Source organism: Aeromonas tecta (assembly GCF_000820185.1).
In the GTDB taxonomy this organism is placed as follows: Bacteria; Pseudomonadota; Gammaproteobacteria; order Enterobacterales; family Aeromonadaceae; genus Aeromonas; species Aeromonas tecta.
This window is the reverse complement of the sequence record NZ_CDCA01000037.1, coordinates 92835-149852: the sequence shown is the minus strand read 5'-3', so window position 1 is coordinate 149852 and position 57018 is coordinate 92835. Positions and strand designations below refer to the sequence as shown.

The window sequence follows — 57018 nt, the reverse complement described above, 5'->3', positions numbered from 1 at the left end:
GGGCGCAGGCGCCCAGGGTGTGTAGCATCTTGTTCATCTTGATAGCCTCTTGACTGTTGGGCTGCTGCCCGTTCCTTGTCCGGCGAAGGGAGCCCTCGCCACTCGTCTTACTGCCGTTTCCACCACAAGCTCAACGCCGGCGCTGCATAAAGGCGACCATGATGATCACGACGCCCTGCACGGCCGCATTGAGGTAAACACTGATGATGCTGGTCAGATTGAGGATGTTGCTGATGACCGACAGCAGGATGGCGCCCACCAGGGTGCCGAAGATGCGCCCCTCGCCCCCCTTGAGGGAGGTGCCGCCCACCACCACGGCGGCGATGGCCTCCAGTTCCCACAAGAGCCCGGTGGTGGGGGTGGCGGAGCCCAGGCGCGGCACATAGAGCAGGGTGGCGATGCCGACGCAGAGCCCGAGCAGGGCGTAGCTGAGCAGCTTGACCAGATCGACCCGGATGGTGGCGTAGCGCGCCACCTGCTCGTTGGAGCCGATGGCCTGCACGTGGCGACCGAAGGCGGTGCGGTTGAGCAACAAGCCCCCGGCCAGCGCCACCAGCAGGAAGACCCAGACCGGAATGGGGATCCCCAGCAGGCTGCCGTAGTAGACGGGGCTGTAGATGTCGCCGAGGGCATCGTCCAGGGTCAGGGCGCCGCCATCGGCCAGATAGGTCAGCACGGCCCGGAAGATGCCGAGGGTGCCGAGGGTGACGATGAAGGGCTCAATCTTGCCGCTGGTGATGAGCAGGCCGTGGCCGGCCCCGAACAGCAGGCCGAGCAGCAGGGCCAGCAGGATGCCGATGATCACCACCAGCAGGGGAGACTCCGCCAGCGGCCCCGCGCCGAGCCGGTTCATGATGAGGATCATGGCGCCGGCGATCAGGGCCGCCATGGCGCCGACCGAGAGATCGATGCCGCCGGACATGATAACGAAGGTCATGCCCACGGCGATGATGCCGATGAAGGCGGTGCGGGTCAGCACGTTGAGCAGGTTGTCCAGGGTGGCGAAGTCGGGGTTGAGCAGGGTCCCGAGCAGGCACAGCAGGATGAGCCCCAGCAGCGGGCCCGTGCCCGACAGCAGGGAGGAGATCCGCTCTTTGCGGGTTTCAGTGGGTGCCGGTTGCATAGGCGATCAACTCCTCTTCGGTCAGATGATGGGCGGGCAGCACCGCCTGCAGGCGGCCTGCCCGCAGCACGGCGACCCTGTGGCACAGGCCGATCAGTTCGATCAGCTCGCTCGAGATGACGATGACGGCGCGCCCCTCGGCGGCCAGCCGCTGGATCAGGAAATAGATGTCGCGCTTGGCGCCCACATCCACCCCCCGGGTGGGCTCGTCGAGGACGATGACCCTGGGGTCGGGGTGCAGGAACTTGGCGAGGGCCAATTTTTGCTGATTGCCCCCCGACATCATGCGGGCCCGAAGCGAGTGAGCGCCGGCCTTGATGCCGAACTCATCGATGGCGCGGCCGAGGGCCGCCCGCTCCGCCCCCTTGTCCAGCCAGGGGTGGGCATAGCGCGCCAGCGTCATCAGGGTGAGGTTCTCGGTTAGCCCAAGGTCAATGTGCAGCCCCTTGCCTTTGCGATCCTCCGGCAGATAGGTGAGCCCCTGCTGCATGGCGGCGCGCGGGCTGTCGATGCGCACGGCCTTGCCCGCCAGCTGGATGTGGCCAGCCTGGCGTTCACGCAGGCCCAAAATAGCCTCAAACGCCTCGGTGCGACCGGCTCCCACCAGCCCGGCGAAGCCGTAGATCTCGCCGCGTTGCACCTCAAAATCGAGGCTCTCCACCCAGCCGGGGACGCAGAGCCCCTTCACCGCGAGGGCGATGTCGCTGTCCTCTGGGGGAGGGAGCCTTGGGGGAAACATGTCCGACATCTCGCGCCCCACCATGAGGTTGGCCATCTGCTGGCGGCTGAGGGACGCCGTCTCGCCGCGGCTGACGAAGCGGCCATCACGCATCACCACTATCTCGTCGGTGATCCGCTTGACCTCGTCCAGCTTGTGGGAGATGTAGATGACGGTGGTGCCCTGGGCCTTGAGCCTGGCGATGAGGGCGAACAGCCGCGTCGTCTCCCCCGGGGTCAGGGTGGCGGTCGGCTCGTCCATGATAAGCAGCCTGGCCTGGCGCGACAGGGCCTTGGCAATCTCCACCAGCTGCTTCTCCGCGACGATAAGTTGCCGCACCCGGGTGGCGGGATCCCGTTGCAACCCGACCAGCTCCAGATAGTGTTGGGTCTGGCTCGCCATGCGGGCCTCGTCCAGCAACCAGCCCCGTTTCAGCTCGTGGCCGAGGAACAGGTTCTGGGTCAGGGTCAGGTGTTCGGCCAGGTTGAGTTCTTGATGGATCAGCACTATTCCCGCCTGCTCCGCCTCGCGAGAGGAGATCCAGCGGCGCGCCTCGCCATCGATGTGGATCTCCCCGCTGCTGATGGGCTCGTAGCCGGCGAGGATCTTCATCAGGGTGGACTTGCCCGCACCATTCTCCCCGAGCAGGCCGTAGACGCGCCCCGCGGCCAGGTCGAAATCGACCCCGTGCAGCACTCGGATGGGGCCAAACTCCTTGCAGACGCCGTGAAATTCGACACTGAGGCTCATCGAGTACTCCTGTGGTGCTCGCTCCGAGCGGACTGCTGGCGAAGGGGAGTGAGTGGCATCAGGCGCTGCCTCTGACGACGAGTCGATGGGGAAGCAGAGAGCCGGTCGGCGGGGTGTCGGGGGCACTCAGACGTTGCAGCAGCAGGCGGGCCGCCTCGGCGCCGAGATCATCCATGGGTTGCGCCATGGTGGTGAGGGGCGGATTGAGGTGGGCGGCCAGGGTTATGTCATCGAAGCCCATGATGGCGATGTCATCGGGGATGCGCAGACCCGCCTCCTGTAAACCCTGCATCAGGCCGATGGCCAGGGCATCGGCGACCGCGAAGATGGCGCTGGGGCGCTGTTGGCAGCGAAGCAACTGCTGCGCCGCCTCGGCCCCGGCCACAAAGCTGAAACGGGTGACCCGGATGTTCCACTCCTCCGTCAGGGTGAGTCCGGCCTCTGCCAGGGCCTGGCGCACCCCGGCCTCGCGCTGGCGGGCATAGAGGTAGGCGGGATCCGCTCCTATCAGCGCGATCTGGCGATGGCCCCGGCTCAGCAGATAACGGACGGCCTCGGCCGCCGCCGCCTGGTTATCGATACCCACATAGGGTACGGGCATGGCGGGATCAAATTCGCAGCAGGCGACCCAGGGCAGCGCGTTGATCTCCTGGCTCAGCCCCTGCTGGATGGAGTCGGGATCCAGACAGATGGCGCCATCCGCCCTGTGGGTGCGCAGCAGCTCGAAGGCCGAGCGCTCCCGACCCGGATCGGCGCCGGTGTCGCACAGCAGCACGAAATAGCCGTGCTGCCGGGCCACCCGGTCGATGCCACGCACTATCTCGATGTAGAAGGGGTTGGTGAGGTCGGGCACCATGATGAGCAGCAGCCAGCTCTTGGCGGTGCGCAGGCTGGTGGCCAGATGATTGACTCTGTAGCCGAGCTCATCGACTGCGCGGTTGACCCTGGCCTGGGTCTTGCTGGTGACGCCCTCCTGACGATTGAGCACCCGCGAGACGGTGGCAACCGATACCCCGGCCCGCGCCGCGACGGCGGCCATGGAGACGGGGTTGACGGGGGCGGGGGCTCGGCTCATTCCAGATACCTGTGCGTAAAATGTAATCGATTACATTTTTAGGTGAGGCCGAGAGAGTTCGCAAGTTTGCGGTAACAAAAAAATAACAAATATATATTCGTATGATTTTATTACGCTTTATAAGGTGATGCCGCCGCAAAAGGAGGGGGTAATCCGGCGCAGGCGGGCGATTTTTCCAATGCGAGTACTGTCCTCAATGCGTGGTATGAGCCTTGTCGTTGAATAAGCCTTGGTGGTTATTTGGCCATCTACTGCGCTACGACTTCTTATCTCGCATCTCTGCTGGCCTGATGGATTGCCGGCACCGGCTCCGCCCCTGTCGTGTTGAGTCGGTGAAAGGGACAAGCAAGGCGGGTGGCTGACAATAACTGTTTGATCTTCATACCAGTCTGGGGAGAAACCGCCGTTACATTAGAAAAACTAGGGAAAGCCGATTATAAAGATTCGTTCGTTTTTTGTGACATGAATCACTAAGATCACGCCCAAGCCAAGGGAGCGTCCTGCTCCCGGCCGGTGCGGTTTCTCCGCCTTGTATTTTCACCTTTGATTGACCCTTGTTTGGATCCCCTCTGCAGTTTTCTGCCAGGGGCGTGGCTGCTTTTTGATGATTTGCGGGACTGAGATATGTATCGGCACAGTTTTTACCCTCTGTTTTTCCTGACCATCCTGATGGTCGCCGTGGGTCAGATGACCCAGACCCTGTATGTGCCCTCCATTCCCATGATGGCGGGGGACTTCCATGTGGCCTCCGGTCAGCTGCAGGCGGTGATGGCCTGTTACCTGATCCCCTACGGGCTCTCCCAGTTCGTCTATGGCCCGCTGTCGGACAGGATTGGTCGTCGCCCGGTGTTGCTCATCGGCATGATGGTGTTTCTGGTGGGTACCCTGACCATCCAGCTGATCCCGAGCTTCATGGCGCTGCTCATCGGCAGCTTCATCCAGGGGCTGGGGACCGGCGCTGGCGGCGCCATGAGCCGGACCGTGATGCGCGATCGCTACAGCGGCGCCGAGCTGAACCGAGCCAACAGCCTGGTGAGCATGGGGGTGATCTTCTCCCCGCTGCTGGCGCCGGTGCTGGGCGGCTGGTTGACCGAGCTGTTCAACTGGCGCGCCGGTTACTGGTTCCTGTTCGGTTTTGGCGCCCTGACCACCCTGGCCCTGCTGGCCTGGTTTGGCGAGACCCTGCCGGTGACTGCCCGTCAACAGCAGCTGCGTGTCGGCGCCGCCTATCGCCATGTGCTTGGCAACCCGCGCTTCCAGGGCAACCTGCTGTGCCTGATGGCGACCTTCGCGGGGCTGGCGGTATTTGAAGCAGCGGCGGGCGTGCTGCTCGGCGATGTGCTCAAACTCAGTGCCCGCACCGTGAGCGTGTTGTTCGTGCTGCCGCTACCCGGCTACCTGTTTGGCGCCTGGCTCTCCGCCAAGCTGAGTTTTCGCCTGAGTCAGGGCAAGCTGATGCGCCTTGGCATCGCCTTCCTGGCGCTGGGCTCGCTCATCATACTGGTGCCCGGTCTGTTCGGGCTGGTGAGCGCAGCCTCCCTGGTGGGCGGCGCGGCGGTTTACTTCATCGGTAGCGGCATCCTCTATCCGACCGCCACCTCCTGCGCCATCGAGCCCTTCCCGGGTCAGGCCGGGACGGCCGGTGCCATCCTGGGTGGCATGCAAAACCTGGGGGCGGGGATAGTCACCCTGCTGGCCGCCTGCTTCCCGATGCAGGGGCAGGTGACCCTGGGGGTCATCATGACGCTGATGGTGCTGCTGGTGATATTGAGCTTCACCTGGCTGCGCCACCACGGCTCGCCCCATGAGCAGATGGCCGTCTGACGCCTTTCGTTAAACAGCAAAAGCCCGCCAACCCTGGCGGGCTTTTTTATATCCGCCGACGACCCGGCAGTGTGGGAGAGAGGGAAAGGCGTATAAGAGGAAAGCACTGCCTGAATGTAATACGACAGTGGTAGATGACTAAGGGGGTGGCGAGAGGCAGTGCAACCCACCACTCAGGCAAAGAAAAAGCCCGTCAGATGCTGACGGGCTTTTTGCTGTTGGTACCCCGGAATGCCGTTGCCGGTTTGGGCCCTTGAACCGTGAGTTCAAGGCGGGGATCTAAACTGGCCGCAGGCTTCTCGGTCGGGCCGAGCATGCGCAATAGTCAGAAGATAGACCCCCTTGGGGGTATGATTATCGGCTCGGGGACTTGAACCGGCTGACAAACATCCCAGGGAATTTTAAAACGGGTCGCGCTTAGGGCTTGGTGCCCTCGTCGCCAGAATCACCATACTGTCCATGTTCAATCAAGGCCGCTTCGATGGTGCGTTGCAGCATCTTGATGCGCTTGTCCATGGTCTCAGAATATTGGTGGTTTTTATCTTTTTCAAGGCAGAGCTCATGACAGAAGTTGAGCGCTGCCATGATAGCAAGCTGTTCATTGCTGGAGACCTTGGAGCGTTGACGCAGCTCGATGAGCTTGTCAGTCAGCTGGTCGGCGGCCTGGCGCAGGGCATCCTGTTGTCCCAGGGGACAGGATACCTTGTAGGGACGTCCCAGAATGACGATTTCTACAGCCTCTATGCTCATGCCTTCCTCAATACGGCGGGGCTGATTCCCGCTTTTATCCACGTGGACAACTGGGCGGGACTATATAGCGCAGATGCAGAAGTTTCAAGGCCTTGCTGGCCCTAGAAGGGGGAGAATGCTAGGATCCTGACCATAAATTTTGCATATTTGCCTGAACTTTGAGCGGATCTTCGATGAGCAAAACGAACCCCCCGAAATACGCGGCCGTGGCCGATCTGATGGAACGGCATGAGCTGATGGCAACGGCTGTCGAGGCTCATGGCGTGATCTGCGGCCTGGTCTGCGGTGGCGTCCCGCTGGACGACAAGAGCTGGTTGCCCCCCTTTAACGATCTCGTTAACGACGGTTTCGGTCTGCCGGCACCGGTGCGCCAGCTGATGACCGAGCTCTATCATGAGGCCATCGAGAGCCTGATGGCCCAGAAGGGCGTCGAGCTGTTGCTGCCAAGCGACGAGGCGCCACTCGATGAGCGCATCGACGCGCTGGTGGATTGGTCCCAGGCCTTCCTTGCCGGTTTTGGCGTGGTGCAGCAGGAGTTGTCCAAGGCCTCGGAAGAGCTGCAGGAGATGATCCAGGATATCGCCAGCATCACCCAGGTCTCCGCCGAGTTCGATCAGGAGGATGACGAGAACGAGGCCTCCTTCCTGGTGCTCTACGAACACGTGCGGCTCGGGGTCATGATGACCTTCGAGGAGTTCGGCAAGCGTCCGGATGCCCCGATCACGCCGCCGACCCTGCATTGATCCCCGTAAGAGAATGACTATCACTGCCTGAAAAAAAGAGCGCCCCTGTGGCGCTCTTTTGTATGAACCCGGCGGTGCTCTTTTGCATAAAGGGTCCGGCTGTTCGGTTGGCGCAGCGGGGGGCTCAGATCGGTTTTTTGCCCGTGGCTTCGCATCCAGGGGAGTGGCTTTGTGGTAGCATCATCTTCATGTTTTCAGCAGCTTCCCCTCATCTCATGTCTCAATCCTCTCTGGTTCACGTCGATGTGGCTATCGTCGGCGGCGGTATGAGTGGCGCCGTGCTGGCGCTTTCCCTCGCGGCCCTGCGCGGGCCGACCGGTGCCCCCCTGCAGATCCTGCTGCTGGAGGCGAGCGCCCCGGAGCTCAACGCGCACCCCGGCTTCGACGCCCGCGCCATCGCGCTCTCGGCCGGCACCTGCGAGGCGCTTGAGCGGCACGGCCTCTGGCCTCGCTTCGCCCCCCACTGCGCCCCCATCACCGACATCCACGTCTCGGATCGCGGCCATTTCGGCCAGGCTCGCCTGTCGGCGGCGGAATACGGCTTGCCGGCACTCGGTCAGGTGATCGAGCTGTCGGCGGCGGGCCTCGCGCTGCAGCAAGGGATCGCCGCCTGCCCGCAGGTCGCGATGCACTGTCCGGCCCAGCTCGCGACGATCGAGCCGCTGGAAGAGGGAGTACAGCTGACCCTGGCCAGCGGCGAGCGCTACCAGACCCGGCTGCTGGTGGCGGCCGATGGCGGCAACTCCTTCGTGCGCCAGCACTTCAAGCTGCCGGTCAGCCGCCACGATTATGAGCAGAGCGCCATCATCGCCACGGTCAAGACGGCGCAGGACCCGGCAGGCCGCGCCTTCGAGCGCTTCACCGAAGGGGGGCCGCTGGCGCTCTTGCCGATGCAGGACGGGCTATCGTCCCTGGTGTGGAGCGTGCGGCGGGATCAGGCGGAGGAGCTGATGGGGCTGGATGACGACGCCTTCCTCGCTCGCCTGCAACAGGCATTTGGCTGGCGGCTCGGGCGCTTCGAACGCACCGGCCAGCGCCATGTCTATCCGCTGGTGCTGACCGCCGCCGATTATCCGCTGGCCCAGCGCACCGTGCTGGTGGGCAATGCCGCCCATCTGCTACACCCCATCGCAGGGCAGGGCTTCAACCTCGGCATGCGCGATCTCGATCTGCTCAGCCAGGCGGTGGCCAAGGTGTTGGCCGCGGGTGAGGATATCGGCAGCTTCGAGGTGCTGAGCGGCTACTGGCGTCAGCGCCAGGACGATCAGGCGCACACCATCTGGTTGACTTCCGCCCTGGCCCAGCTCTTCTCCAATGGTCATGCCCCGCTGGTGGCGGGCCGCAACCTGGCGCTCTCCCTGATGGGGCGATTTGCCTGCCTCAAGGCGCCGCTGGCGGCCCAGACCCTGGGCTTCGTCAGCCAGACCACGAGATGAGTGTGGCGCAGGCAATGGGCAGGCCCGCCTGCGACGAATTGATTGATGATGCCGGTGGCCAAGGCGGCCGGCCAGCGAAGGAATAGATGATGCAAATGCAGACGGTGGATGTGGTGATCGTGGGGGGCGGCATGGTGGGCCTCGGGCTCGCCGCCGCCCTTAAAAACAGTGCACTGAGCGTGGCCGTGGTGGAAGGCCAGTTGCCCGACCCAGTGCTCGGGGCGGCGCCGGACAACAGGGTCAGCGCCTTGAGTCTGGCCAGCCAACACATCTTGCAAGGGGTCGGCGCCTGGGCCGGTATCGAGGCGCGGCGCCTGCAGCCTTACGACAAGATGGCGGTGTGGGAGCAAGACAGCTTCGGCCACATAGCTTTCGATGCCGCCAGTTTGCGCCAGAGCGCCCTCGGCCATATCATCGAGAACCGGGTCATTCAGCTGGCGCTGCTCGATGCCATTCTTGATGGCAATAATGGGGCAAGCAACATCCAGCTACTCACCCCGGCGCGAGCCCAGAGTCTGCAATGTGGCGAGGCGGGCGCCGTCCTGCTGCTGGACGATGGCCGCGCCCTCTCGGCCAAGTTGGTAGTGGCGGCCGACGGTGCCCACTCCTGGGTGCGCCGCCAGGCAGACATTCCGCTCACCAGCTGGGATTACGGCCATCACGCCCTGGTGGCGACGGTGCGCACCAGCGAGCCCCACGATGGGGTGGCGCGCCAGATCTTCACCCCCGAGGGGCCGCTCGCCTTCCTGCCCCTGTGGCAACCGGATCTCTGTTCCATCGTCTGGTCCATCCCCGCCGCCCGCGCCGAGGCGCTGTGCGATTGCGATGAGGAGCAATTCAACCGCCAACTCACGGCGGCCTTCGATGGCCGGCTGGGGCTGTGCAAGGTGGAAGGGGCGCGCAACGCCATCCCGCTCACCGCGCGCTATGCTCGCGACTTTGCCCGCGAGCGGCTGGTGTTGGTGGGGGATGCGGCCCACACCATACACCCGCTGGCGGGGCAGGGGGTGAACCTCGGCCTGTTGGACGCGGCGGCCCTGGCCGAGCAACTGCTCAAGAGCCAGCGCACCGGCGCCGACATAGGCCGGCTTGAGAACCTGCGCGGTTACGAGCGCTGGCGCAAGAGCGAGGCCGCCCGCATGCTGGCGGCGATGGAGGGGCTCAAGCGGCTGTTTGGTGGCGTTCATCCACTCAAGAAGCTGGTACGCGGAGTGGGGCTACGGGCTTTCGATGCCCTGACTCCCCTCAAAACCCAGGTGATCCGGGCCGCCATGGGGCTGGACGGAGAGCTGCCGGCCCTGGCCAAGGGTGAAAAAATCTAATCCTACCCGGGGTTTTTAACAATAAATCTAATCTGACAAGGCGAAATGCCCCTTCTGGGGACCAGCCTTTAATGTTGGCGTGAGGCGAAACGTTTTTCTGTAAATTGTGACGAAACGGTGAAAATCAACATTAAATCCCGCAAATGCCGGTCATCTACTGTTTTTATCACTGTTTTTGCCTTAGTGTCTGGTGTCAGTTTAACGGGGGCGGATTAGTTTTTTTTGAGCAGCAGCATCTCGCTCTTGTCATATAATCCGCTCCGTTCAAGGAATCACTCTTGCCCGGCAAGGGCAGGAACGAGCACAGACCTTGTGATCCTGTCTCTCTTCCCGAGAGGTAAGCGAGATGGACGTCGCAGGTGTTGTCGCTAACGCTTTAGGGCTCTTTGCTAAGGAAAGAATGCGATGATCCAGACTACTGTACTGCATCCCAAGCACCTGGAAGCCGGTGCCAAGATGGTAGACTTCCACGGTTGGGAGATGCCCATCAACTACGGCTCCCAGCTCGAAGAGCACCATGTGGTGCGCACCGATGCGGGCATGTTCGATGTCTCCCACATGACCATCGTCGATTTGACCGGCGAACGGGTCAAAGCCTTCCTGCAACACCTGCTGGCCAACGACGTGGCCAAGCTCACCGTCCCTGGCAAGGCCCTCTACAGCGGCATGCTGAACCCGGACGGTGGCGTCATCGATGACCTCATCACCTATTATCTCGGCGACACCTTCTACCGCCTGGTGGTGAACTCCGCCACCCGCGAGAAAGACCTGGCCTGGATCCGTCACCACGCCATCGATTTTGCCGTGAGCGTCACCGAGCGCCCGGAACTCGCCATGATCGCGGTACAGGGCCCGCAAGCCAAGGCCAAGGCGGCCAAGGTGTTCACCCCTGAGCAAAACGCCGCCGTGGCGGGGATGAAACCCTTCTTCGGCGTACAGGCCGGCGATCTCTTCATTGCCACCACCGGCTACACCGGCGAAGAGGGCTACGAAATCGTGGTGCCCGAGCCGCAAGCCTGCGCCCTGTGGCAGGCGCTGCTGGACAACGGCGTGGCCCCTTGCGGCCTGGGTGCCCGCGACACCCTGCGTCTCGAAGCCGGCATGAACCTCTACGGTCAGGACATGGACGAGTCTATCTCTCCGCTGGCCGCCAACATGGCCTGGACCCTGGCCTGGGAGCCCAGCGATCGCCAGTTTATCGGCCGCGCCGCCCTGGAAGCCCAGAAAGCCGCCGGTACCCAACCAAAATTGGTAGGCCTGGTGATGGAAGAGAAAGGGGTGCTGCGTGCCGGCATGCCGGTCACCTTCACCAGCGAGAGTGGTGAGACCCGGGAGGGGATTATCACCTCCGGCTCCTTCTCGCCGACCCTGGGTTACAGCATTGCCCTGGCCCGCGTGCCCCGTGACATCGGCGCCGAGGCGCAAGTCGAGATCCGCAAGAAGCTGGTCACCGTGAAGGTCACCAAGCCGGCCTTCGTGCGCAACGGCCAGCCATTGGTGTAACTATCTATTGCGGCGAAGGGTGTTCCCCTTCGCCAGTTCTTTTTGTCGAAGCGATTCAAGAGCATAAAGGAAGCAGAAATGAGCCATATCCCGAGCGAACTGAAATATGCCACCTCCCACGAGTGGGTCCGTGTTGAAGCCAACGGTGAGGCCGTGGTCGGTATCACCGAGCACGCCCAGGATCTGCTGGGAGACATGGTGTTCGTCGATCTGCCGGAAGTGGGCAAGCAAATCGGTGCCGGTGAAGACTGCGCCGTGGCCGAGTCGGTAAAAGCCGCCTCCGACATCTACAGCCCGGTGAGTGGCGAGATCATCGCCATCAACGAAGAGCTGGAAGGCAGCCCCGAGCTGGTCAACTCCGATCCCTACGGCGCCGGCTGGTTGTTCCGCATCAAGCTGGACGACGCCTCTGAGCTCGCCAACTTGCTGGATGCCGAAGGCTACCAGAACGTGGTCGACGAAGACTAAGGATGCCGGGCCCTGCAAGAATTTGCAGGGCCTTTTTGTATGGCCGCGAGCGACTTTGGGTCGTGGCGGCCGGGTGAAGTCGCCCGCGCCAGCCCGTTCTCTCCTCTTGGATGAGACGGGCAGGCCGCCAGAACCGCGACTCCCCTGGATGCGCCAGCCGTATCCCGTGTCCGCACCCAGTGCCCGTGACACACAGAACATGAGTGGAGTCGGCGCCGCCGGCTCGGGAATGTCTATCAGGACTTATTAGCAGGACCTATTTATCAGGAAATCAGGGAAATGACTCAGTCACTGTTTGAACTCGAACAAAAAACCGACTTCATCCGCCGCCACATAGGCCCGGGTGAGGAAGAGCTGCGCGCCCTGCTGGCCGTAGTGGGCGCAGAGAGCCTGGACGATCTCATCGATCAGACCGTCCCCGCCGCCATCCGTCGTCCCGGCCCGCTCGGCATCGGCGCCCCCATGACCGAAGTGGAGGCCCTGGCCAAACTCAAGGGCTACGCCGCGAAAAACCGGATCGCCAAGAGCTACATCGGCATGGGCTATCACGACACCCACGTGCCCCACGTCATCTTGCGCAACGTGCTGGAAAACCCGGGTTGGTACACCGCCTACACCCCTTATCAACCCGAGCTGGCCCAGGGCCGTCTCGAGGCGCTGCTGAACTTCCAGCAGTTGACTCTGGATTTGACCGGCATGGACTTGGCCAGTGCCTCCCTGCTGGATGAGGCCACCGCCGCCGCCGAAGCCATGGCGCTCGCCAAGCGCATGGCCAAATCCAAGTCCAACCTCTTCTTCGTGGCCGACGATGTGCACCCGCAAGTGATCGACGTGGTCAAGGAGCGGGCGGTGCATTTTGGCTTCGACGTCGCCGTTGCTCCCGCCGCTGAGGCGGTGAGCGAGGAGGTGTTCGGTGCCATGTTCCAATACCCCGGCACCACTGGTAACGTCACCGATCTGCGTACCCTGATCGCCGCGGTCCAGGCCCAGAAGGGCTTGGCCTGCGTCGGCGCCGACATGCTCTCCCTGTTGCTGCTCAAATCCCCCGGTGAGCTGGGCGCGGACGTGGTGTTCGGCTCCGCTCAGCGCTTCGGCGTGCCCATGGGTTACGGTGGCCCGCACGCGGCCTTCTTCGCCACCCGCGATGCCTACAAGCGCTCCATGCCGGGCCGCATCATCGGCGTCTCCAAGGATGCCCGTGGCAAGCCGGCCCTGCGCATGGCGATGCAGACCCGCGAGCAGCACATTCGCCGCGAGAAGGCGAATTCCAACATCTGTACCGCTCAGGTGCTGCTGGCCAACATGGCGAGCTTCTACGCCGTCTACCACGGCCCGGTTGGACTGAAAACCATAGCGTCCCGCGTCCATCGCCTGACGTCCATCCTGGCGCTGGGTCTCACCGCCAAGGGCATGAGCCTCAAGCACAACAGCTGGTTCGATACCCTCACTGTGCTGACCGCTGACAAAGCAGGGCTGGTTGCCCGCGCCGAGCTGCTTGGCGTCAACCTGCGCTCGGATCTGGACGGTACCGTGGGCGTCTCCCTGTCCGAGACCACCACCCGCGAGGATGTCGCCGAGCTGTTTGATCTGTTCCTGGGCAAAGGCCACGGCCTGGACGTCGCCGCTCTGGATGCCAAGGCGCAGGCCCATCAGGCCATCGCGCCGGATCTGCTGCGCAGCGATGCCGTGCTGACCCACGAGGTGTTCAACAAGTACCACTCCGAGACCGAGATGTTGCGCTACATCCACCGTCTCGAAGCGAAAGATCTGGCGCTGAACTACGCCATGATCTCGCTTGGCTCCTGCACCATGAAGCTCAACGCCACCGCCGAGATGATCCCGGTGACCTGGCCCGAGTTTGGCAAGCTGCACCCCTTCGCCCCGCTGGCCCAGACCCAGGGTTACCAGCTGCTGCTGGCAGACCTCGAAGACTGGCTGGTGAAGGTAACCGGTTATGACGCCGTCTGCATGCAGCCGAACTCCGGCGCCCAGGGCGAGTACGCTGGCCTCCTGGCCATCAAGAAGTACCACGAGTCTCGTGGCGAGGGGCATCGCGATGTCTGCCTGATCCCGGCCTCCGCCCACGGCACCAATCCGGCTTCCGCCCAGATGGCGGGCCTCAAGGTCATCGTCACCGCCTGCGACAAGTTCGGTAACGTGGATCTCGACGACCTGCGCGCCAAGGCCGCCGAGGTGGGAGATCAACTCTCCTGCCTGATGGTGACCTACCCCTCCACCCACGGGGTGTATGAGGAGACCATCAAGGAGGTGTGCGATATCGTGCACCAGCACGGTGGTCAGGTGTACCTGGACGGCGCCAACATGAACGCCCAAGTGGGGCTGACGGCGCCTGGCTTTATCGGTGCGGACGTCTCTCACCTCAACCTGCACAAGACCTTCGCCATTCCCCATGGCGGTGGTGGTCCTGGCATGGGCCCCATCGGCGTGAAACAGCACCTGGCCCCCTTCGTGGCCGGTCATGCCGTGGTCAAGACCGACAAGGAGAGCCGCAACAACGGCGCCGTGTCGGCGGCTCCGTTCGGCTCGGCCAGCATCCTGCCCATCAGCTGGATGTACATCGCCATGCTGGGTGATGAGGGTCTCAAAAAATCCACTCAGGTGGCCATCCTCAACGCCAACTACCTGGCCAAGAAGCTGGGGGAATCCTTCCCCGTGCTCTACACAGGTCGCAACGGCCGGGTCGCCCACGAGTGCATCCTGGACATTCGTCCGCTCAAAGAGGCCTCCGGCATCAGCGAGATGGACGTGGCCAAGCGCCTGATGGACTACGGCTTCCACGCGCCGACCATGAGCTTCCCGGTGGCGGGTACCCTGATGGTCGAGCCGACCGAATCCGAATCCAAGCGCGAGCTGGATCGCTTCGTCGAAGCCATGACCCGTATCCGTGCCGAGATTGCCAAGGTGCAGGACGGCCATTGGAGCCTGACCGACAACCCGCTGGTGCATGCGCCCCACACCCAGGATGACGTGATGGACGAGCAGTGGGCCCGTGGCTATACCCGCGCCGAGGCGGTGTTCCCGTCCGACGCCGTGCGCGCCGCCAAGCTGTGGCCGTCGGTCAACCGCATCGACGACGTGTACGGGGATCGCAACCTATTCTGCTCCTGCATCCCGACCGAGGATTATGCTGACTAATCTTCATCGGTGATCACGGCTATCTAAGTTGAAAACGCGAAGGCCCTGCATCTGCAGGGCCTTTTTATTTTGTCGTCTGGCTGTAGATCAAAGTTTGCTGCTGGGCAGGCTACCTGTGGTAGCTCTTAATTCGGAGCGGTTGATCCAACGAGCCGATCTGGAGAGCGGTCAGTCACAGCAATGCCGCTCCACATCGCTGCCTGTTAACTGTCTGACGCATTTGGCCTCTGCCTTGCGAGCCGCTGGATATCGCGAACCTCCAGCGTGTGGTTGCCCGCGCCGGTGCGAGCCACATTGAGCATGGCGCTCGCCACCTCCTCTGTGGTGAGGAAATAGTGGGGGAGCAGGCGCTTTATCAAAGGCATGAAGGGGCGAGCGAGTTGATACAGCCTTCTGTAGCTAGGGGTTTTTGACTGCGCGCCATGGAGCGGCTGAATGAATGCCGGGCGCATGAGGTAGACGCCGCGAAAGGGCAGTGCCTGCAGATCACGTTCGGTACGGCCTTTCACCCGCGCCCACATGGAGCCTGACTTGCCCGTGTTGTCGGTGCCCGCCCCGGATACATAGACAAACACCATGCCGGGATTGATGGTGGCCATCAGCCGGGCCACCCTGAGGGTCAGGTCATAGGTGATGCGCGTGTATTGCGCCTCCGTCATGCCGGAGGAGGAGACCCCGAGACAGAAGAAGCAGGCATCGAATCCCGTCAATTCGGCGGCATGATCCGCGATCTGCATGAGATCCGGGATCACAACCTGGGTCAGTTTTGCCTCTTGCCGATCCACTTTTGTCCGCCCGACCAGGGTGAGCGGCGACACATCGGATGCCAGCAGACACTCGCGGATGACACCCTGGCCCAGCATGCCAGTGGCACCAAACACCAGTACCTTCAGTGGGCTCCTCATGGCGTCACCAGACGGCGCACGGCCTCGATCAATGCACTGCGGACGGCCTCCTTCTGGCTGCCATCCAGCAACTCCACATAATCCAGCTGCACCGTCGAGAGCCGATAGATGAGGGTCAGCAGGTGCTGGGCCGGAATGGCCTTGGTCACGGCACCGGCATCCTGGGCCTCGACCAATTTTGCCACTTTTTCCGCGTTGGCCTCGGCCGCTGCTCCCGCCATCTCCGGCATACCGCCGCGCTCGAGTTGCTGCCAGGTGGCTAACCTGAGCACCTCGGGATGGGCGCTGTACCAGTCGAACATCTGCGACACATAGCCAGGCAGATCATAGGGGTCGAAAGAGACGTGATTGATGACGTTCAGGACCATTTCATCGAAGACCGCATCGAACAAGCCCTCCTTGCTGCCAAAGTGGCCGTAGATCGACTGCTTGTTGCAGGACGAGGTTGCGGCGATGCGATCTACCCGCGCCCCCGCTATGCCGTAAGCCGCAAACTCGGCCGTTCCCGCCTCCAGTAGACGACGACGTGTTGCTTCTGGATCTCGCATAAAACCTCAACCTTCATTAACAACCAATTGGTTGCCAGTCTAGCAAAGCGCCTCCGACACTACAAACCAACCATTTGGTTGACTACTTCTAAGCAAGGTCTAGAATGCTACAAACCAACTGTTTGGTTGTAACCTGTAAAAGGACAATGATCATGCTTCACATCACTCACCATTTTATTGGCGGTCACCGAGTAGCGCCCCAAGGGAGCGATCTTTTCGAAGTGCGATCCCCTTTTGATGGTGCGCTAGTCGGCACTGTGCCTGCCGCCACTCCAGCCGACATCGATCTGGCCGTTAGCGCCGCACGCCAGGCCTTCGACACCGGTCCCTGGCCGCGTCTGTTACCCTCTGAGCGCCAGACTGTACTCCAAAAATTCTCGGCACTTCACGCCGCCAACGCCAACGAGATTGCGACTCTGATCAGCCGTGAGAACGGCACTCCCATCAGCGGCGCACTCATGCTCCAGCAGGGGATAGTGCCGCAAAACCAGGCCTATCTCGATGCTGCCGCCAGCTTCCCCTGGGAGGAGCGCCGCCCCGCGTTTATCAAGGGCGAGACGATATGGCGCCGCGAGCCGCTGGGGGTGGTCGCCGCCATCATCCCCTGGAATGCCCCGCAGCAATCGGCGCTGGTGAAGTTGTTCCCCGCGCTGCTGGCCGGTTGCTCCGTGGTGCTCAAACTGGCGCCGGAAACCGGCCTGGACGGTCATCTGCTGGGCGAGCTGTTCAACGAAGCGGGTCTGCCGGAGGGGGTGCTGAGCATACTGACGGCCGAGCGTGAAACCAGCGAGTATCTAGTCAGGCATCCTGGCGTGGACAAGATTGCCTTTACCGGTTCGACGGGCGCAGGCAAGCGCATCGCCAGTCTGGCTGGCGAAAGTCTCAAGCGAGTTAGCCTCGAGCTGGGTGGCAAGTCCGCCGCCATTATCTTGCCGGATGTGGATATTGCGGCCACCGCCGCTGCCATCCAGCACAGCGCCTATATGAACAACGGCCAGGCGTGCATTGCCCATACCCGCGTGCTGGTGCCCGCAACGATGCATGACCGCTTTGTCGATGCACTGGCCAAGGTGGTCAATGCCATCAAGGTGGGTGACCCGAGCGATCCTGCGACCATGCAGGGGCCGCTGGTCGCCAAGCGGCAGCAGGAGCGTGTTTGGGGCTTTATCGAAAGCGGGATCGCCGAAGGGGCAAGGCTGGCCGCCGGTGGCTTGGGGATGCCGGAGGGATTGACCGAGGGCGCCTTCGTGAGTCCAACCCTGTTTGCCAACGTCAATAACAGCATGCGTATTGCCCAGGAAGAGATCTTCGGCCCCGTGGTGTGCGTCATTCCGTATCAGGATCTCGACGACGCCATCTCCATTGCCAACGACTCGCCTTATGGATTGTCCGGTGGCGTCTGGACCCATGATGAGTCAAAGGCCATCGAGATCGCCCGGCAGATGAGAACAGGGACTGTCTCCATCAACGGCCAGTGGCCCGATTTTCGCGCGCCATTTGGCGGCTATAAGCAAAGCGGCATCGGCCGTGAGTTCGGCAGCGAGGGGATTGCCATGTATGTGGAGCACAAGGTCATCAACCTTTAGCCGAGCCGAGCGGCCTATTTCATACAGACTCGCCAGTGAAAGTGCGTCTCTACCCCCTGGAAACGTAAAGGCCCTGCATCTGCGGGGCCTTTTTTATGGCTGGACGAGAGGCTCAGCCTCGCCGGGCCGCCTCGATGCGAGCGATGTCGATCTTGCTCATCTGCATCATGGCCTCGAAGGTGCGCCGGGCGACGGCGGGATCGGGGTCGGCCAGGGCCTGGGTGAGGGCGAGGGGGGTGATCTGCCAGGAGAGGCCCCACTTGTCCTGGCACCAGCCGCATTCGCTCGCCTGACCGCCGTTGTCGATGATGGCGTGCCAGTAACGATCCGTCTCGGCCTGGGTCTCTGTCGCTATCTGGAACGAGAAGGCCCAGCTGTGGTTGACCCCAGGGCCACCGTTGAGCCCGAGGCAGGGGATCCCCATCAGGACGAATTCGACCGTCAGTAGATCTCCCCGCTTGCCGGAGGGAAAGTCGGTGGGGGCATAAAACAGCGCTCCGACCCTGGAGTCAGGGAAGAGGCTGGCATAAAACCGGGCGGCTTCCTCGGCGTCGCCATCGTACCAGAGGCAGATCCTGTTCTTTTCCGCTTTCATCATGTTGTCTCTCCATAACATGGCTTACTGGCAGCGCAATGGTCTGTTAGATTGCTATTTGGCAGTGGTTGCGGCGGCGGACGCCGCCACTTGTGTGGCATCCACGGCGGCGCTGAGGGCTTGCTGGAACTCATCCATCTGCGCCTTGGCCTGTTCGGCTTGCAGCGCCCCCGTGGTGGCCGCCGTGCCGGCCAGTTCGGGGCCGCAGCCCCATAACAGGCTGGCGAGGAGGGGCAATAGATATCTGGTGCTCAACATGGATCTCTCCCATCGGCTTGGGTCACTCAGGCTTGCCGCCTTGCAGGAGGCACGCTTGAGTGTAGTGCCGGGGAAGCATGGCATAGCAGTATGGTCGCCGAGCCGAACAGGGGTGGCCATCGGTCGATTGCGCCCTTACGGCAGCTCAGGGCATAGGCCCTATGCCTGACGGCCGGGCCCATTGGCCAGCCAGTTGGCATGCCAGCCCGGCAGTTGATCAAAGGGCATGGGCCGGCCCGCGTAGTAGCCCTGGCATTCGTCGCAGCCCAGACGAGCCAGCTGATCCCAGGTCCCCTTGTCTTCTACCCCTTCGGCCACGGTTCTGAGGCCAATCTTGCGCGCCAGAGTCAGGGTCGATTCTATGATGGCGAGTCGCACCGGATCCTCGTGGCAGCGGTCGACGAAGCTGCGATCCAGCTTGAGCTCGGTGAAGGGCAGCAAGTTGAGTTGCTGCATCGAGGAGTAGCCGGTGCCAAAGTCATCGATGGAGAGGCCAAAGCCGTGCATCCGTAGCCGGCTCAGCATCTCGAGGGAGTGGCCGAGATCCTTGACGAAGGCGCTCTCGGTCACCTCCAGGGTGATGAGGTTGGGGTTGATCCCCCTGTGTTGGCACTGCTCGAGCAGGTGATCACAGAGGTTGCCCTCGACCAGACTAGTGCTCGAGAGATTCAGGGAGAGCTTGATGGCGAGCCCGGCCGCCAGCCAGCTCGCCTCATCCTGCAGGCTCTGATCTATAAGCCGCTTGGTCAGTGGCGTGATGAGGCCGTGCTCCTCGGCCAGCGGGATGAAACGAGCGGGGGGTATGATGCCAAGGCTTGGGTGCAGCCAGCGAGATAGCGCCTCCACCCCCAGCCACTCGCCGGTGGCGAAGCTCACCTTGGGCTGATACCAGGGCACTATCTCCCCCTCTGCCAGCGCCCTGGCCAGATCCGCGACCCCGATATGGGGCCCGGATCCCGCAAGGGGAAGGTTGGCATCCGGCGCCCAGCGGGCCAGCAGCGCAGCGAGCCGTGCCGGGCTTGCTGGTTTATCCAGTCGGCCGAGCACTCGCAGACCGTAGGCATCGCTCATGCGCCGCACCGCCTCTACCACGTCCTCGTCGAGGGCACTCACCAGAATGATGCCGCCACGAAATCCGTTCAGGGAGAGGCGGCGCAGCAGTGCCATGCCATCCATGCCGGGCATGCGCAGATCGCACAGCAAAATATCCACCGGATGCTGACAGCACAGGGCCAGCGCGGCCTCGCCATCACCGGCCGCGAGCGGCATTGGGTAGCCGAGGGCCCGGAGCTGGTGTAGCAGGACCTTGCGTTGAAACACATTGTCTTCCACCACCAGCAGGGAAAGCTCAGAGTGGGGTTTGTTCATTGAGCCAGGCTCCTATCTCGTGGCCGATGGCCTGTGCCTTGCTGTGCAACTGGCGGATCAGCTCGGCCAGTGGCTCGGATTCTTGCTGCTTGCAGCAGGTTTCCACGGCATGGGCCAGTTCGGCCAGCTCGTGCTCGTCCACCATGTGCGCCGCCCCCTTGAGGCTGTGGGCGGCATTGAGCAAGCTGTCCCACTCAAGGGAGGGCAATGCCGCCTGTAGTGTCGCCAGATCGCTCTCGTTGCTGCTTAGGTACTCGGCCGCCAGGGTGCGGGCCACGGCCTCACTGCCAAACAAGTCTATCCAGCGATCCCCTATGGCGCTGATCTGCGCTACGGGTTGCCCGGCGGGCGGCAGGTAGTGGCCAAGAAGCTGCCCGAGATCCTCCAGCGTGTAGGGCTTATGGAGCATCCGGGTCATGCCGGCTTGGGCGCTCTGGCGGCTCACCTCCTCGGAGGCATCCGCCGTGATGCCGATGATGGGCGCGATGACCCCCAGTTTGCGCAGGGCTGCGGTGAGACGATAGCCATCGAGCTCGGGCATGTGGCAGTCGGTGAGCAGCAGATCGAACGGCTGCTGCTGCCAGGCGGCAAGCGCGACGTTTCCGTTCTCACATAATTCGAATTCGAGCCCCAGCAGGCCGAGCTGGCGCCGCAGCAGGGCCCGGTTGATGGGGTGATCTTCGGCGACCAGCACCCGGCCCTGTAGCTGGCTGATGGTGGGGCTGGTCGGGGTCGCCGTATCACGGCGGGCAGTCAGTTCGAGGCAGCTCTCCAACAGCAGATCCGGGTAGAGAGGGTGACTGCCAAGGCGCAGGCAGTTGCCAGGATGCACACTGGTACGCAGGCTCTCCAGCTCGCTGAGATAGACAATCCGGTAGCCAGCATGCACCACCCGACAGGCGGGGCTCTCATGACCCTGTTGGCAACCTGGCGGGCAGAGGGTTTGCGCCGTGGGTTCGTCCAGTAGCAACAGCCCGGGCGCGAGGGGGGCCTCTCGATCGCAGAGCGTCACCTCGGCGCCGAAGCTGCGCAGCAAGGCGGCTCCCTCGTACAGGGAGGCCGAGACTTGCCAGTGAGTGCCGGCCAGCGGCGGCTCGTCCCAGCAGGGCTGGCGCAGTGGCAGCGACAAGATGGCCCGGGTACCCAGACCCGGATCGCTTTCCAGCGTCAGGCTTCCCCCCATCCGCTCGACCAGATTGCGGCTGATGGCGAGGCCGAGCCCGGTCCCCCCGAAACGGCGGCTGATGCTGGTATCTTCCTGCTCGAAAGGGGTGAAGAGGCGAGGCAACCGCTCCGGGGCGATGCCGATGCCGGTGTCCTCCACCCTCAGCCACAGCAGCGCATCCTGACAGGCGAGGGTGAGGGTGATGCTGCCCCGCTCGGTGAACTTGATGGCGTTGTGCAGCAGGTTGGAGAAGATCTGTCCCAGCCGGTTCGAGTCGATCTCGACCCTGTCCGGCAACGTGGTATCCCACTGCAGCTGGACTTGCAATCCCTTCTGGCGCGCGGTGGTCACGTTGCTGCGCACCACGGCGCAGAGCACCTCGGCCAGGCGCACGGAACGTGGCTCCAGGCGCAGCTGATCAGCCTCCATCTTGGAGTAGTCGAGGATGTCGTTGACCAGATAGAGCAGGTTATTGGCAGAGCTGACCACGTTGCGCACCAGATAGTGCTGATCTTCGCTCAGCTGGCCCAGCTGCAGCAGCTCCAGCATGCCGTGCATGCCGGCGATGGGGGTGCGCAGCTCATGACTCATGGTGGCGAGGAAGCGATCCCGGGCCCGGGTTGCCGCCTCGGCCTTCTGATGCGCCTCCTTGAGTGCCTGCTGTTGTTCGTTCAGCGCCGTGATGTCTTGCACCATGCCATAGAGCACGGCGCTGCCATCGGGCTGGCGGATGGTATTGCCGCGCACTTGCAGGCTGCGTACCTTGCCATCAACCAGGCGCGAGGGAATGGTGATATCGACCTGGGCCTCTTCGGCGATCTGGCGCTCGAGCTCGGTGAGCAGGGTGGATCGCAGGGGCTCGTCGATATAGGGCAGCAGCTCGTGATATTGGCGCGAGAGGATCTGCTGCGACGTGAGCAGGTTCATCTCCTGGGCGCCGGCGCTGACATACTGGAACTGCCCCTCTCCCTTGCCCCGATACTCGAACTGGAACACGAAGCCGGGAATGCTGTCGGTCAAGCGGGAGAGGCGAACCTCGGCCTCTCTGGCGCGGGCCTGGGCGTGCAGTTGCTCGGTCATGTCGGTGAGGACGGTGAGTACCCCCGCTTTCTCCCCTTTCTGGTCGCGAAACAGCCGCTTGTGATAGGTGATGATCCGCTCGCTGCCATCGTGCTGCTCAACCTCTCCCTGGGAGTAGAGATCCTCCCCGCTTTCCCACACCCGGGCATCTTCGTCCTGGATGCGCAGTATGACCTCCGGGGGAAGGATCTGATTGAGCAGCATCGCATAATCCCCATGGGTATCTTTTCCACCGAGGTAGAGCTGGCGGTAGGCCCGGTTGGTGATCGAGATTTCCAGCTGATCGTTGGTGAGTACCACCATGTTGGGCAGGGTATCGAGCAGGGTCTCCATCAGTTGCAACTGATGCGAGAGTGCGGTCTCGGCCCGCTGACGCTGGCGCACTTCGCGGCTGAGGGAACGGTTCCATAAATAGCCAAAAAACACCACGACAACAATGCTGCCAACCATCCAGATAACCAGTCGTAACAACTGGCTTCTGTTGATTCCTGTTTCTATTTTTAGGGTGAACCACTTGTCTTGCAGCAGTTGCATCTCTTCCGGGCTGATCGAGCCCAGGGTCTTGGCAAGGATGCTGGCCAGCAGGGGGTTGTCCTTGGTCACCACCATCGCCAGAGGCGCATCCAGCTCGTCGCCGCTGTAGGCGATGCGCAGCCCCTGGCCTGTGTCCTTGTGCAGGATCTGACCGCTGACCCCGCCATTGGCCAGGATGTAGTCCACGCGGCCCTCGGCGAGGGCCGCCAGTTGCTCATCGAAGGAGGAGAAGGTGACGGGCTCGGCCTGCCAGGCACGGATGATGGTCTCATCGGCCGAGGCTTTACTCCCTGCAATCCTGGCTCCCTTGAGCTCGCTGAGGTTGTTCAACTCCCCCTTCTCGCGCCGGGTGATCAGCATGCGTTTCAGGGTCAGGTAGTCCGGGATGAATAGGAAGTGCTTCCTTCGCTCGGGCAGGTTGACGATGGCCGGGACGAGATCCAGCTTGCCTTCTGCCAGCATGACCAGGCTGCCCGTCTGGGGATCGGTGGGTTGCAGCTTGAAACGCAGACCGCTGCGCCGCTCGATCAGGGTCAGCAGATCCGCCAGCATGCCGCTGAGCTTGCCGTTGTCATCAAGGGTGGCGAGACCAAACCAGGGGCCAGGCGCGAAGCGTACCTCCCGGTGATGGGCGATCCATGCCTGCTCCTGCGGGGTAAACAGGTTGGAGGCCCGGCTCTTCTCTTTGGGCTCGCGATAGATGCCGGCCAGCTCGATGAGCGCGTGCTTGTCCTGCAGGGTCAGGCTGTCCACCGCGAGCCCGAGCAGGGCTCCCAGCCGCACATTGTTGGTATCCGTGGAGAGGGAAAGCTGGGCGGATTCTATCCAGGGCACCTCGACCAGATGCTGGGCCTTGACCCGTTGACTGGCTATGTTGGTCTCCAGATAAGGGCGATCGGAGAGGTAGGCATCCGCCAACCCGTACTTGACCATGAACAGGGCTTCCATGTTGGTATCAACATGCTTGATCTTCTTGAAGCCAAGGTGTTCGAGCAGATCGCAATTGTCATAGCCTCGCTCGCAGACCCACTGCATCTGCGCGGCCTGCGCCAAGTCGGGGGGCGGGCCCGACTTGGCGAGCAGCACGGCGCGCGGGATCTCGATAAGCGGTGCGGTAAAATGCATCAGGTTCTGGCGCTGGGGTGTCATGGCCACCCCGGCAAGGGCGTCGACCTCGCCGCTGCGCAAGGCCTGCTGGGCATCTTCGAAGATGGGATAAGCCCGGTAGCGGAGTCTGAGATCGAGCCGCTGACTGACCGTCTTCAGGTAATCGTGCAGCAACCCCTGATAGTGATTGTCGCCCGTGTAGTAGCTGTAAGGCGCCCAGTCGGAAGCCGGCATGCCGATCACCAGGGTCTGCTTCTCGCGCAACCATTCACGCTGCTCGGCATCGAGGCGCAGGGCATAGGGGGCCGGCACCTCGGCCAGTACTACCTGACCCGCCAGCAGTGTCAGCAAAATCAGTAGTCGAACAACCCCGCGCAAGATACATCTCCTGGTAAATGTGATAAGGGTCGCAGTGTAAGGGCCTGCTTCGTGCACCGTCTATTGATAAGGTTGGCATAGACAGCTCAGATTCAGCTCGCTAATCAAAACAGGAGTCAGCATGGACAGTACTCAGCGATTCTCGGCCCGGGTTGAGGCTTATGTGAAATACCGGCCCGGTTATCCGGCGGCCATGTTGGATTTTTTGGCCGAGCAGCTCGCCATGGGAAGCGAGGCAAGGGTGGCCGATATAGGGGCGGGCACCGGTATTCTGACGGCGCTGCTGGCGCCTCGGGTTGGGCGGTTATGGGCGGTGGAGCCCAATGATGATATGCGCGCCGCCGCCCAGCGACTGCTGGCGGGGGTGGACAATCTGGCGTGGTGCAGTTGTAGTGCGGAGGCGACCGGCCTTTCCGATGCCAGCGTGGATCTCATCACCGTCGCCCAGGCCTTTCACTGGTTTGATCGCGCCGCCTTCAAACAGGAGTGCCGGCGCCTGCTCACACCCGGCGGCCGGGTCGCCCTCATCTGGAACGACAGGTTGACCGACACCGAGTTTCTCAAGGCTTATGAGGCGGGGCTGCGCGCCTACTCCGGCGACTATCAGGAAGTCAATCACCGCAATCTCGGCGAGGCCGACTTTAGTGCCTTCTTCGAGGGGGATTACCGATGCGATCAGTTTGAAAATGTGCAGCTGTTTGATCTCGATGGGGTGCTGGGGCGGCTCAACTCCTCCTCTTATGCGCCCATCATCGGCAGCGAGGCCTATGAGCAGCTGACGGCGCTGATCCGCCGGGAGTTTGCTCGTTGGGAGGTGAATGGTCAGATAGCCTTCAACTACCGCACCCTGGTCTACAGCGGTCGGGTCTAAAGTGGCCAGTTTGGCAGCAGGCGGTGCTGGCGCAGAGCCGCCACTCAATGCTCGCTGATCCTCATGACAAGGCCCTCGTCAAGCGAGGGCCTTGTTGTCTATTGCCCGCTGTGGCCTTGTGTCACAGCGGCCTGCTGCGAAGCATCTCGTCGCCAGGCGGGCTTGCTGGCATCACCCCTTGTCAATGCCAAGCAGGGTCATGGCCTTGGCCAGCGTATCGACGGATTCTTGATGCTTGCCCTCCTTGTGCAGGGTCTCACCTTCGGCCCTGAGCTGCTTCACCTCGGCCAGCCGCTCGGCGCTGATGGCGGGGCCTGCGGCCAGGGCATCATCGATTTTCTTCATATCCATCGGGCAGTGAAAGGCGAGGGCCGCACCGGCGAAGAGCAGGCCGATCAACAACAGAACGAGTTTCATCTCGGTTACCTCCTTGCAAGATCCTTGCTAAGGATAGCCGGTCGATAGTGGGGTACTTGGGTTGAAGTGGCCGGGAAGCAGACGCTACCATGACTGTTTAGCCAAGAAGGGGAGGTTTCATGACACTCACAAGGTTGTTGTCACCCTTGACCAGTCTGGTGATATTCATTCTGGGCCACGGCATGTTCAATACCCTGCTGACGGTGCGCCTGTCGGCCGAGCAGGTGTCGGTGCAGGCCATCGGACTGGTGTCGGCCGCCTATTTCGGCGGGCTGATGTTGGGGGCCTTCGTCAATGCTCGTCTCATCATCCGGGTGGGGCATATCCGGGCCTATGCGGCCTACGCCTCCCTGCTCTGTTTCCTGTTTTTGCTGCACGGCATGGTGGTGGATCCCATCAGCTGGGCGGCGCTGCGACTGGTGGGGGGCTTTGCCACCGGTGGCCTGTTCGTGGTGCTGGAATCCTGGATGCTGGTCTCCAGCACCCCGGCCAACCGGGGGCGGCTGATGTCGCTCTATATGATCCTGCTCTACGGCTCCCTTGCCATGGGCCAGTTACTGCTCAAATGGGTGGATCCCATGGTGCTGACGCCCTTTGCCCTGTGCGCCATGGCCGCCACCCTGTCGGTGGTGCCGCTCGCGCTCTCCCGAGTGTCGACACCCGCCATGGTGGCACCGCAGCCGGTCGGGGTACTGGAGCTGATTCGGCTCACCCCGGCGGGCATGGGCAGCAGCTTCACCTCTGGCCTCATCCTCGGGGCCATCTACGGCCTGTTGCCGCTCTATTTCACCGACAGTGGCGCCTCCCTGGCCCGGGTGGCGGACATGATGGCGCTGGTGATCCTGGGGGGCATGTGTTTGCAATACCCCATCGGCCGGATGTCGGATCGCTATGACAGGCGGTTGGTGATCCTGTTGCTCAGCGCCGTGCTGACGGTGCTTGCCCTGCTGATGGTGGGGTTGCCCGAGGGCTGGCGCGAGCCCGTTGCCGGAGGGTTGGTGTTTTTGCTCGGCGGGATGGCGTTCTCCATCTATCCCTTGAGTCTCAGTCACGCCTGCGATGAGCTCAGACCGGATCAGGTGCTCGGCGCCAATCAGGGGCTGCTGCTCGCCTACAGCCTGGGCGCCATGATAGGGCCGCTGCTGGCCCCCTTCGTCATGCTGCAGTTTGGGCCGCAAGGGTTATTTGTCTACTTCGCCCTGTGCGGCGCCTTGTTGGCGGCCTATCTGGGATGGCGCAAGCGCCAGCAGGCCCCCATTCCACTGGCCGAGCATCAGGTGTTTATTCCGGTTCCCCCCAACACTCCCATGACCGCCGAACTGGAGCCAAGAACGGATCTGGCGGGGGAGGCGGTGCCAGCGAGTTTCGCCACACCGGACGAGGTGGTTGAAGCAGAGGAGCCGACCCGCGGCTAGCCGTGAGCATATAAGCAAGACATAAAAAAAGCCGACTCCAGGGAGTCGGCTTTTTGTTGGGCGATGAGCCTATCAGGCGGTCACGGCATCGGCCTTGACGACAGGTGCTTCTGGCGCGGCATTGCGGATGAGGTAATCAAAGGCCCCCAGGGCTGCGGTGGCACCGGCCCCCATGGAGATGATGATCTGCTTGAACGGCACAGTGGTGGCATCCCCTGCGGCGTAGACGCCGGGCAGGGAGGTGGCGCCCTTGGTGTCGATCTCGATCTCGCCGAAGCGGGTCAGGGCCACTTCGCTCCCCTTGAGGAACTCGGTGTTCGGCACCAAGCCGATCTGTACGAAGATGCCGGCCACCGCCAGGTGCTTGATTTCACCGGTGGTGCGATCTTCATAATCCATGCCCACCACCTTGCTGCCATCACCGATGACTTCGGTGGTACGGGCACTCATGATGATGTCGATGTTGCCCATGGAGCGGGCCTTCTTCTGCAGCACCTCGTCGGCGCGTAGGGTGTCGGCGAACTCGACGACGGTAACGTGCTCGACGATGCCCGCCAAGTCGATGGCTGCTTCGATGCCGGAGTTACCGCCACCGATCACCGCCACCCGCTTGCCCTTGAAGAAGGGGCCATCGCAGTGCGGGCAGTAGGCCACGCCCTTGGTGCGGTATTCCACCTCACCCGGCACGTTCAGGTCGCGCCAGCGGGCACCGGTGGCCAGGATCACGGCGCGGCTCTTGAGGGTCGCCCCAGAGGCGAGTTCCACATTCACGTAACCATCTTTGCTGATGGCGGCGGCGCGCTGCTCGGTGATCACTTCCACGCCGTACTGCTTGACGTGCTGCTCCAGGCTGGCAGCCAGCTTGGGGCCCTCGGTGTAGGGCACGGAGATGAAGTTCTCGATGCCGACGGTGTCCATCACCTGACCACCGAAGCGCTCGGCGACGATGGCGGTGCGGATCCCTTTACGGGCAGCATAGATAGCTGCGGCTGCGCCAGCCGGGCCACCACCGACTACCAGTACGTCGTAGGGGGCTTTCTCGCTCAGCTCTTCAGCCTTGCGTGCGGCGGCGCCGGTATCGAGCTTGGCGACCACTTCTTCCAGGGAGATACGGCCCTGGCTGAACGGCTGACCGTTCAGGTAGACGTTCGGCACCGCCATGATCTGGCGATCAGCGACTTCGTCTTGGAACAGGGCACCGTCGATCATGGTGTGGGTGATGCCGGGGTTCAGAGTCGCCATCAGGTTCAGGGCCTGTACCACGTCCGGGCAGTTGTGGCAGGACAGAGAGATATAAGTCTCGAAGTGGAACTCGCCCTTCAGGTTCTTGACCTGCTCCAGCACGGCCGGATCGGCCTTGGAGGGGTGACCGCCGCTTTGCAGCAGGGCGAGCACCAGGGAGGTGAATTCATGACCCATGGGGATGCCGGCAAAGTGCACGCGCGGGGCTTGGCCCTGGGGCGCGATACTCATGGAAGGCTTGCGAGCGTTATGGCCAGAGGTCTGTGAAATTTTGGGGGACATCTCGCTGATTTCTGTGGCCAGGGCCAAGAGCTCTGCGGATTTGTCACTGTCATTGCCGGACACGCTGATCTCGATGGGATTGACGATGTACTGCAAGTAACCGTTGAGTTGTTGTTTGAGGTTGGTATCTAACATCTTCGAATTCCTTCTTGCTGAGTGCGGGTCGGCGCCATGACAGGGTATAGAAAACACGGATAAACAGAGAACATGGAGCCAAGAAGCAGACCGGCACCCTTGACGTGGGCCGGAAAGCAGACCGGCCCTTGAATGGGCCGGTCTTGGAGGAGGGAGGCTTAGATTTTGCCTACCAGATCCAGGGACGGGGCCAGAGTGGCATCGCCTTCTTTCCACTTGGCCGGGCAGACTTCACCCGGGTGAGCGGCAACGTACTGGGCAGCTTTGACTTTGCGCAGCAGCTCCAGGGCGTCACGGCCGATGCCACCAGCGTTGATTTCAACGATCTGGATGATGCCTTGCGGGTCGATCACGAAGGTACCACGGTCAGCCAGGCCAGCTTCTTCGATCATCACGCCGAAGTTGCGGGTGATGGCGCCAGTCGGGTCACCAATCATCGGATACTGGATCTTCTTGATGGTGTCGGAAGTGTCGTGCCAGGCCTTGTGAGTGAAGTGGGTGTCGGTAGAGACGGCGTAGATCTCGACGCCCAGCTTCTTGAATGCAGCGTAGTTGTCTGCCAGGTCGCCCAGCTCGGTCGGGCAAACGAAGGTGAAGTCAGCCGGGTAGAAGAACACCACGGACCACTTGCCTTTCAGGTCAGCGTCAGACACCTGAACGAATTTGCCATTGTGGTAAGCGGTAGCATTGAACGGCTTGATTTCAGTGTTGATATAGGTAGACATGTATTAGCTCCTTGGTGATGTACATATGCCTGTCTGGTTGCGAAGAATCTGGCCAGGCGAGGCGTTTAACTTTCGATGGGGTCATCATAGGGCTTTTCGATAATCGGTCAAAGCCACAATTTTGAATCACTTAAATCTATTTATTAGATAACCCATCACAACTGTACCCAACATGAATATCTCAGGACTTCACAGATAACTCATTGTCGAAGTTCAATTTCTGTCCTCCTGGTCACATTTTCAAGGCCCGGATGGGATCTTGTTTTATCCACGAGATGAAAGCAGGGAAATATGAAGGATCGTAGGGGAGGGCGGAAGACGGACAAAAAAATCCCGGCGCTATCGTGAAGACAGGGCCGGGTCATCAAACAAGGAATGGCGATATAACAAATGCTTTACAGCAAAGACTTACTACGGGGTGTGCAAACTTGCAGACAATGAAGAGAAGACATCGGGTGCACAATCCCTCATCTCCCCTTCGGCAAACATTGCATGACGGGCATCATAGTGTGATGCAGATCACAAAGCAACCTCTTGGTGTAATTTTTCATTCAAAATGAAAGGCTTTCAGCTTCAAGGTCTATTTTTCAGGCTGAAAACGCTTTTATTGTAATTTAATTACAGTTTTTGGCGATCAGAAATCCGAGATCGGCTCCTGCTCCTCCATCAACTCCAGCAGGTTGATGGCCACCGCGATGAAATCCGACTCTGTGACGATGCCCACCAGTTTGCGGCCCCGGATGACCGGCAGGCAGCCATATTTGTGGCGCTGCAGATAGAGGGCGGCCTCCTTGATGCCCGCATGGGGATCCACGCTCGCCACCTGGCGGGTCATGATCTCGTCGAGCTGGACGCTGTCGGTGAACTCGGCCTCCCGCTCGGGATTGATGAGCAGCAGCTTGGACTCGCGGGTCGCCAGGATGTCGGAGAGGGTAACCAGCCCCAACAGTTGCTGGTGCTCGTCGACGATGGGGATGTGGCGGATCCGCTCTTGTTGCATCAGATCCATCGCTTGTTTGACGCTGTTCTGCGGACCCAAAGTGAAGGGATGTTCGGTCATGATTTCGGACAGGGTCATCATGGTGGGCCTCCTTGTGTCTCTGTTTCCACCCTAGCCCAGCCGTTGGTACCGAAACATGATCAGGGTCAATACAGACCATTAAAGAGTCATTCATTAGATGAGAGTCTCAATATTGCTCGCTATCCCTTGTCTGCCTTGGGTTTTTGGTCTTTTGGGTTGCCTTGCAGGAAGGGGATAACTAGACTAGCCGCCGATTCCCCCCGAGGTGAAAGATGCAAGTATCCGATTTTCATTTTGATCTGCCAGACGAGCTGATTGCCCGCTATCCCATGACGCAGCGTTCTGCCAGCCGTCTGTTGCAGCTCGATGGTCAAAGCGGCGCCCTGCGCCATGGTCAATTTGTGGATGTGCTGGATCAGCTTAATCCTGGCGATCTGCTGGTGTTCAACAACACCCGGGTCATTCCGGCCCGCATGTTTGGCCAGAAGGCCAGCGGCGGCAAGCTGGAGGTGCTGGTGGAGCGCATCCTGGACGAGCACAGTGTGCTGGCCCACGTGCGAGCCTCCAAGGCGCCCAAGCCGGGTACCCGCCTGCTGTTGAGTAGAGAGCAGGATGGTGGCGCTGATGGCGATAAGGTAGAGGCCGAGATGCGAGCCCGCCATGACGCCCTGTTCGAGATCCACTTCCTCGACCCCCGTCCCGTGCTGGAAATTCTAGAAGCCATCGGCCACATGCCGCTGCCGCCCTACATCGACAGGCCTGATGAGGATGCCGACAAGGAGCGCTACCAGACCGTCTACAACCAGAAACCGGGCGCGGTTGCCGCGCCGACCGCCGGTCTGCATTTCGATGAACCCTTGCTGGCAAAAATTCGGGCCAAAGGGGTTGAAATGGCCTTCGTCACCCTGCATGTAGGGGCGGGGACCTTCCAGCCGGTGCGGGTGGACAAGATTGAAGATCACCACATGCACTCGGAGTATGCCGAGGTGCCGCAGGAGGTGGTGGACGCCATCGCTGCGACCCGCGCCCGTGGTGGCCGCGTCATCGCGGTGGGCACCACCTCGGTACGATCGCTTGAGAGCGCCGCCAAGGTGACCCTGGCCCAGGGCAAGCCGTTGGCGCCGTTTTTCAGCGACACCGACATCTTCATCTTCCCGGGCTACGAGTTCCAGATTGTCGATGCCATGGTCACCAATTTCCACCTGCCGGAATCGACGCTGATCATGCTGGTCAGTGCCTTCGCCGGGTACGATAACGTCATGGCGGCCTATCAGGCGGCGGTGGCCGAGCAGTACCGTTTCTTCAGCTACGGGGACGCCATGTTCGTCACCCGTCGCCGGGGCTGAGTCGCGCTCATCCCCATATCGGGCCCGTCGGGCTCCCTGCTGTCAGACTGTTTCTCTGACTGAATCGAGGTAGTGATGAAATTTGAACTGAAAACCACCGATGGCCGCGCCCGTCGCGGTCAGCTGGTGTTTGAACGTGGCGTGGTGCAGACCCCGGCCTTCATGCCGGTTGGCACCTACGGCACCGTCAAGGGCATGACCCCGGAAGAAGTGCGCGAGACCGGTGCCGAGATCCTGCTCGGCAACACCTTCCACCTCTGGCTGCGGCCGGGGCAGGCGGTGATGCGCGCCCACGGCGATCTGCACGATTTCATGAACTGGCAGGGCCCGATCCTGACCGACTCCGGCGGTTTCCAGGTGTTCAGCCTTGGTCACATCCGCAAGATCACCGAGGCTGGCGTGCATTTCCGCCACCCCATCAACGGTGAGAAGATCTTCCTCGACCCCGAGAAATCCATGGAGATCCAGTACGATCTGGGCTCCGACATCGTGATGATCTTCGACGAGTGCACCCCCTATCCGGCCACGTACGAAGAAGCACGCAAGTCCATGGAGATGTCCCTGCGTTGGGGCAAGCGCTCCCGCGACAAGTTCGATGCCCTTGGCAACAAGAATGCCCTGTTCGGCATCATCCAGGGCTCGGTATACGAAGAGTTGCGGGATGTGTCGCTGAACGGCCTGCTGGAAATTGGCTTCGACGGTTATGCGGTCGGCGGTCTGGCAGTGGGTGAACCCAAGGAAGACATGCACCGTATCCTCGAGCATGTCTGCCCGAAAATTCCGGCCGACAAGCCACGCTACCTGATGGGGGTGGGCAAGCCGGAAGATCTGGTGGAAGGGGTGCGCCGCGGTGTCGACATGTTCGACTGCGTGATGCCGACCCGTAACGCCCGTAACGGCCATCTGTTCACCACCGATGGGGTGGTCAAGATCCGCAACGCCAAGTATCGCGAAGACACCAGCACCCTGGATGCGGACTGCGATTGCTACACCTGCAAGAACTACACCCGCAGCTATTTGTACCATCTGGACAAGTGCAACGAGATCCTCGGTGCCCGTCTGAACACCATCCACAACCTGCGTTATTACCAGCGTGTGATGCAGGGTTTGCGGGACGCGATCGAGCAGGGTAAATTAGACGACTTTGTAACTGAGTTCTACCGTCGGCAAGGGAAGCCTGTGCCTCCATTAGCTGAAAACGACGTGAAATAACAACGATATATCAGCTAGTTATCAAATCTACATCAAACAAGAGGTTGTTAAATGAGCATTATCTCCAAGGCATATGCAGAAGGCGCGGTTCCCGGTGCACAGGGTGGTGGCATGGAAATGATCATCATGCTGGCCGTGTTTGGCCTTATCTTCTACTTCATGATCTACCGTCCCCAGGCCAAACGTGCCAAGACTCACCGTGACCTGATGAGCTCCCTGGCCAAGGGTGATGAAGTGCTCACCTCCGGTGGCCTGGTTGGCAAGATTGCCAAAGTCTCCACCGATAGCGAATACATCGTGCTGGCCCTGAATGATCAGACTCAAGTCACCATCAAGCGTGATTTCGTCTCTGCCGTTCTGCCCAAGGGTTCTATCCAGTCCCTTTAATCTCCCGAGGAGCACAGCGTGTTAAATCGCTATCCGCTGTGGAAATACCTGATGGTGGTCTTCGTGATCGCCATCGGTTTTCTATATGCAGCCCCCAATCTTTACGGTGAAGACCCGGCCTTGCAGGTCTCTGCCAGCCGCGGTGCCGAAGTCAAGCTAGAGACGCTCGATCTGGTGAAGGAGACGCTCGAGGCGGCTCAGATCCCGGTCAAGCATGCGGCGTTCGAACACGGCTTCATCCTGGTCCGTTTTAGCAACACCGAAGATCAGCTCAAGGCGCGCGATATCGTTGCCGCCAAGCTGGGCGACAACTTTATTACGGCCCTGAACCTGGCTCCGTCCACGCCCGCCTGGCTCGAAGCCATTGGCGCGGCACCGCTCAAGCTGGGTCTGGACCTGCGCGGTGGTGTGCACTTCCTGATGGAAGTGGACATGGCCGAGGCGCTGACCAAGCAGCAAGAGCAGATGGTGCAGGATTTCCGCTCCGAGCTGCGTACCCAGAAGATCCGTTACTCCGGCGTGCGCCGGGTCGGTGATCAGGTACAGGTCGTGTTCCGTGAGGAAGCCGATCAGTCCAAGGCGGCTTCTTTCCTGCGCCGTCAGAACCCGGATCTCACCTTCACCACCGAGCAGAAGGGGGATGACTTCATCCTGCTGGCTGGCTTGAGTGAAGCCAAGATCAAGGAAGTGAAGAAGTATGCCCTCGAGCAGAACATCACCATCATCCGTAACCGGGTGAACGAGCTGGGTGTGGCCGAGCCGCTGGTGCAACAACAGGGTGCCGAGCGCATCGTGGTTGAGCTGCCCGGTATCCAGGACACCGCCCGTGCCAAGGAAATTCTGGGCGCGACCGCGACCCTGGAATTCCACATGGTCGATGAAGCGGCCGATGTGCAGGCTGCTGCTGATGGTCGGGTGCCACCGAGCTCCAAGGTGTACAACGATCGCAATGGCCGTCCCGTGGTGCTGCAAAAGCGCATCATCCTGACCGGTGACCACATCGTGGGTGCCCAGTCCGGTTTCGATGAATACAGCCGTCCCCAGGTCAACATCAAGCTCGATGGCCAGGGTGGCAACAAGATGGCCAACTTTACCAAGGACAACGTTGGTAAGGGCATGGCGACCGTGTTCATCGAGTACAAGCCGGTGGGTCAGCCTGGTCCGGATGGCAAGCGCAAGTTCCGCAAGCAGGAAGAGGTGATCAACGTCGCCACTATCCAGTCGCGCCTTGGTAGCCAGTTCCGCATCACCGGTATCGACAACGCCAACGAAGCCCACAACCTGGCGCTGCTGCTGCGTGCCGGTGCCCTGATTGCGCCCATCCAGATCGTGGAAGAGCGCACCATAGGCCCGAGCCTGGGTCAACAGAACATCGACAGCGGTATGGAAGCCATCGGCTGGGCCATGCTGGTGATCGTACTGTTCATGGGGATCTACTATCGCGCCTTCGGTTGGGTCGCCAACCTGGCACTGACCATGAACCTGGTGCTGATCATCGGTATCATGTCGATGATCCCGGGGGCCACCATGACCCTGCCAGGCATCGCCGGTATCGTGCTGACGCTTGGTATGGCTGTGGATGCGAACGTGCTGATCTACGAGCGTATTCGTGAAGAGATCCGCAACGGCCGCGGGGTGCAGCAAGCCATTCACATGGGCTTTGATCGCGCCTTCTCGACCATCGCCGACTCCAACGTCACCTCGCTCATCACCTGCGTGATCCTGTTCGGTATCGGTACCGGCGCCATCAAGGGCTTCGCCCTGACGCTGGGGATCGGTCTGACCGCCTCCATGTTTACGGCCATCACGGTATCCCGCGCCATTATCAACCTGGCCTGGGGTGGACGGCGCATCGACAAGCTGCCGATCTAAGGAAGAGACATGTTTCAGATTCTACATTTTGAAAAGCCCATCCCCTTCATGCGCTTCGCCAAGTCGGGAATGGTGTTCTCTGCCCTGCTGACGATGCTCGCCCTGTTCTGCCTGTTCGATCGGGGCCTGAACTGGGGACTGGACTTCACCGGTGGTACCACCATCGAGGTGGGGTTCCAGCAATCGGTGAGCCTGGACAAGATGCACGATGCACTGGATCAGCAGAAGATTGAAGGGGCCACCCTGCAATTCTTCGGCTCCAGCCGCGACGTGTTGGTGCGCATGTCCCCGAAAGAAGGGGTCAAGGTCGAACAGCAAGGCAACGAAGTGTTGGCGGCTGCCAAGCTGATCGATGAGAGCGCCGTGCTCAAGCGGGTCGAGTTCGTCGGTCCTTCAGTGGGTGACGAACTGGCGACAGACGGGGCGCTGGCCATGTTGGCCTCCATCCTCTGTATTCTGGCCTACGTGGCGGTGCGCTTCGAATGGCGTCTGGCCATGGGGGGGATCCTCTCCCTGGCGCACGATGTGATCATCACCCTCGGCATCTTCGCCTACTTCCAGTACGAGTTCGATTTGACCGTGCTGGCGGCGCTGATGACCCTGGTGGGTTACTCGTTGAACGACACCATCGTCGTGTTCGACCGCCTGCGGGAGAACTTCCGCAAGGTGCGCAAGGGCGATACCGCCGAGATCATGGATCTCTCCATGACCGAGACCCTGAGCCGGACCATCATCACCTCGGGCTTGACCTTCGTGGTGGTGGTAGCGCTGCTGCTCAAGGGCGGTCCGCTGATCCACGGTTTTGCCATCGCCATGGTGATCGGGGTGGCCTTCGGGACCTACTCCTCCATCTATGTGGCGAGTGCATCCGCCATGTTCTTTGGGGTCAAGCGGGAGCACATGCTGCCGACCCAGGTGGAAAAAGAGGGCGCGGATCAGCAAGAGATCCTGCCGTAACCGACAAGGGCGCCACAAGGCGCCCTTTCTCTTATGGCCCGGGTGAGTCATTATGCTCCCCATCATTGGCAACATGCGCGAGAGCAAGGAGCAAACCATGCAACACAATCCCCGTTTTCTGGCCTTGGTAGAGGCCATTCGCGCCCAGGTGACAGAGACAGACGTGCACCAGATCAAGCGATGGCAGGATGAGGGCCGACCCTTCCATCTGATCGATGTGCGTGAAGAGAGCGAGTGGGCCAAGGGCCATCTGCCGGGAGCCGAATACCTGGGCCGTGGCGTGATCGAACGCGACATCGAGACCCGCTATCCGGATCCTGCCACCGAGCTCTACCTCTATTGTGGTGGGGGATTTCGCTCCATCCTCGCCACTGACAACTTGCAGAAGATGGGTTATACCCGAGTGGTCAGTGTCGATGGGGGCTTTCGTGGTTGGAGTGATGCCGGATACCCTGTCGAATCCTGATTTATTTGAAGGATAGAGGTTGCGCCACATGACAAAGTGGCGGCTGACCTTTACCATATGCGGGTCAAGCGTAAGCGTCGGAGTGTTCATTGAACGTCAGGAAAGGGATTGGATACCTCACGGGTATCCTGTTGTTGCTCCCCATGTGGGGATGCAGCAGTAGCAGTCAGGTTGAAGCTCCTCAGGTTCCCAAGCCGCAACCCGCTTCACTGGTATTGGCGACCCCTTTGCAGGTCTCTTACCAGAGCGAGTTGGCGCTGGCGCGACTCGGGCAGATGCTCAGTGAAATGGAATTGACCACAGAGCAGCGGGCCGAACTGTTTTATGAGCGTGCCGTGGTGTTTGACCGGGTCGGGTTGCGTTCCCTGGCCAGATTGGATTTCAACCGCGCCCTGCGCGAGAAACCCGATTTTGCCGAGGCCTACAACTTCATCGGTGTCTATCTGGTTCAGCAACAGAACTATGACGAGGCCTATGAGGCATTCGATTCGGCCCTCGAGCTGGCACCGGATTATGACTATGCCTACCTCAACCGTGGCATAGCGCTCTATTACGGTAATCGCCCCGAGCTGGCTGCCGCCGACATGAAGCGTTTCTACGAGGCGCAGCCGGAAGATCCTTATCGGGTGCTCTGGCTCTATCTGGCCGAGCAGAAGCTCAACGCCCCGGCGGCCATGAGCCGGATGCGCGAGCGGCTCAACAAGTATGATGACGATGCTTGGAACTGGGATCTGGTGCGCCTCTATACCGGCGAGATCAATGCCACCCAGCTGATGGGCAACGTGGTGAAAGGGGTGAAGGATAACCGGGAGCTGGCAGAGCGCCTGTGTGAAACCTACTTCTACCTCGGCAAGTTTGAACTGGCCAGGGGCAACCGCAAGGAAGCCATCAGCTACTTCAAGCTGGCGCTCGCCAACAACGTCTATGACTTCATCGAGCATCGCTACGCCCTGCTCGAGCTGGAGCTGATGGCGCGCAAGCCGCTGCCGCCGGGTGCCAGTGCCCAGGGCAAGAGCAACAAGCAAGCCTCCTGAGGCCGTGCTTTCAGTGATGTAAAAAAGGCCTCTTGATGAGGCCTTTTTGCTATCTGAATGTTGGAGTTTGGCTGCGTTATTCCACCAGGCTCATGCCGGGGATCTGGCGCCAGTAACCGTTGCAGTCTCGCTCCTGCTGCAGGGGCAGGGGAGCCTGGCCCTGAGCATTGGCCTTGAAGCGAGCGAGCATATCGAGCGTCTCCATCCCTTCGGGGGAGAGGCGCACCACGTCCACCAGACCTTCCATGCTGGCCAGCTCGTTACCGAGGTTGTAGCAGTAGCCGGACTGGGTTTGGATGCCATTGAGGTTGAACACCTTCTGTCCCTCGCGGCTGCTGGCGAGGCGCCCGGTGGGGTAGTGGATGCAGGCGAGCTCGCAGTTGTCTTTGGGCTTGTCGAGGGAGCGGGCGGTGAAGCAACGCGCCGAGTAGGCCAGCGGCAGATGGCCATAGGCAAACACCTCCACTTCGAACTGGCGGCGGGCCGGGCCCAGATCCTGATTGAGCTGCACTAGCCAGTCGCGCGACAGCTCCACCGGCATCACCCAACGCTGCATCCCGCTTTTTAGCAGCATGCGCAGCACATCGGCGTTGTAGGCATTGATGGCCGGGCCGCAGACAAACGGCAAACCGGCCTCGCGGGCGAGCTGAACGGTGCCCAGATCGTTGGCCTCGATCAGCAGGCTGCCGTTGTCCACCAGCCGTTTGACCTCTTTGAGCTCAGAGGGTGCCGAGATGAGTGCCAGGGTGGAGAGCACCACCTGTTTGCCCGATGCGGCCACCTGTTGCGCCAGGGCAATCCAGTCATCCACTTTCAGTTCACGGCGCTTGCTGCACACCGTTTCCCCGAGATAGAGGATGTCGGCCTGACTCTGGGCCGCGGCCTCGTAGAAGGCCTGGGTGTCGGCCTTGGGCCAGTAGAAGAGAATGGGCCCGAGAGAAAATTGCATTAGTTGTGCTCCTTGCCGTCATGCTGGCAGTGGAAGATATTGCCGTCTTGTCTGAGAGAGCGGGACATGGGGCCTCTCCTTATTGCCACTTGCGGTGGTAGGCGCCGAGGGTGGTCTGGCTGCCTTCGGAGACGCGGGCGAGCTGGGCATCCCATTCAGCCTTGACGCTGTAGGCGTCGGGATTGGCTTTATAGCTGTCGATGGCGGCGCGCCAAACCCGGGTCACCTGCTCCACGTAGGCGGGGCTGCGCTGGCGTCCCTCGATCTTGACCGACTGGATCCCGCTCTGGAACAGCTCGGGCAAGAGGCCAAGGGTGTTGAGGCTGGTCGGCTCCTCCAGGGCGTGGTAGGTCTGGCCATCCACCTCGAAGCGGCCCTTGCACAGGGTCGGGTAACCGGCATTTTCACCGGGGCCGTAGCGGTCGATCAGCACCTCGTTCAAGCGGGACTCGAGGCCGCTCGGGGTCTCTTCCCAGCGCACGAACTTGGCCGGCGAGCAGGCACCGACGGTGTTGGGGCTCTCGCCGGTCATGTAGGAGGAGAGATAGCAGCGCCCCTCCGCCATGATGCAGAGGCTGCCAAAGGCAAACACCTCGAGGCCGACATCGGTCTCGCGGGCGAGCTGCCTGACCTGATGCATGGAGAGCACCCGTGGCAACACCACCCGGCCGACGTTGAAGTGCTGCTGGTAGAAGCGAATGGCGGCGGCGTTGGTGGCACTGGCCTGCACCGACACATGCAGCTCCATGTCGGGGTACTGGCGACTGGCGTAATCGAGCACGGCGAGATCGGCGATGATCAGCGCATCGGCGCCGAGCGCCGCGCCGCGGTCCACCGCCTGCTTCCACCTCGCATCGGAGCCCGGGTGGGCGAAGGTGTTGATGGCGATGTGCAGCTTGCGGCCATGCTGGTGCACGTAGTCCACCGCCTTCTCCAGCTTGCTGTCGGTGAAGTTGAGGCCGGCAAAATGGCGGGCGTTGGTGTCATCCTTGAAGCCGATATAGACCGCATCGGCGCCGTTATCCACGGCCGTTTTCAGTGCCGGCAGGCTGCCTGCCGGGCAGAGTAATTCCATCGGGTACGCTCCGAGAGGGCAAAAATGCAAAAAGTGGCCCGATTGTATGCACCCATGCGCCCCCGCTTTTTGACCTGAGGCAGCTTTAGGTGGCTTTACCCTTCTTGAGGTAAGTGGGCACAAGTTTGATTTTCAACAGGATCCTGCTCCCGGCGCTGTGCTTGAATGCGCAAAAAACTGGGAGTTTATCGTGTTTCAACAACTGCAACGTCGCCTGGTCGAACAGGCACCCCGTCTCTTGCGTCGTCCCCTCAAACTGGTGCCATTCACTCTGCAACAAAATCTGATGGAGACGCTGTTGGCACAGGTGTTCAAGGAGGCCATCGCGGACGGTGATTTTGACTTCCTGGCGGGCAAGTGGCTCAAGGTCGAGGTGCTGGATCTCGAGCTGTGCTGGTTTATCAGCGAGCGAGAGGGCAAATTGGTAGTAAGCCGTGACTGTGAGCGTGCAGACGTCTGCTTTAGTGGCAACAGCCAGGATCTTATCCTGATCGCCGCCCGCCGGGAGGATCCCGACTCGCTGTTCTTCCAGCGCAAGCTGAAAATTGAGGGGGATACCGAGCTTGGACTCGAGGTGAAGAACCTGATGGACAGCCTGGATCTCGACGCCTTGCCCAGCCTGATGAAGTATCCCTTGATGGACTTGGCGACCCTGGTGGAGCGAGCCCGCTCAGCGCAGGATCCGGTGCCCGCGCCGGCGGCCTGAACTGCGCCTCAGCTGCAACGCTAGACCCTGGGTGTGATGACGATGGCGCCGCCGGGCCCACAGGCAACGGCTGCCCCATAGGCAGGGCAACAGGGCGAGCAGCGCCGGGGTATCAGGCAGGCGCAGCAGCAAGAGCCCCAGCGCCAGCCACAGGAAGGGCAGGGCCTCGTAGTACCATTCCGGTTGAAACCAGTGGCTGGCCGGAAAGATGACCAGATCGGTGCGTCGGTAGTTGGAGCGCATCATCCAGACGAGTGCGCCTGCGACGAACAGCAGGGATGCTGCCAACCAGAGCAGCGGGCTGTGGGCGAACAGCAGCAATCCTGCGGATAACAGCAGGTAAAAGTTAGGCAGCTGTTCGTAGAGCCAGGAGGGAAGCATGAGACGGCGACTCCGGGTGATACACCTTGCACTCTTTAAGGTTAGTCCGGCCTTTCTCCGCGCTCAGGCTGCTTGGTTATACGAACCGCCATTTTTGTTCTGAAATGTGACGCCAGAACCGGTGCCAAAATAGCGATTGGTTATGTTACAATTGCGCGCCATTTTTGACGGAAGATTGACTGGGCATGTTGGATCAGATTCGTATCGTATTGGTAAATACCTCTCACCCCGGCAACATGGGGTCCGCGGCGCGGGCCATGAAGACCATGGGGCTGACCCAGTTGGTATTGGTCGATCCGCAAGAACAGCCAGATGACAACGCCGCGGCCCTGGCGGCAGGCGCCAGCGATGTGCTGGCCAATGCCCGCATCGTCTCGACCCTGGATGAAGCCATTGCCGACTGTGGCTTGGTCATCGGTACCAGTGCCCGTTCCCGCACCCTGAGCTGGCCCATGCTGGATCCCCGCGAAGCCGGTGAAAAGCTGGTGGTGGAAGGCATGCAGCACCCGGTCGCCCTGGTGTTTGGCCGTGAACGTACCGGTCTCACCAACGATGAGCTGCAAAAGTGCCATTACCATGTGGCCATCCCGGCCAACCCGGATTACAGCTCCCTCAATCTGGCCATGGCGGTGCAGACCCTCTGCTACGAAGTGCGGATGCGCTGGTTGCAGGAGCAGGCCCCCGAGATGGAAGAAGAGCGAACTGATTATCCCAGTGCCGAACAACTGGAAGGCTTTTATCAGCATTTGCAGCAGACTCTGCTCAAGACGGGTTTTATCACCGAAGAGCATCCCGGTCATGTGATGAGCAAGCTGCGTCGCCTGTTCAATCGCGCCCGGCCGGAAGTGGTTGAACTGAACATTTTACGCGGTATTCTCACCTCGGTTCACAAACCCAAGCCGCAAGATTAATCCCGACTGTTTTACTCAGACATATACTTGACTGTTTTAGTCGGGTATGTGATCATGTGCCCATATTGATTTGTTCGCAAGACGGTAAGGCATATGAGACTGACCTCAAAAGGACGTTACGCAGTGACCGCCATGCTCGACGTGGCGTTGCATGCAGAGCAGGGGCCCGTGCCCCTTGCCGATATTTCAGAGCGCCAGGGCATCTCCTTGTCCTATCTGGAGCAACTGTTCGCCCGTCTGCGCAAGCATGGCCTGGTGAGCAGCGTGCGTGGCCCCGGCGGCGGTTATCGCCTCGGTCTGGCCCCTGGCGAGATCTCGGTCGGTCAGGTGATCACCGCGGTCGATGAGTCGGTCGATGCGACCAAGTGTCTCGGCAAGGGTGGCTGCCACGGCGGTACCCAGTGTCTGACCCACTCCCTGTGGCGTGACCTCAGCGAGCGCATCTCCAGTTTCCTCGGGGACATCACCCTCGCCGAACTGGTAGGTCAGGCCGATGTGCGCCGCATTGCCGGCAAGCAAGATGAACAAATGAAGACCGTGTTGTCCCTGGTTGAACGGGCCGAACGCGGTGATGTGAGCTTAAAAGTCCAACTATAAACAAACGTGCTTTCCACGACGGGTCGCTGTGTGACCCCGTCGTAACGGAGAAAAACATGAAACTGCCTATTTACCTTGATTATTCGGCAACCTGTCCGGTGGACCCGCGTGTCGCAGAAAAAATGATGCAGTGCCTCACCATGGATGGCCTGTTTGGCAATCCTGCCTCCCGCTCTCACCGTTTCGGCTGGCAGGCCGAAGAGGCAGTGGACCAGGCCCGTAATCAAGTGGCAGAGCTGATTGGTGCTGACCCTCGCGAGATCGTCTTCACCTCCGGCGCGACCGAATCCAATAACCTGGCCATCAAGGGCATCGCCCATTTTTATGCTGGCAAGGGCAAACACATCATCACCTCCAAGACCGAGCATAAAGCGGTACTCGATACCTGCCGCCAGCTGGAGCGTGAAGGCTACGAGGTGACCTACCTCGAGCCGATGCCCAACGGCCTGTTCACCCTGGAGCAGATCGAAAACGCCCTGCGCGATGACACCATTCTGGTGAGCATCATGCACGTCAACAACGAGATCGGTGTGGTGCAAGACATCGCCGCCATCGGCGAGCTGTGCCGTTCCCGCAAGATCCTGCTGCACGTGGACGCGGTCCAGAGCGTCGGCAAGATCCCGGTTGACGTAGAAGCGCTGAAGGTTGACCTGCTCTCCATGTCCGCCCACAAGGTATACGGCCCGAAAGGGATCGGTGCCCTCTATGTGCGCCGCAAGCCGCGGGTTCGTCTGGAAGCCCAGATGCACGGTGGTGGTCATGAGCGCGGCATGCGCTCCGGCACCCTGGCGACCCACCAGATCGTCGGCATGGGTGAAGCCTTCCGCATCGCCAAAGAAGAGATGGTGAGCGAAAGCCAGCACATCATGGCCCTGCGTCAGCGCCTGTGGGATGGCATCAAGAATATCGAAGAAGTCTATATCAACGGCGACCTGGACCACCGCGTCCCGGGTAACCTGAACGTCAGCTTCGCCTATGTGGAAGGGGAATCCCTGATCATGGCGCTGAAGGATCTGGCGGTCTCTTCCGGTTCAGCCTGTACCTCTGCCAGCCTGGAGCCTTCCTATGTGCTGCGCGCCCTTGGCCTGAACGATGAGCTGGCACACAGCTCCATCCGTTTCAGCATCGGTCGCTTCACCACGGAAGAGGAGATTGATTACGCAGTCAAGCTCATCTGTGACTCCATCGGTCGTCTGCGCGAAATGTCCCCCCTGTGGGAGATGTTCAAGGACGGTGTCGATCTGAACACGGTCGAATGGGCTCATCACTGATCCACAGGGATCGGTGAACAACGGAATTAGCAGGAGTTAGATATGGCTTACAGTGAAAAAGTAATCGACCACTACGAGAATCCCCGTAACGTCGGTGGTTTTGACAAGAACGACCCGAACATCGCGACCGGCATGGTCGGCGCCCCGGCTTGTGGCGACGTGATGAAGCTGCAACTGAAGATCAGCGACGACGGCATCATCGAAGATGCCAAGTTCAAGACCTACGGCTGTGGCTCCGCCATCGCCTCCAGCTCCCTGGTGACCGAATGGGTCAAGGGCAAGACCCTGGACGAAGCGGCCGGTATCAAGAACACCGACATCGCCGAAGAGCTGGCTCTGCCGCCGGTGAAGATCCACTGCTCCATTCTGGCGGAGGATGCCATCAAGGCCGCCATCGCCGATTACAAGCAGAAGAAAGGTCTCTAAGGTCCGGAGAGCAGTATGGCCATTACCATGACAGATGCCGCAGCGGCGCGGGTTTCCTCTTTTATCACCAACCGGGGCAAGGGCATTGGCCTGCGCCTCGGCGTGAAGACCACCGGCTGTTCGGGCCTTGCCTATGTGCTCGAGTTTGTGGATGAGCTGGCCGCTGAGGATCAGGTGTTCGAGCAAAACGGTGTCAAGATCATCGTCGATGCTAAGAGCCTGATCCATCTGGATGGCACTGAGCTGGACTTCGTCAAGGAGGGCCTCAACGAGGGCTTCCAGTTCAACAACCCCAACGCCAAGGGCGAGTGTGGTTGTGGCGAAAGCTTCAGTGTCTGAGGCGTTGGTAAATAATACGGCCAAACGGGAAGGAGACTTCCCGTTTGGCCGTTCCAACTCTCAAGACGAGTGTGATTGCGGCGCAAGCCTCCTTGTCTGAGGATGTACGATGAATCATTTCGAGCTGTTCGGGCTGGCACAGGGCTTCGAGCTCGATAGCCAGCAGCTGGCACAAACCTACCGTCAGTTGCAAACCCAGTTCCATCCCGATCGTTTTACCACCGCCCCGGAACGGGAGCAGTTGGCCGCGGTGCAACGTGCCGCCCAGATCAACGATGCCTTCACCACCCTCAAAGCCCCCGTGCGCCGAGCCGAGTATCTGCTCTCCCTGCGCGGCACCGATATCCGTGGTGAACAACAGACCCTGCAAGACACGGCCTTCCTGATGCAACAGCTGGAGTGGCGTGAGCGTCTGGCCGAGCTGAAAGGGGTTTCCGATCCTGAGGGCGCCATCGAAGATTTTCGTCGCGAAATCAGGCATGATCACCAGTCACTGATGCAACGGCTGAGCGATTGTCTCGCCAGGGGTGATGATCAGATCGCCGCCGATTGCGTACGCAAACTCAAGTTTGTCGACAAGCTCCTCGAGGAGCTGGAACGATTCGAAGACTCGCTGTTCGAGTCTTGAACCTCTAACGCTGGAATTTTGATTACCCATGGCATTACTGCAAATCGCCGAGCCCGGCCAGAGCGCCGCACCTCATCAGCATAAACGTGCCGTTGGCATCGATCTCGGTACCACCAATTCGCTGGTCGCCGCCGTGCGCAGCGGCCGCGCCGACACCCTGTGTGACGAGCTGGGGCGCGATCTGCTGCCCTCGGTGGTGCACTATCAGGAAGGCGCCATCCGGGTTGGTTTCGATGCCAAGCGCGAAGCCGCCCTCGATCCCCACAACACCATCGTCTCGGTCAAACGGATGATGGGCAAGGCGCTGGCGGACATCGATACCCGCCAGCAGCCCTACGAGTTTGTGCCAAGCGACAGCGGCATGCCCCAGTTGCAGACCCGTCAGGGCCTGGTCAACCCGGTGCAGGTCTCGGCCGAGATCCTCAAAGCCCTGGCCGCGCGTGGCGCCGCCGTGCTCGGTGGCGAGCTCGACGGCGTGGTCATCACCGTGCCCGCCTATTTCGATGACGCCCAACGTCAGGGCACCAAGGATGCGGCCCGTCTGGCCGGTCTACACGTGCTGCGCCTGCTCAACGAGCCGACCGCCGCGGCTATCGCCTATGGTCTCGACTCGGGTCAGGAAGGGGTGATAGCCGTGTACGACCTCGGCGGTGGCACCTTCGACATCTCCATCCTGCGCCTGCATCGCGGTGTGTTCGAGGTGATGGCCACTGGCGGCGACTCGGCCCTCGGCGGCGATGATTTTGATCACCTGTTGGCGGACTGGATCAAGGAACAGGCAGGCCTGAACGGCCAGCTGGACGCCCGCACCCAGCGTGAGTTGCTGGATGTGGCCGCCAGCGTCAAGCACGGCCTGACCGACGCAGACAGCGTTGCCTGCAGCTTTGCCAATTGGCAGGGGGAGCTGACCCGCGCCCAGTTCGATGCCCTCATCCTGCCGCTGGTCAAACGCACCCTGCTGGCCTGTCGCCGCGCTCTGCGTGATGCGGGGCTGGAGCAGGTAGAAGTGCTGGAAGTGGTGATGGTCGGCGGCTCGACCCGGGTGCCGTTGGTGCGCGAGCAGGTGGGCCAGTTCTTCCAGCGCACGCCGCTGACCAACATCGATCCGGACAAGGTGGTGGCCATCGGCGCCGCCATCCAGGCCGACATCCTGGTGGGCAACAAGCCCGATGCCGAGATGCTGCTGCTGGACGTGATCCCGCTCTCCCTTGGTCTCGAGACCATGGGTGGCCTCGCCGAGAAGGTGATCCCGCGCAATACCACCATTCCGGTGGCCCGCGCCCAGGAGTTCACCACCTTCAAGGATGGCCAGACCGCCATGGCGATCCACGTGGTACAGGGTGAACGTGAGTTGGTGGCAGATTGCCGCTCCCTCGCGCGCTTCACCCTGACCGGCATTCCGCCGATGGCGGCGGGCGCCGCCCACATTCGGGTCACCTTCCAGGTGGATGCGGATGGACTGCTGTCGGTCAGTGCCATGGAGAAATCTTCCGGTGTGCAGGCTGAAATCCAGATAAAACCCTCTTATGGCCTGGCGGAAGAGGACATTCTCAGCATGCTGAGCGCCTCCATCGCCAATGCCCAGCAAGACATGGAAGCCCGCATGCTGGCGGAGCAACAGGTGGAAGCGGATCGGGTGGTGGAGAGTCTCAATGCCGCTCTGGCCGCCGATGGCGAGGCTTTATTGAGCGCCGCCGAGCGCGCCGAGATCGATGCCGCCATTGCTCATCTGCTGGCCATGCGTGCCACCGGCACAACCAATCAAATCAAAGATGCCATCGAGGCGGCGGATGCTGCCAGTGGCGAGTTTGCGGCCCGTCGTATGGATGCCTCCATTCGCAAGGTGCTGACCGGCCAAAACGTCAACAAGGTGTAATATGCCAAAACTGATCATTCTGCCTCACCCCGAACTCTGCCCGGACGGCGCCGCCCTCGAGGGCGCGAGCGGTGAGACCATTCTGGACATCGCGCTGCGCAACGGCATCGAGATCGAGCACGCCTGCGAGAAGTCCTGCGCCTGCACCACCTGTCACTGCGTAGTGCGCGAAGGTTTTGACTCCCTCGAGCCGAGCGACGAGCTGGAAGATGACATGCTGGACAAGGCATGGGGACTTGAGCCGGAATCCCGCTTGAGCTGCCAGGCCCGTCTGGCGGACGAGGATCTGGTGGTGGAGCTGCCCAAGTACACCATCAACCTCGCCTCCGAGCGCCATTGATGAGCCGTTAATTACACATGAGTGAATTGCACGTGCAGCATCTTGCGGTGCAGTAGTGATATGGTGAAGGCCGACCCCTCGGGGGGACGGCCTTTTTTGTATTCGTGATCCCCGCTTTGTGAAGAAATTGTGCCAATAAAAAAGGAAGCAAGAGAACATGGCTGACATGATGAACGTACGGTTATCCACCCAGGCTGCCGCCGCCCATTGGGGCGAGGGCGCGCTGATCAGTTTCAGTGATGACCAGGCCCTGATCCACCAGGGACCCATTTCTCAAGACAAGGATGCTTTGCGCGTCATTCAGCGCGCGGCGCGTCGACTCGAGTCGACAGGTATCAAGCGGGTGACCCTGGTCGGTGAGGGCTGGGATCTGGAGCGCCGTTACGCCTTTGCCCAGGGTTTCTATGCCGCCAAGGGGCAGCGTGAACTGGCCTTCGGTGAGCAAACGGCGGCGGACGCCCGCGAGCTGGATGCGCTCGTCAAGGCGACCCGCTGGGTGCGCGAAGTCACCAACGGCTGCCCGGAAGAGATCTATCCCATGAGCCTGGCGGAATCCGCCCTGCTGCTGATCCGAGGCCTGGGCGGCGATCAAGTCACTGCCCGCATCACCGCCGGTGAAGCGCTGCGCGAGGCAGGCCATATCGGCATCTGGTCGGTGGGCCGCGGTAGTGAGCGCGAGCCTGTGCTGCTGGAGCTCGATTACAACCCGACGGGGGATCGCAACGCTCCCGTGGTGGCGGCCTTGGTAGGTAAGGGCATCACCTTCGACTCCGGTGGCTACTCCATGAAGTCCTCCGACAACATGCTGCCGATGAAGTCCGACATGGGCGGCGCCGCCATGGTAACCGGCGCCCTGGCGCTCGCCATCAGCCGTGGCCTCGACAAGCGGGTCAAGCTTATTCTCTGCTGCGCCGAGAACCTGGTCTCCGGCCACGCCTTCAAGCTCGGTGACATCCTGACCTACAAGAACGGCATCTCGGTCGAGATCCAGAACACCGACGCGGAAGGCCGCCTGGTACTGGCCGATGGTCTGCTGGCTGCCAGCGACAGTGGCGCCGCCTATATTCTCGATGCCGCCACCCTGACCGGCGCCGCCAAGACGGCGCTCGGCCGCGACTACAACGCGGTGTTTGCCCTGGATGAGACCGAGCAGCAACGTGCGCTGGCCGCCGCCCGCACCGAGAACGAGAAAGCCTGGCCTCTGCCGCTCGAGCCCTGGCATGCGGGTCAGCTCACCTCGGCCTTTGCCGAGCTGGGTAACGTCGCCTCCGCCGAAGGCACCGCCGGTGCCACCACGGCGGCCGCTTTCCTGTCGCGTTTCGTGCGCGATGAAGGCAAGGGCTGGGTGCACCTGGACTTGGCCGCTTCCTATCAAAAATCCGGTAACGAGCTGTGGGCGACCGGTGCCAAGGGACATGGGTTGAGAACGATTGCCCGCTGGCTGCAAGAGGTGACAGCATGAACATCTGGTTAAGTCGTGAGTTTGCCGCCGCCGAGTGGGGCGAGGGTGCCTTGTTGTCTCACCGTGCCGATGGCATGGTTGTCCATCTGGTCACCGCTACCCCGTTGCTGGACATCCAGCAGGCGGCCCGTCGCCTCTGTGGGCAGGGGATCCAGAACGTGGCCCTCTGCGGTCATTGGGAGCGCGAGCAGCAGTGGGCCTTCGCCCAGGGACTGCAGACGCCCAAGGCCGAGGTGGAACTGCAGTGGGCCACCTCGTCTGAAGAGGACAGGGAGGAGCTGGAGGCGCGCTGGCTGTGCGGGCGCTGGGTGCGGGAAGTGACCAATGCCACCCCGGAGCAGCTGGGGCCGCTGGATCTGGCGGTGGAGGCAGCCGCCTTCATTACCGAGCTGGCGCCGGATCGTGTCAGTCATCGCATCCTCAAGGGGGAAGCGCTGCAGCAGGCGGGTTGGGTCGGCCTCTACCAAGTCGGCCGTGGCAGCGAGCGTGAGCCCGTGTTGCTGGAGCTGGACTTCAACCCGAGCCGGGATCCCAAGGCACCGGTGGCCGCGGCCCTGGTGGGCAAGGGCATCACCTTCGACTCCGGTGGTTACTCCATGAAGACCTCCCAAGGCATGCTCACCATGAAGCATGACATGGGGGGCGCCGCCATGGTGACCGGAGCGCTGGCGCTGGCCATGCTGCGTGGTCTGGACAAGCGGGTGAAACTCATACTCTGCTGCGCCGAGAACCTGGTGTCCGGTCATGCCTACAAGCTGGGTGACATCCTCACCTACAAGAACGGCACCACGGTGGAAATCGTCAATACCGACGCCGAGGGACGGTTGGTACTGGCCGATGGTCTGCAACTCGCCGGTGAGTCAGGGGCACCCCTGGTCATCGATGCCGCCACCCTCACCGGGGCGGCGGTGATGGCGCTGGGGGGGCGTTACAACGCGCTCTTTGGCCTGGACAAGGGGTTGGTGAGCCGCGCCATGGCCTATGCGGATGCCGAGCAGGAGCCGGCCTGGCCCCTGCCGCTGGAGCCCTGGCATCGCCAGCAGTGCCCGTCTCATTACGCCGACACGGCCAACAGCCGTCCTGTGCCGGGCGGTGGCCCGGGCGGCGCCTCCAACGCGGCAGGCTTCCTGTCCCGCTTCGTTGCGAATGAAGGGCAGGGCTGGTTGCACATCGACCTGGCCGCCTGCTTCAGTGAAAATGGCGACAGCCTGTGGGCGCCGGGGGCCAATACCCTAGGCATGCGCACCATAGCGCATACCCTGCAGGCGGAGACGCGTTAAGCCGCAAGGGCACCCTAGGGTGCCCTTTTCCATGGTGTTGGATTCAGAGCGCAATAGGCAGTGTTTTAAGGAGTTAAGCGGGCTATCGTGCGCAAGAGCACATTTTTTCCTGCTGCCATGGGACAAGATGAGTCACCATGTTGTTTCAAGGATGCATTTGTTTAATAAAAAGTTGCTGTTATGTGTGTTATTTGGATTTTTGTTTACGTATAATCGCCGCCGAACATGGATTCTTACAATAAAACTCTGTAGTTAAGGAAAGATCTCAATGGCTATCGAACGTACCTTCTCTATCGTCAAGCCGGATGCTGTCAGCAAGAACCTGATCGGTGCCATCTACGGTCGCTTCGAGAGCGCCGGCCTGAAAATCGTTGCCGCCAAGATGCTGCACCTGAGCAGCGAGCAAGCCGCCGGTTTCTACGCCGAGCACCAGGGCAAGCCCTTCTATGATGGTCTGGTTGGCTTCATGACCTCCGGCCCCGTCATGGTACAGGTGCTGGAAGGGGAAGACGCCATCCGCCGTCATCGCGAGATCATGGGCGCCACCAACCCGAAAGAAGCCCTGGCCGGTACCCTGCGTGCCTGCTACGCCGAGAGTATCGATCGCAACGCCGTGCACGGCTCTGACGCCCCGGCTTCCGCCGCGCGCGAAATCGCCTATTTCTTCTCTGAAGGCGAGATCTGCCCACGCGGCTGATTTTCGCTCGAAGATGACCAAGGGAGCCTCGGCTCCCTTTTGTTTTTTGGTCTTTTGGCCCAACTCCTTTTATTCTCCAGGTAGAAAGGCAGACCCATTATTTGTACAATGCCGCCCCCTGACGTAAGTCAGCCAATAATTTATGAAGTGAGTGAGCTGAGGCCATTGATGAGCGAAACAAAAACCAACCTGCTGGATCTCGATCGGGATGCCATGCGTGCCTTCTTCGTCGAACTGGGCGAGAAGCCATTCCGGGCAGATCAGATAATGAAGTGGATCTATCACTTTGGTTGTGATGATTTCGATCAGATGAACAACGTCAACAAGGCGCTGCGTGAGCGTCTCAAGACCATCGCCGAGATCCGTGCCCCGGAGATCAGCCGCGAGCAGCGCTCCTCCGATGGCACCATCAAGTGGGCACTGCAGGTGGGCGATCAGGAAGTGGAGACCGTCTACATCCCGGAAGGGGACAGGGCGACCCTCTGTGTTTCTTCCCAGGTCGGCTGCGCGTTGGCGTGCACCTTCTGCTCCACCGCTCAACAAGGTTTCAACCGTAACCTGAAAGTCTCCGAGATCATCGGTCAGGTCTGGCGCGCCGCCAAGGTCGTCGGTGGCAAGCGGCCCATCACCAACGTGGTGATGATGGGCATGGGCGAGCCGCTGCTCAACCTGGCCAACGTGGTGCCGGCCATGAAGCTGATGATGGACGACTTTGGTTTCAGCATCTCCAAGCGTCGCGTCACCCTCTCCACCTCAGGGGTTGTTCCCGCGCTGGACATGCTGGGTGATCAGATTGACGTGGCCCTGGCCATCTCCTTGCATGCGCCAAACGACGAGCTGCGCTCCGAGATCATGCCGATCAACGACAAGTACAACATCGAGGCCTTCCTCGCCGGGGTGCGTCGCTATCTGGCCAAGTCCAATGCCAACGGCGGCCGTGTGACCGTGGAATATGTGCTGCTCGATCATATCAATGACGACATGCAGCAGGCTCACGAGTTGGCCAAGGTACTCAAAGACACACCCTGCAAGATCAACCTGATCCCGTTCAACCCCTTCCCGGGCAACCCGTTCGGCAAGCCGAGCAACAGTCGCATCGACCGTTTCTCCAAGGTGCTGATGGAATATGGCTTCACCGTGATCGTGCGCAAGACCCGGGGTGAAGACATCGATGCGGCCTGTGGCCAGCTGGTGGGGGAGGTGATCGATCGCACCAAACGCACCATGAAAAATCGGATGCAACAGGACGGGATTTCCGTCAAAATGGTTTAACTCGCTAAGCCATTGTATAGTCAGGGAATGAATACACGTACATTGATCGTAGTGGCGGCGCTCTGCGCGCTGCCCGGCTGTGTTACCGAGACCACTTACGCTGGCCAGAATTCGACCCAGCGTGAAGTGGGACCCGACCTCAAGGCGGCTGCCCAAACCCGCCTCGATTTGGGCATTCAATATCTTCGGCAGGGAAATGCCGAGCAGGCCAAGTTCAATCTTGACCGAGCCCTTCAGTACGACTCCAGCAACCCTCAGGTCTATATCGGTTTCGCCTACTTCTACCAACAGGTCGAAGACTACAAGGCGGCCGAAGAGAGCTACAAGAAAGCGCTGGCCATGGATCCGTCCAATGCTGACGCGATGAATAACTACGGTGCCTTCCTCTGTAATCGCGGCCGCTTCGATGAGGCGGACAAGGCATTCCTGCAGGCCGTCAGCCAGCCGGATTACGTCAAGATCGCCGATACCTACGAGAACGCGGCGCTGTGCGCCATGCAAAATCACAGAAATGATAAGGCTGGCGAGTACTATCGTCTGGCCTTGGGGTATAATCCCCGCAATCCAAGGTTATTGCTGGACATGGCCGAGCTTTCCATGAAAGATGGCAAGCTGCCTGATGTGCAGTCCTACCTCGTTCGTTTTGCCGACGTGGCAGACGAAAACGAGGACAGCCTCTGGTTGAGGCTGCGGCTGGCTCAGGCCATGGACAAGCCGGCATTACTTCACCAATTCGGGACTGAGCTGGTAAGGCAATATCCCACTTCGCAACAAGCCAAGCGTTACTTAGCCAATGACTACTGAAAAGCCACACGACTCTCAAGACGACTCCCAGGCAGTGGGCCCAGGCCAACTGCTGCGCAACGCCCGTGAACAGCTTGGCTGGACACGAGAGCAAGTTGCGTCTCGCATTCACCTTCGTCTGACCCTGATCGCAGAGATAGAATCGGATTCGTATAACAAACATACCTCCCATACCTTCATCCGCGGTTATCTGAGAACCTATGCCAAGCTGGTCGGTATTCCCGAACAGACCATTCTGGCCGCTTATGACAAGCTGGGATTGACGCCACCCGACAACATCGACATGCAGAGTTTCTCTCGCCGTTCCCGCCAGCAAGCCAACGACAGTCGGCTCAAGGTGGTGACCTGGCTGGTGATCCTGGTGCTTGTTGCACTGTCGATCGCCTGGTGGTGGCAAAGCACGGCGCGCCGCTCTGCCGGTGACGACGCGCTGGCCGCGACCGAGATGGGCACGACCGGCAATATGCCAAGTGTCAATGCCGCGTCGGTGGATGTGGCTGACCCTGTGTTGCCCGTCGTATCTGAAGCCGTGGCCATTGCCGTCGATCCCGTGGTGAGTGGCGCAGTCACAGCCGCGCCGGCCGTGGTTGAGACCAGTGCCGCCGTGACGACCGATGCGTCTGCGCCGGTTGAGACAGCGGCCCCGGCCGATGAAGCCACCACCGAGCCTGGTAAGGTGCCTCAGCTCAAATTGAGCTTCACCGCCGACTGCTGGCTGGATGTCAAGGATGCCAACGGCAAGACCCTGTTCAGCGGTCTGAAGAAGGCAAATGACGAACTTGTGCTGGAAGGACCCGAGCCACTCAAATTCATCGTTGGCGCGCCCATGGCGGTCAATCTCGAATATCAGGGCAAGTCCTTTGACATGAGCCGTTACAATAACGGCCGGACTGCTCGCTTCTCACTGCCGCAGGAGTAATCAGTCCGCCATGTCCGCTCACGAATCCCCCATTATTCGTCGCAAGTCCAAGCAGATCATGGTCGGCAATGTACCGGTTGGGGGCAATGCCCCCATCACGGTACAGACCATGACCAACACCAAGACCACTGACGTGGCCGCCACCGTCGAGCAGATCCAGCGGATCGAGCGGGTGGGGGCGGATATCGTCCGGGTCTCGGTGCCGACCATGGAAGCGGCAGAAGCCTTCAAGCTCATCAAACAACAGACCCGCATCCCCATCGTTGCCGACATCCACTTCGACTACCGTATCGCCCTGAAAGTGGCCGAATACGGTGCCGACTGCCTGCGTATCAACCCGGGCAACATCGGTAACGAGGAGCGGGTGCGTGCCGTGGTCGATTGCGCGCGCCACTACAACATCCCGATCCGCATCGGCGTCAACGGTGGCTCGCTGGAGCGGGACATCCAGGAAAAATACGGCGAGCCGACCCCCGAGGCGCTGCTCGAATCGGCCATGCGCCACGTGGATTACCTGGATCGCCTCAACTTTGACAACTTCAAGGTGAGCGTCAAGGCATCCGATGTGTTTCTTGCGGTGGGCGCTTACCGTCTGCTGGCCAAGCAGATCGAGCAGCCGCTGCACCTCGGTATTACCGAGGCGGGCGGATTCCGCGCCGGTGCGGTGAAATCCGCCATCGGGCTGGGCATGCTGCTGGTCGATGGTATCGGCGATACCATCCGCATCTCGCTGGCAGCCGATCCGGTGGAAGAGGTCAAGGTCGGTTTCGACATTCTCAAATCCTTGCGCATCCGCTCCCGTGGCATCAACTTCATCGCCTGTCCCTCCTGCTCTCGCCAGGAGTTTGATGTGATAAGCACGGTGAACGCCCTGGAAGAGCGGTTGGAAGACATCATCACCCCGATGGATGTTTCCATCATCGGTTGCGTGGTCAATGGCCCGGGCGAGGCGCTGGTCTCGGATCTCGGGCTCGCGGGCGCCGCCAACAAGAGCGCTTTCTATGAGGGTGGCCAGCGAGTCGATCGGCTCGACAACAAGGATCTCATTCCGACCCTGGAGCGGCGCATCCGTGCCCGGGCGGCCATGCTGGATCCGGCCAACCAGATCCAGATAGACAAGGGTTGAACCACTCAGGCTTCAACCAGAGCGGGGCCACCTGGGGTGGCCCCGACTTTAGGTAGTTGATTTTAAATCCCGTATCTGGGCACCCTGATTTTACCTCGGGGTCGAAAATCCCTATAATGCGGCCAAATTTCACGTCTTTTTCTCGAGTAGCAACGTGGCAAAACAGATCCAAGCAATTCGCGGTATGAATGATTGCCTGCCGGAGCAGAGCCCGGTATGGCAGAAAGTGGAACAGATCCTGCGCCAGGTCGTGGCCAGCTATGGCTACAGCGAAGTGCGCATGCCTATCGTCGAACAGACTCATCTGTTCAAACGCGCCATCGGTGAAGTGACCGATGTGGTCGAAAAAGAGATGTACAGCTTCGAGGATCGCAACGGCGACAGCCTGAGCCTGCGCCCGGAAGGGACCGCCAGCTGCGTGCGTGCCGGTATCGAGCACGGCTTGCTCTATAACCAGGAACGCCGGATGTGGTACATGGGTCCCATGTTCCGTCACGAGCGTCCCCAGAAGGGCCGTTATCGTCAGTTCCATCAGTTCGGGGTCGAGCTGTTTGGCATCAACGGGCCGGACATCGATGCCGAGCTCATCATGCTGACTCACCGTCTGTGGCGTCTGTTTGGCATTCAGGATCACGTGACCCTGCAGCTCAACACCCTGGGTCAGAGCGAGGAGCGTGCCGCTTATCGCGATGCGCTGATCGCCTATCTGGAGCAGTACAAGGATCAGCTGGACGAAGAGAGCCAGCGCCGCATGTACAGCAACCCGCTGAGGGTGCTCGACTCCAAGGACGAGAAGGTGCAGGCCATTCTGGTCAACGCGCCGCGTCTGTTCGATCACCTGGGCGAGGCGAGCCTGGCTCATTTCGAAGGGCTCAAGGCGCTGCTCACCTCGGCCGGCATCCAGTTTGAGGTGAACGAGCGATTGGTCCGTGGTCTCGACTACTACAACCTCACCGTGTTCGAGTGGGTCACCAACAGCTTGGGTGCCCAGGGCACCGTCTGTGCCGGTGGTCGTTACGACGGCCTGGTGGAGCAGCTCGGTGGTCAAGCGACCCCGGCGGTCGGCTTTGCCATGGGCATGGAGCGACTGGTGCTGATGCTCGAAACCCTCGAGCTCAATACCGATATCCGTCCAGCGGTCGATGTCTACCTGGCCATGGTGGGTGAGGGCACCGAACAAGCGGGCTTCCAGTTGGCCGAGCGGCTGCGTGATGCGCTGCCGGACTTGCGGCTGATGAGCCACTGTGGTGGCGGTAACTTCAAGAAACAACTCAAGCGTGCCGACAAGAGCGGCGCGGCCATTGCTCTGATCCTCGGTGAGACCGAGGTGCAAAGCGGGGAAATCACCATCAAGTATCTACGTGGCCAGGCCGAGCAACAGACCGTCAAGGTTGATGCCGCCATCGCCCTGCTGGCAGCTAAAGGAGAGTAAGCTGTGGAAGTCTATACCACCGAAGAACAACAGGTCGAAGTCATCAAGAGCTGGTGGAAAGAGAACGGGACCTCGGTACTTGCAGGGACTGTGATCGGTCTGGTCGGTCTGTTTGGCTGGCGCTATTACAACGCGCACCAGCTGACCAGCCAGGAAACTGCCTCCCAGGCTTACAACGAGATGACGACCCAGCTGGCCAAGGGCGACGATGCCGCTCTGGAACAGGCGAAGAACTTCATCACCGCCCACAAGGGTGATGCTTACGCCGAACTGGCTGCCCTGCAGCTGGCAGGCGCTGCGGTCAAGGCCAACAAGCTGGATCTGGCCGTTGAGCAGCTGACCGACGTGGCTGCCAACGGCGATGAAGCCATCCGCCCCATCGCCGCCCTGCGTCTGGCCCGCGTGCTGAACGATCAAGGCAAGGCTGACGAGGCGCTGGCCCAGCTTGGCAAGATCAACAACGATGCCTTCAAGGCTCAGGTCGCGGAAGCCCGTGGCGACGTGCTGCTCAAGCAGGGCAAGCCGGAAGAAGCCCGTGACGCCTATCAGGCAGCGGCCGATGCCGGTGGCCTGCAGGCGAGCGCCGAGCTCAAGCTGAAGATGGACGATCTGGCGCTGCCAGCCGTGACTGCGGGTGAGGCACCTGATGCGTAATCTGTACAAACGACTGGCGCTCGGCGCCGCCGTCTCTCTGGCGTTGCAGGGCTGCTCCCTGTTTAGCTCGGAAGAAGACCTGACCCCGATGGCGCCGCT

The 57018-nt window shown here is 61.1% G+C and carries 54 protein-coding genes and 1 other RNA gene (2 of these 55 running past the window's edge); 36 read left to right on the top strand and 19 right to left on the bottom strand.

The window, feature by feature from the left end:
* The 4 genes from BN1137_RS17935 to BN1137_RS17920 form a co-directional block, all read right to left on the bottom strand.
* On the bottom strand, window positions 1-37 hold the start of the coding sequence (locus tag BN1137_RS17935; RefSeq protein ID WP_050719894.1) for a substrate-binding domain-containing protein. The gene continues 917 nt to the left of window position 1, outside the view; only the first 37 of its 954 coding nucleotides appear in the window; it begins with the start codon at window positions 35-37; the stop codon falls past the left edge of the window.
* A gap of 93 nt (window positions 38-130) precedes the next feature.
* Window positions 131-1123 (bottom strand): ABC transporter permease, encoded by a 993-nt coding sequence (locus BN1137_RS17930; protein WP_050719893.1) that lies wholly within the window; start codon window positions 1121-1123, stop codon window positions 131-133.
* Window positions 1104-2591 carry a sugar ABC transporter ATP-binding protein gene (locus tag BN1137_RS17925; protein WP_050719892.1) on the bottom strand — a complete coding sequence of 496 codons (1488 nt, stop codon included), beginning with the start codon at window positions 2589-2591 and terminating at the stop codon, window positions 1104-1106. Before BN1137_RS17925 ends, BN1137_RS17930 begins: the two co-directional genes overlap by 20 nt.
* Before the next feature lie 58 nt (window positions 2592-2649).
* Window positions 2650-3666, bottom strand: coding sequence for a LacI family DNA-binding transcriptional regulator (locus tag BN1137_RS17920; protein ID WP_050719891.1), 1017 nt, complete (start codon window positions 3664-3666; stop codon window positions 2650-2652).
* A 624-nt stretch (window positions 3667-4290) separates the two neighbouring features.
* On the opposite strand from BN1137_RS17920, the gene emrD reads away from it, so the two are divergent.
* Window positions 4291-5490 (top strand): multidrug efflux MFS transporter EmrD, encoded by a 1200-nt coding sequence (emrD, locus tag BN1137_RS17915; RefSeq protein ID WP_050719890.1) that lies wholly within the window; start codon window positions 4291-4293, stop codon window positions 5488-5490.
* A gap of 219 nt (window positions 5491-5709) precedes the next feature.
* On the opposite strand, the gene ssrS is transcribed toward emrD, so the two are convergent.
* Together ssrS and zapA are read right to left on the bottom strand one after the other, a co-directional pair.
* Window positions 5710-5891, bottom strand: a non-coding RNA gene (ssrS, locus tag BN1137_RS22090) — 6S RNA.
* A gap of 16 nt (window positions 5892-5907) precedes the next feature.
* Entirely contained in the window at window positions 5908-6240 is a 333-nt protein-coding gene (gene zapA, locus BN1137_RS17910; protein WP_050719889.1) for a cell division protein ZapA, read from the bottom strand.
* A 173-nt stretch (window positions 6241-6413) separates the two neighbouring features.
* On the opposite strand from zapA, the gene BN1137_RS17905 reads away from it, so the two are divergent.
* The 6 genes from BN1137_RS17905 (at window position 6414) to gcvP (ending at window position 14868) form a co-directional block, all read left to right on the top strand.
* Window positions 6414-6983: a UPF0149 family protein gene (locus BN1137_RS17905; RefSeq protein ID WP_050719888.1), complete on the top strand. Its 570-nt coding sequence runs from the start codon at window positions 6414-6416 to the stop codon at window positions 6981-6983.
* Window positions 6984-7198: 215 nt separating this feature from the next.
* Window positions 7199-8419 (top strand): 2-octaprenyl-6-methoxyphenyl hydroxylase, encoded by a 1221-nt coding sequence (gene ubiH / locus BN1137_RS17900; protein ID WP_050719887.1) that lies wholly within the window; start codon window positions 7199-7201, stop codon window positions 8417-8419.
* Between the two features lie 89 nt (window positions 8420-8508).
* Window positions 8509-9741 (top strand): FAD-dependent 2-octaprenylphenol hydroxylase, encoded by a 1233-nt coding sequence (locus BN1137_RS17895; protein ID WP_050719886.1) that lies wholly within the window; start codon window positions 8509-8511, stop codon window positions 9739-9741.
* Between the two features lie 405 nt (window positions 9742-10146).
* A complete protein-coding gene (gene gcvT / locus BN1137_RS17890) occupies window positions 10147-11244 on the top strand; it encodes a glycine cleavage system aminomethyltransferase GcvT (RefSeq protein ID WP_050719885.1) in 1098 nt (365 codons plus the stop codon).
* Between the two features lie 78 nt (window positions 11245-11322).
* Entirely contained in the window at window positions 11323-11712 is a 390-nt protein-coding gene (gene gcvH, locus BN1137_RS17885; protein ID WP_050719884.1) for a glycine cleavage system protein GcvH, read from the top strand.
* Between the two features lie 279 nt (window positions 11713-11991).
* Entirely contained in the window at window positions 11992-14868 is a 2877-nt protein-coding gene (gcvP, locus tag BN1137_RS17880; RefSeq protein WP_050719883.1) for an aminomethyl-transferring glycine dehydrogenase, read from the top strand.
* Between the two features lie 203 nt (window positions 14869-15071).
* Here gcvP and BN1137_RS17875 read toward each other — a convergent pair whose 3' ends face one another.
* A complete protein-coding gene (locus BN1137_RS17875) occupies window positions 15072-15773 on the bottom strand; it encodes a Rossmann-fold NAD(P)-binding domain-containing protein (RefSeq protein WP_198150665.1) in 702 nt (233 codons plus the stop codon).
* Window positions 15770-16321, bottom strand: a complete 552-nt coding sequence (locus tag BN1137_RS17870; protein ID WP_050719882.1) for a TetR/AcrR family transcriptional regulator — start codon at window positions 16319-16321, stop codon at window positions 15770-15772. Before BN1137_RS17870 ends, BN1137_RS17875 begins: the two co-directional genes overlap by 4 nt.
* 152 nt (window positions 16322-16473) lie before the next feature.
* On the opposite strand from BN1137_RS17870, the gene BN1137_RS17865 reads away from it, so the two are divergent.
* The gene (locus BN1137_RS17865) at window positions 16474-17907 is read left to right on the top strand and encodes an aldehyde dehydrogenase (protein ID WP_050719961.1); all 1434 of its coding nucleotides are present in this window, start codon (window positions 16474-16476) and stop codon (window positions 17905-17907) included.
* A 112-nt stretch (window positions 17908-18019) separates the two neighbouring features.
* On the opposite strand, the gene BN1137_RS17860 is transcribed toward BN1137_RS17865, so the two are convergent.
* The 4 genes from BN1137_RS17860 to BN1137_RS17845 form a co-directional block, all read right to left on the bottom strand.
* A complete protein-coding gene (locus BN1137_RS17860) occupies window positions 18020-18505 on the bottom strand; it encodes a VOC family protein (protein WP_050719881.1) in 486 nt (161 codons plus the stop codon).
* A 51-nt stretch (window positions 18506-18556) separates the two neighbouring features.
* Window positions 18557-18760 (bottom strand): hypothetical protein, encoded by a 204-nt coding sequence (locus BN1137_RS17855; protein WP_050719880.1) that lies wholly within the window; start codon window positions 18758-18760, stop codon window positions 18557-18559.
* Between the two features lie 159 nt (window positions 18761-18919).
* The gene (locus BN1137_RS17850; protein WP_050719879.1) at window positions 18920-20128 is read right to left on the bottom strand and encodes an EAL domain-containing response regulator; all 1209 of its coding nucleotides are present in this window, start codon (window positions 20126-20128) and stop codon (window positions 18920-18922) included.
* Complete coding sequence (locus BN1137_RS17845) at window positions 20109-24392, bottom strand: ATP-binding protein (protein ID WP_157433820.1); 4284 nt, start codon at window positions 24390-24392, stop codon at window positions 20109-20111. The genes BN1137_RS17850 and BN1137_RS17845 overlap by 20 nt, the downstream gene beginning before the upstream one ends.
* Before the next feature lie 121 nt (window positions 24393-24513).
* Between BN1137_RS17845 and BN1137_RS17840 the strand changes: the two genes are divergently transcribed.
* A complete protein-coding gene (locus BN1137_RS17840) occupies window positions 24514-25263 on the top strand; it encodes a class I SAM-dependent methyltransferase (RefSeq protein ID WP_050719877.1) in 750 nt (249 codons plus the stop codon).
* Between the two features lie 171 nt (window positions 25264-25434).
* Here the strand turns inward: BN1137_RS17840 and BN1137_RS17835 are convergent, their stop codons facing one another.
* Window positions 25435-25680, bottom strand: coding sequence for a hypothetical protein (locus BN1137_RS17835; protein ID WP_050719876.1), 246 nt, complete (start codon window positions 25678-25680; stop codon window positions 25435-25437).
* 119 nt (window positions 25681-25799) lie between these two features.
* Between BN1137_RS17835 and BN1137_RS17830 the strand changes: the two genes are divergently transcribed.
* Complete coding sequence (locus BN1137_RS17830; RefSeq protein ID WP_050719875.1) at window positions 25800-27095, top strand: MFS transporter; 1296 nt, start codon at window positions 25800-25802, stop codon at window positions 27093-27095.
* Between the two features lie 72 nt (window positions 27096-27167).
* On the opposite strand, the gene ahpF is transcribed toward BN1137_RS17830, so the two are convergent.
* From ahpF to BN1137_RS17815, 3 genes are all read right to left on the bottom strand, one after another.
* Window positions 27168-28754 (bottom strand): alkyl hydroperoxide reductase subunit F, encoded by a 1587-nt coding sequence (gene ahpF / locus BN1137_RS17825; RefSeq protein ID WP_050719874.1) that lies wholly within the window; start codon window positions 28752-28754, stop codon window positions 27168-27170.
* 158 nt (window positions 28755-28912) lie between these two features.
* Window positions 28913-29479: an alkyl hydroperoxide reductase subunit C gene (gene ahpC / locus BN1137_RS17820; RefSeq protein ID WP_050719873.1), complete on the bottom strand. Its 567-nt coding sequence runs from the start codon at window positions 29477-29479 to the stop codon at window positions 28913-28915.
* A gap of 634 nt (window positions 29480-30113) precedes the next feature.
* Complete coding sequence (locus tag BN1137_RS17815) at window positions 30114-30560, bottom strand: CBS domain-containing protein (protein WP_050719872.1); 447 nt, start codon at window positions 30558-30560, stop codon at window positions 30114-30116.
* Window positions 30561-30772: 212 nt separating this feature from the next.
* Between BN1137_RS17815 and queA the strand changes: the two genes are divergently transcribed.
* From queA to nlpI, 7 genes are all read left to right on the top strand, one after another.
* On the top strand, window positions 30773-31846 hold the full coding sequence (gene queA, locus BN1137_RS17810; RefSeq protein ID WP_050719871.1) for a tRNA preQ1(34) S-adenosylmethionine ribosyltransferase-isomerase QueA: 1074 nt from the start codon (window positions 30773-30775) through the stop codon (window positions 31844-31846).
* Window positions 31847-31921: 75 nt separating this feature from the next.
* Window positions 31922-33058 (top strand): tRNA guanosine(34) transglycosylase Tgt, encoded by a 1137-nt coding sequence (gene tgt / locus BN1137_RS17805; protein WP_050719870.1) that lies wholly within the window; start codon window positions 31922-31924, stop codon window positions 33056-33058.
* A 51-nt stretch (window positions 33059-33109) separates the two neighbouring features.
* Window positions 33110-33445, top strand: coding sequence for a preprotein translocase subunit YajC (gene yajC, locus BN1137_RS17800; protein ID WP_050719869.1), 336 nt, complete (start codon window positions 33110-33112; stop codon window positions 33443-33445).
* 18 nt (window positions 33446-33463) lie between these two features.
* On the top strand, window positions 33464-35317 hold the full coding sequence (gene secD, locus BN1137_RS17795; protein WP_050719868.1) for a protein translocase subunit SecD: 1854 nt from the start codon (window positions 33464-33466) through the stop codon (window positions 35315-35317).
* A 9-nt stretch (window positions 35318-35326) separates the two neighbouring features.
* A complete protein-coding gene (gene secF, locus BN1137_RS17790; protein WP_050719867.1) occupies window positions 35327-36274 on the top strand; it encodes a protein translocase subunit SecF in 948 nt (315 codons plus the stop codon).
* A 97-nt stretch (window positions 36275-36371) separates the two neighbouring features.
* The gene (locus BN1137_RS17785) at window positions 36372-36740 is read left to right on the top strand and encodes a rhodanese-like domain-containing protein (protein WP_050719960.1); all 369 of its coding nucleotides are present in this window, start codon (window positions 36372-36374) and stop codon (window positions 36738-36740) included.
* Between the two features lie 89 nt (window positions 36741-36829).
* Window positions 36830-37774 (top strand): lipoprotein NlpI, encoded by a 945-nt coding sequence (gene nlpI / locus BN1137_RS17780; RefSeq protein ID WP_332309865.1) that lies wholly within the window; start codon window positions 36830-36832, stop codon window positions 37772-37774.
* Window positions 37775-37850: 76 nt separating this feature from the next.
* Here nlpI and BN1137_RS17775 read toward each other — a convergent pair whose 3' ends face one another.
* Both BN1137_RS17775 and ubiU read right to left on the bottom strand, forming a co-directional pair.
* Window positions 37851-38723: a U32 family peptidase gene (locus tag BN1137_RS17775; protein ID WP_050719865.1), complete on the bottom strand. Its 873-nt coding sequence runs from the start codon at window positions 38721-38723 to the stop codon at window positions 37851-37853.
* A 79-nt stretch (window positions 38724-38802) separates the two neighbouring features.
* A complete protein-coding gene (gene ubiU / locus BN1137_RS17770; RefSeq protein ID WP_050719864.1) occupies window positions 38803-39798 on the bottom strand; it encodes a ubiquinone anaerobic biosynthesis protein UbiU in 996 nt (331 codons plus the stop codon).
* Window positions 39799-39988: 190 nt separating this feature from the next.
* On the opposite strand from ubiU, the gene ubiT reads away from it, so the two are divergent.
* Complete coding sequence (gene ubiT, locus BN1137_RS17765) at window positions 39989-40504, top strand: ubiquinone anaerobic biosynthesis accessory factor UbiT (protein WP_050719863.1); 516 nt, start codon at window positions 39989-39991, stop codon at window positions 40502-40504.
* On the opposite strand, the gene BN1137_RS17760 is transcribed toward ubiT, so the two are convergent.
* On the bottom strand, window positions 40469-40885 hold the full coding sequence (locus BN1137_RS17760; RefSeq protein ID WP_050719862.1) for a hypothetical protein: 417 nt from the start codon (window positions 40883-40885) through the stop codon (window positions 40469-40471). The genes ubiT and BN1137_RS17760 overlap by 36 nt on opposite strands.
* 185 nt (window positions 40886-41070) lie before the next feature.
* Between BN1137_RS17760 and trmJ the strand changes: the two genes are divergently transcribed.
* From trmJ to bamB, 18 genes are all read left to right on the top strand, one after another.
* Complete coding sequence (trmJ, locus tag BN1137_RS17755; RefSeq protein ID WP_050719861.1) at window positions 41071-41796, top strand: tRNA (cytosine(32)/uridine(32)-2'-O)-methyltransferase TrmJ; 726 nt, start codon at window positions 41071-41073, stop codon at window positions 41794-41796.
* 93 nt (window positions 41797-41889) lie between these two features.
* Window positions 41890-42393, top strand: a complete 504-nt coding sequence (gene iscR / locus BN1137_RS17750; protein WP_042652403.1) for a Fe-S cluster assembly transcriptional regulator IscR — start codon at window positions 41890-41892, stop codon at window positions 42391-42393.
* A 56-nt stretch (window positions 42394-42449) separates the two neighbouring features.
* Window positions 42450-43664: an IscS subfamily cysteine desulfurase gene (locus BN1137_RS17745; protein ID WP_050719860.1), complete on the top strand. Its 1215-nt coding sequence runs from the start codon at window positions 42450-42452 to the stop codon at window positions 43662-43664.
* Between the two features lie 42 nt (window positions 43665-43706).
* Window positions 43707-44090 carry a Fe-S cluster assembly scaffold IscU gene (iscU, locus tag BN1137_RS17740; protein WP_005310405.1) on the top strand — a complete coding sequence of 128 codons (384 nt, stop codon included), beginning with the start codon at window positions 43707-43709 and terminating at the stop codon, window positions 44088-44090.
* Between the two features lie 15 nt (window positions 44091-44105).
* The gene (gene iscA / locus BN1137_RS17735) at window positions 44106-44429 is read left to right on the top strand and encodes an iron-sulfur cluster assembly protein IscA (protein ID WP_005324290.1); all 324 of its coding nucleotides are present in this window, start codon (window positions 44106-44108) and stop codon (window positions 44427-44429) included.
* 109 nt (window positions 44430-44538) lie between these two features.
* Complete coding sequence (gene hscB, locus BN1137_RS17730) at window positions 44539-45057, top strand: co-chaperone HscB (RefSeq protein WP_050719859.1); 519 nt, start codon at window positions 44539-44541, stop codon at window positions 45055-45057.
* Between the two features lie 28 nt (window positions 45058-45085).
* The gene (hscA, locus tag BN1137_RS17725) at window positions 45086-46933 is read left to right on the top strand and encodes a Fe-S protein assembly chaperone HscA (protein ID WP_050719858.1); all 1848 of its coding nucleotides are present in this window, start codon (window positions 45086-45088) and stop codon (window positions 46931-46933) included.
* A 1-nt stretch (window position 46934) separates the two neighbouring features.
* Entirely contained in the window at window positions 46935-47273 is a 339-nt protein-coding gene (gene fdx / locus BN1137_RS17720) for an ISC system 2Fe-2S type ferredoxin (protein ID WP_033129108.1), read from the top strand.
* Window positions 47274-47430: 157 nt separating this feature from the next.
* Window positions 47431-48735, top strand: a complete 1305-nt coding sequence (gene pepB / locus BN1137_RS17715; RefSeq protein WP_050719857.1) for an aminopeptidase PepB — start codon at window positions 47431-47433, stop codon at window positions 48733-48735.
* Complete coding sequence (gene pepB, locus BN1137_RS17710) at window positions 48732-50015, top strand: aminopeptidase PepB (protein WP_050719856.1); 1284 nt, start codon at window positions 48732-48734, stop codon at window positions 50013-50015. The genes pepB (BN1137_RS17715) and pepB (BN1137_RS17710) overlap by 4 nt, the downstream gene beginning before the upstream one ends.
* 268 nt (window positions 50016-50283) lie before the next feature.
* Window positions 50284-50712 carry a nucleoside-diphosphate kinase gene (gene ndk / locus BN1137_RS17705; RefSeq protein WP_050719855.1) on the top strand — a complete coding sequence of 143 codons (429 nt, stop codon included), beginning with the start codon at window positions 50284-50286 and terminating at the stop codon, window positions 50710-50712.
* Between the two features lie 168 nt (window positions 50713-50880).
* Window positions 50881-51984 carry a dual-specificity RNA methyltransferase RlmN gene (locus BN1137_RS17700; RefSeq protein WP_050719854.1) on the top strand — a complete coding sequence of 368 codons (1104 nt, stop codon included), beginning with the start codon at window positions 50881-50883 and terminating at the stop codon, window positions 51982-51984.
* 12 nt (window positions 51985-51996) lie between these two features.
* The gene (tapF, locus tag BN1137_RS17695; RefSeq protein WP_157433819.1) at window positions 51997-52788 is read left to right on the top strand and encodes a PilW family type IVa pilus biogenesis/stability lipoprotein TapF; all 792 of its coding nucleotides are present in this window, start codon (window positions 51997-51999) and stop codon (window positions 52786-52788) included.
* A complete protein-coding gene (locus tag BN1137_RS17690; protein WP_050719852.1) occupies window positions 52778-53707 on the top strand; it encodes a RodZ domain-containing protein in 930 nt (309 codons plus the stop codon). Before tapF ends, BN1137_RS17690 begins: the two co-directional genes overlap by 11 nt.
* A gap of 10 nt (window positions 53708-53717) precedes the next feature.
* Window positions 53718-54833: a flavodoxin-dependent (E)-4-hydroxy-3-methylbut-2-enyl-diphosphate synthase gene (ispG, locus tag BN1137_RS17685; protein ID WP_050719851.1), complete on the top strand. Its 1116-nt coding sequence runs from the start codon at window positions 53718-53720 to the stop codon at window positions 54831-54833.
* Window positions 54834-54987: 154 nt separating this feature from the next.
* Window positions 54988-56265 (top strand): histidine--tRNA ligase, encoded by a 1278-nt coding sequence (gene hisS, locus BN1137_RS17680; RefSeq protein ID WP_050719850.1) that lies wholly within the window; start codon window positions 54988-54990, stop codon window positions 56263-56265.
* A 3-nt stretch (window positions 56266-56268) separates the two neighbouring features.
* Window positions 56269-56919 (top strand): YfgM family protein, encoded by a 651-nt coding sequence (locus tag BN1137_RS17675; protein WP_050719849.1) that lies wholly within the window; start codon window positions 56269-56271, stop codon window positions 56917-56919.
* A protein-coding gene (gene bamB / locus BN1137_RS17670; RefSeq protein ID WP_050719848.1) for an outer membrane protein assembly factor BamB crosses the window boundary here: on the top strand, window positions 56912-57018 show its beginning. Its footprint extends 1078 nt past the window's final position; only the first 107 of its 1185 coding nucleotides appear in the window; it begins with the start codon at window positions 56912-56914; the stop codon falls past the right edge of the window. The genes BN1137_RS17675 and bamB overlap by 8 nt, the downstream gene beginning before the upstream one ends.

Excerpts from the sequence above, each read along its gene's own strand:
- hscB (WP_050719859.1), top strand. The coding sequence starts at position 44,539 with ATGAATCATTTCGAGCTGTTCGGGCTGGCACAGGGCTTCGAGCTCGAT.
- ndk (WP_050719855.1), top strand. The coding sequence starts at position 50,284 with ATGGCTATCGAACGTACCTTCTCTATCGTCAAGCCGGATGCTGTCAGC.
- BN1137_RS17860 (WP_050719881.1), bottom strand. The coding sequence starts at position 18,505 with ATGATGAAAGCGGAAAAGAACAGGATCTGCCTCTGGTACGATGGCGAC.
- secF (WP_050719867.1), top strand. The coding sequence starts at position 35,327 with ATGTTTCAGATTCTACATTTTGAAAAGCCCATCCCCTTCATGCGCTTC.
- BN1137_RS17905 (WP_050719888.1), top strand. The coding sequence starts at position 6,414 with ATGAGCAAAACGAACCCCCCGAAATACGCGGCCGTGGCCGATCTGATG.
- gcvH (WP_050719884.1), top strand. The coding sequence starts at position 11,323 with ATGAGCCATATCCCGAGCGAACTGAAATATGCCACCTCCCACGAGTGG.
- iscU (WP_005310405.1), top strand. The coding sequence starts at position 43,707 with ATGGCTTACAGTGAAAAAGTAATCGACCACTACGAGAATCCCCGTAAC.
- BN1137_RS17865 (WP_050719961.1), top strand. The coding sequence starts at position 16,474 with ATGCTTCACATCACTCACCATTTTATTGGCGGTCACCGAGTAGCGCCC.
- BN1137_RS17745 (WP_050719860.1), top strand. The coding sequence starts at position 42,450 with ATGAAACTGCCTATTTACCTTGATTATTCGGCAACCTGTCCGGTGGAC.
- BN1137_RS17920 (WP_050719891.1), bottom strand. The coding sequence starts at position 3,666 with ATGAGCCGAGCCCCCGCCCCCGTCAACCCCGTCTCCATGGCCGCCGTC.
- pepB (WP_050719857.1), top strand. The coding sequence starts at position 47,431 with ATGGCTGACATGATGAACGTACGGTTATCCACCCAGGCTGCCGCCGCC.
- ubiU (WP_050719864.1), bottom strand. The coding sequence starts at position 39,798 with ATGGAATTACTCTGCCCGGCAGGCAGCCTGCCGGCACTGAAAACGGCC.
- yajC (WP_050719869.1), top strand. The coding sequence starts at position 33,110 with ATGAGCATTATCTCCAAGGCATATGCAGAAGGCGCGGTTCCCGGTGCA.
- BN1137_RS17875 (WP_198150665.1), bottom strand. The coding sequence starts at position 15,773 with ATGAGGAGCCCACTGAAGGTACTGGTGTTTGGTGCCACTGGCATGCTG.
- pepB (WP_050719856.1), top strand. The coding sequence starts at position 48,732 with ATGAACATCTGGTTAAGTCGTGAGTTTGCCGCCGCCGAGTGGGGCGAG.
- BN1137_RS17760 (WP_050719862.1), bottom strand. The coding sequence starts at position 40,885 with ATGCTTCCCTCCTGGCTCTACGAACAGCTGCCTAACTTTTACCTGCTG.
- ubiH (WP_050719887.1), top strand. The coding sequence starts at position 7,199 with ATGTCTCAATCCTCTCTGGTTCACGTCGATGTGGCTATCGTCGGCGGC.
- BN1137_RS17925 (WP_050719892.1), bottom strand. The coding sequence starts at position 2,591 with ATGAGCCTCAGTGTCGAATTTCACGGCGTCTGCAAGGAGTTTGGCCCC.
- BN1137_RS17840 (WP_050719877.1), top strand. The coding sequence starts at position 24,514 with ATGGACAGTACTCAGCGATTCTCGGCCCGGGTTGAGGCTTATGTGAAA.
- ahpF (WP_050719874.1), bottom strand. The coding sequence starts at position 28,754 with ATGTTAGATACCAACCTCAAACAACAACTCAACGGTTACTTGCAGTAC.
- BN1137_RS17830 (WP_050719875.1), top strand. The coding sequence starts at position 25,800 with ATGACACTCACAAGGTTGTTGTCACCCTTGACCAGTCTGGTGATATTC.
- BN1137_RS17815 (WP_050719872.1), bottom strand. The coding sequence starts at position 30,560 with ATGATGACCCTGTCCGAAATCATGACCGAACATCCCTTCACTTTGGGT.
- trmJ (WP_050719861.1), top strand. The coding sequence starts at position 41,071 with ATGTTGGATCAGATTCGTATCGTATTGGTAAATACCTCTCACCCCGGC.
- gcvT (WP_050719885.1), top strand. The coding sequence starts at position 10,147 with ATGATCCAGACTACTGTACTGCATCCCAAGCACCTGGAAGCCGGTGCC.
- tgt (WP_050719870.1), top strand. The coding sequence starts at position 31,922 with ATGAAATTTGAACTGAAAACCACCGATGGCCGCGCCCGTCGCGGTCAG.
- hscA (WP_050719858.1), top strand. The coding sequence starts at position 45,086 with ATGGCATTACTGCAAATCGCCGAGCCCGGCCAGAGCGCCGCACCTCAT.
- BN1137_RS17785 (WP_050719960.1), top strand. The coding sequence starts at position 36,372 with ATGCAACACAATCCCCGTTTTCTGGCCTTGGTAGAGGCCATTCGCGCC.
- ispG (WP_050719851.1), top strand. The coding sequence starts at position 53,718 with ATGTCCGCTCACGAATCCCCCATTATTCGTCGCAAGTCCAAGCAGATC.
- fdx (WP_033129108.1), top strand. The coding sequence starts at position 46,935 with ATGCCAAAACTGATCATTCTGCCTCACCCCGAACTCTGCCCGGACGGC.
- BN1137_RS17870 (WP_050719882.1), bottom strand. The coding sequence starts at position 16,321 with ATGCGAGATCCAGAAGCAACACGTCGTCGTCTACTGGAGGCGGGAACG.
- BN1137_RS17855 (WP_050719880.1), bottom strand. The coding sequence starts at position 18,760 with ATGTTGAGCACCAGATATCTATTGCCCCTCCTCGCCAGCCTGTTATGG.
- emrD (WP_050719890.1), top strand. The coding sequence starts at position 4,291 with ATGTATCGGCACAGTTTTTACCCTCTGTTTTTCCTGACCATCCTGATG.
- BN1137_RS17700 (WP_050719854.1), top strand. The coding sequence starts at position 50,881 with ATGAGCGAAACAAAAACCAACCTGCTGGATCTCGATCGGGATGCCATG.
- queA (WP_050719871.1), top strand. The coding sequence starts at position 30,773 with ATGCAAGTATCCGATTTTCATTTTGATCTGCCAGACGAGCTGATTGCC.
- BN1137_RS17775 (WP_050719865.1), bottom strand. The coding sequence starts at position 38,723 with ATGCAATTTTCTCTCGGGCCCATTCTCTTCTACTGGCCCAAGGCCGAC.
- BN1137_RS17930 (WP_050719893.1), bottom strand. The coding sequence starts at position 1,123 with ATGCAACCGGCACCCACTGAAACCCGCAAAGAGCGGATCTCCTCCCTG.
- zapA (WP_050719889.1), bottom strand. The coding sequence starts at position 6,240 with ATGAGCATAGAGGCTGTAGAAATCGTCATTCTGGGACGTCCCTACAAG.
- BN1137_RS17690 (WP_050719852.1), top strand. The coding sequence starts at position 52,778 with ATGACTACTGAAAAGCCACACGACTCTCAAGACGACTCCCAGGCAGTG.
- ahpC (WP_050719873.1), bottom strand. The coding sequence starts at position 29,479 with ATGTCTACCTATATCAACACTGAAATCAAGCCGTTCAATGCTACCGCT.
- BN1137_RS17835 (WP_050719876.1), bottom strand. The coding sequence starts at position 25,680 with ATGAAACTCGTTCTGTTGTTGATCGGCCTGCTCTTCGCCGGTGCGGCC.
- BN1137_RS17850 (WP_050719879.1), bottom strand. The coding sequence starts at position 20,128 with ATGAACAAACCCCACTCTGAGCTTTCCCTGCTGGTGGTGGAAGACAAT.
- iscR (WP_042652403.1), top strand. The coding sequence starts at position 41,890 with ATGAGACTGACCTCAAAAGGACGTTACGCAGTGACCGCCATGCTCGAC.
- BN1137_RS17895 (WP_050719886.1), top strand. The coding sequence starts at position 8,509 with ATGCAAATGCAGACGGTGGATGTGGTGATCGTGGGGGGCGGCATGGTG.
- gcvP (WP_050719883.1), top strand. The coding sequence starts at position 11,992 with ATGACTCAGTCACTGTTTGAACTCGAACAAAAAACCGACTTCATCCGC.
- iscA (WP_005324290.1), top strand. The coding sequence starts at position 44,106 with ATGGCCATTACCATGACAGATGCCGCAGCGGCGCGGGTTTCCTCTTTT.